Source organism: Kitasatospora sp. NPDC096128, assembly GCF_040303105.1.
Lineage (GTDB): Bacteria > Actinomycetota > Actinomycetes > Streptomycetales > Streptomycetaceae > Kitasatospora.
Genome location: NZ_JBEOSP010000007.1, coordinates 56,772 through 113,590 on the forward strand (window position 1 = coordinate 56,772; position 56,819 = coordinate 113,590).

51 protein-coding genes, 1 pseudogene and 2 riboswitches (2 of these 54 cut by a window edge) are annotated in these 56,819 nt (G+C 72.6%); of the genes and pseudogenes, 28 read left to right on the plus strand and 24 right to left on the minus strand.

Features of this window, described 5'->3' with window-relative positions:
- A protein-coding gene (locus ABTY61_RS10405; RefSeq protein WP_350504544.1) for a glycosyltransferase family 4 protein crosses the window boundary here: on the minus strand, positions 1–855 show its 5' portion. It extends 282 nt beyond the left edge of the window; the window shows 855 of its 1,137 coding nt (coding positions 1–855); it begins with the start codon at positions 853–855; the stop codon falls past the left edge of the window.
- A gap of 211 nt (positions 856–1,066) precedes the next feature.
- On the opposite strand from ABTY61_RS10405, the gene ABTY61_RS10410 reads away from it, so the two are divergent.
- Positions 1,067–2,422 carry a glycosyltransferase 87 family protein gene (locus ABTY61_RS10410; protein WP_350504545.1) on the plus strand — a complete coding sequence of 452 codons (1,356 nt, stop codon included), beginning with the start codon at positions 1,067–1,069 and terminating at the stop codon, positions 2,420–2,422.
- Here ABTY61_RS10410 and ABTY61_RS10415 read toward each other — a convergent pair.
- The 6 genes from ABTY61_RS10415 to ABTY61_RS10440 all read right to left on the minus strand — a co-directional run bounded on the left by ABTY61_RS10415 (position 2,419) and on the right by ABTY61_RS10440 (position 9,620).
- Complete coding sequence (locus tag ABTY61_RS10415) at positions 2,419–3,504, minus strand: hypothetical protein (RefSeq protein WP_350504546.1); 1,086 nt, start codon at positions 3,502–3,504, stop codon at positions 2,419–2,421. The genes ABTY61_RS10410 and ABTY61_RS10415 overlap by 4 nt on opposite strands.
- 134 nt (positions 3,505–3,638) lie before the next feature.
- Complete coding sequence (locus ABTY61_RS10420) at positions 3,639–4,685, minus strand: C40 family peptidase (RefSeq protein ID WP_350504547.1); 1,047 nt, start codon at positions 4,683–4,685, stop codon at positions 3,639–3,641.
- Between the two features lie 227 nt (positions 4,686–4,912).
- The gene (locus ABTY61_RS10425) at positions 4,913–6,025 is read right to left on the minus strand and encodes an NlpC/P60 family protein (RefSeq protein ID WP_350504548.1); all 1,113 of its coding nucleotides are present in this window, start codon (positions 6,023–6,025) and stop codon (positions 4,913–4,915) included.
- A gap of 10 nt (positions 6,026–6,035) precedes the next feature.
- Positions 6,036–6,190: riboswitch (cyclic di-AMP (ydaO/yuaA leader) on the minus strand.
- Positions 6,191–6,528: 338 nt separating this feature from the next.
- A complete protein-coding gene (locus ABTY61_RS10430) occupies positions 6,529–7,563 on the minus strand; it encodes a C40 family peptidase (RefSeq protein ID WP_350504549.1) in 1,035 nt (344 codons plus the stop codon).
- Between the two features lie 201 nt (positions 7,564–7,764).
- Complete coding sequence (locus ABTY61_RS10435) at positions 7,765–9,078, minus strand: NYN domain-containing protein (RefSeq protein WP_350504550.1); 1,314 nt, start codon at positions 9,076–9,078, stop codon at positions 7,765–7,767.
- A gap of 278 nt (positions 9,079–9,356) precedes the next feature.
- Entirely contained in the window at positions 9,357–9,620 is a 264-nt protein-coding gene (locus ABTY61_RS10440) for a hypothetical protein (protein ID WP_350504551.1), read from the minus strand.
- A gap of 227 nt (positions 9,621–9,847) precedes the next feature.
- Between ABTY61_RS10440 and ABTY61_RS10445 the strand changes: the two genes are divergently transcribed.
- Positions 9,848–10,630, plus strand: a complete 783-nt coding sequence (locus ABTY61_RS10445) for a rhomboid family intramembrane serine protease (protein ID WP_350504552.1) — start codon at positions 9,848–9,850, stop codon at positions 10,628–10,630.
- A 41-nt stretch (positions 10,631–10,671) separates the two neighbouring features.
- Positions 10,672–10,953 carry an Lrp/AsnC ligand binding domain-containing protein gene (locus ABTY61_RS10450; protein WP_030240061.1) on the plus strand — a complete coding sequence of 94 codons (282 nt, stop codon included), beginning with the start codon at positions 10,672–10,674 and terminating at the stop codon, positions 10,951–10,953.
- 3 nt (positions 10,954–10,956) lie between these two features.
- On the opposite strand, the gene ABTY61_RS10455 is transcribed toward ABTY61_RS10450, so the two are convergent.
- The 3 genes from ABTY61_RS10455 to ABTY61_RS10465 form a co-directional block, all read right to left on the minus strand.
- Positions 10,957–12,321 carry an aminotransferase class V-fold PLP-dependent enzyme gene (locus tag ABTY61_RS10455; RefSeq protein ID WP_350504553.1) on the minus strand — a complete coding sequence of 455 codons (1,365 nt, stop codon included), beginning with the start codon at positions 12,319–12,321 and terminating at the stop codon, positions 10,957–10,959.
- A 52-nt stretch (positions 12,322–12,373) separates the two neighbouring features.
- Positions 12,374–12,491, minus strand: a riboswitch (SAM riboswitch).
- 178 nt (positions 12,492–12,669) lie between these two features.
- Positions 12,670–13,746 carry an anthranilate phosphoribosyltransferase gene (trpD, locus tag ABTY61_RS10460; RefSeq protein ID WP_350504554.1) on the minus strand — a complete coding sequence of 359 codons (1,077 nt, stop codon included), beginning with the start codon at positions 13,744–13,746 and terminating at the stop codon, positions 12,670–12,672.
- 120 nt (positions 13,747–13,866) lie between these two features.
- On the minus strand, positions 13,867–14,292 hold the full coding sequence (locus tag ABTY61_RS10465; RefSeq protein WP_188303996.1) for a response regulator: 426 nt from the start codon (positions 14,290–14,292) through the stop codon (positions 13,867–13,869).
- A gap of 396 nt (positions 14,293–14,688) precedes the next feature.
- On the opposite strand from ABTY61_RS10465, the gene ctaE reads away from it, so the two are divergent.
- From ctaE to ABTY61_RS10490, 5 genes are all read left to right on the plus strand, one after another.
- Positions 14,689–15,309 carry an aa3-type cytochrome oxidase subunit III gene (gene ctaE / locus ABTY61_RS10470; RefSeq protein WP_350504555.1) on the plus strand — a complete coding sequence of 207 codons (621 nt, stop codon included), beginning with the start codon at positions 14,689–14,691 and terminating at the stop codon, positions 15,307–15,309.
- Positions 15,310–15,496: 187 nt separating this feature from the next.
- Positions 15,497–16,306, plus strand: a complete 810-nt coding sequence (qcrC, locus tag ABTY61_RS10475; RefSeq protein ID WP_350504556.1) for a cytochrome bc1 complex diheme cytochrome c subunit — start codon at positions 15,497–15,499, stop codon at positions 16,304–16,306.
- Positions 16,307–16,314: 8 nt separating this feature from the next.
- The gene (gene qcrA, locus ABTY61_RS10480; RefSeq protein ID WP_350504557.1) at positions 16,315–17,367 is read left to right on the plus strand and encodes a cytochrome bc1 complex Rieske iron-sulfur subunit; all 1,053 of its coding nucleotides are present in this window, start codon (positions 16,315–16,317) and stop codon (positions 17,365–17,367) included.
- Complete coding sequence (gene qcrB, locus ABTY61_RS10485) at positions 17,364–19,022, plus strand: cytochrome bc1 complex cytochrome b subunit (RefSeq protein WP_350504558.1); 1,659 nt, start codon at positions 17,364–17,366, stop codon at positions 19,020–19,022. Before qcrA ends, qcrB begins: the two co-directional genes overlap by 4 nt.
- Before the next feature lie 142 nt (positions 19,023–19,164).
- Entirely contained in the window at positions 19,165–19,536 is a 372-nt protein-coding gene (locus ABTY61_RS10490; RefSeq protein WP_350504559.1) for a GntR family transcriptional regulator, read from the plus strand.
- Here ABTY61_RS10490 and ABTY61_RS10495 read toward each other — a convergent pair.
- The 4 genes from ABTY61_RS10495 to ctaC all read right to left on the minus strand — a co-directional run bounded on the left by ABTY61_RS10495 (position 19,533) and on the right by ctaC (position 24,014).
- On the minus strand, positions 19,533–20,789 hold the full coding sequence (locus ABTY61_RS10495; protein WP_350504560.1) for a L,D-transpeptidase: 1,257 nt from the start codon (positions 20,787–20,789) through the stop codon (positions 19,533–19,535). The genes ABTY61_RS10490 and ABTY61_RS10495 overlap by 4 nt on opposite strands.
- Positions 20,790–20,965: 176 nt before the next feature.
- Entirely contained in the window at positions 20,966–21,388 is a 423-nt protein-coding gene (locus tag ABTY61_RS10500; RefSeq protein WP_350504561.1) for a cytochrome c oxidase subunit 4, read from the minus strand.
- On the minus strand, positions 21,388–23,163 hold the full coding sequence (ctaD, locus tag ABTY61_RS10505) for an aa3-type cytochrome oxidase subunit I (RefSeq protein WP_350504562.1): 1,776 nt from the start codon (positions 23,161–23,163) through the stop codon (positions 21,388–21,390). Before ctaD ends, ABTY61_RS10500 begins: the two co-directional genes overlap by 1 nt.
- Positions 23,160–24,014 (minus strand): aa3-type cytochrome oxidase subunit II, encoded by an 855-nt coding sequence (gene ctaC, locus ABTY61_RS10510; RefSeq protein ID WP_350504563.1) that lies wholly within the window; start codon positions 24,012–24,014, stop codon positions 23,160–23,162. Before ctaC ends, ctaD begins: the two co-directional genes overlap by 4 nt.
- 369 nt (positions 24,015–24,383) lie before the next feature.
- Here ctaC and ABTY61_RS10515 point away from each other — a divergent pair, with 369 nt between their 5' ends.
- Positions 24,384–25,775 carry a cysteine desulfurase/sulfurtransferase TusA family protein gene (locus tag ABTY61_RS10515; RefSeq protein WP_350504564.1) on the plus strand — a complete coding sequence of 464 codons (1,392 nt, stop codon included), beginning with the start codon at positions 24,384–24,386 and terminating at the stop codon, positions 25,773–25,775.
- Positions 25,776–25,784: 9 nt separating this feature from the next.
- Here ABTY61_RS10515 and ABTY61_RS10520 read toward each other — a convergent pair whose 3' ends face one another.
- A complete protein-coding gene (locus ABTY61_RS10520; protein WP_350504565.1) occupies positions 25,785–26,762 on the minus strand; it encodes a carbohydrate kinase family protein in 978 nt (325 codons plus the stop codon).
- 271 nt (positions 26,763–27,033) lie between these two features.
- Between ABTY61_RS10520 and ABTY61_RS10525 the strand changes: the two genes are divergently transcribed.
- Together ABTY61_RS10525 and ABTY61_RS10530 are read left to right on the plus strand one after the other, a co-directional pair.
- Positions 27,034–27,243, plus strand: a complete 210-nt coding sequence (locus ABTY61_RS10525) for a hypothetical protein (protein WP_350504566.1) — start codon at positions 27,034–27,036, stop codon at positions 27,241–27,243.
- A gap of 91 nt (positions 27,244–27,334) precedes the next feature.
- Complete coding sequence (locus ABTY61_RS10530) at positions 27,335–28,018, plus strand: hypothetical protein (RefSeq protein WP_350504567.1); 684 nt, start codon at positions 27,335–27,337, stop codon at positions 28,016–28,018.
- 113 nt (positions 28,019–28,131) lie between these two features.
- On the opposite strand, the gene erpA is transcribed toward ABTY61_RS10530, so the two are convergent.
- Positions 28,132–28,485, minus strand: coding sequence for an iron-sulfur cluster insertion protein ErpA (gene erpA / locus ABTY61_RS10535; RefSeq protein ID WP_049651846.1), 354 nt, complete (start codon positions 28,483–28,485; stop codon positions 28,132–28,134).
- A gap of 244 nt (positions 28,486–28,729) precedes the next feature.
- Between erpA and ABTY61_RS10540 the strand changes: the two genes are divergently transcribed.
- Complete coding sequence (locus ABTY61_RS10540; protein WP_350504568.1) at positions 28,730–29,593, plus strand: GNAT family N-acetyltransferase; 864 nt, start codon at positions 28,730–28,732, stop codon at positions 29,591–29,593.
- Positions 29,594–29,689: 96 nt separating this feature from the next.
- On the opposite strand, the gene ABTY61_RS10545 is transcribed toward ABTY61_RS10540, so the two are convergent.
- Both ABTY61_RS10545 and ABTY61_RS10550 read right to left on the minus strand, forming a co-directional pair.
- Complete coding sequence (locus tag ABTY61_RS10545) at positions 29,690–31,072, minus strand: pyridoxal phosphate-dependent decarboxylase family protein (RefSeq protein ID WP_350504569.1); 1,383 nt, start codon at positions 31,070–31,072, stop codon at positions 29,690–29,692.
- Positions 31,073–31,265: 193 nt separating this feature from the next.
- Positions 31,266–31,730 carry an Lrp/AsnC family transcriptional regulator gene (locus tag ABTY61_RS10550; protein WP_350504570.1) on the minus strand — a complete coding sequence of 155 codons (465 nt, stop codon included), beginning with the start codon at positions 31,728–31,730 and terminating at the stop codon, positions 31,266–31,268.
- A 377-nt stretch (positions 31,731–32,107) separates the two neighbouring features.
- Between ABTY61_RS10550 and nadA the strand changes: the two genes are divergently transcribed.
- Positions 32,108–33,292: a quinolinate synthase NadA gene (nadA, locus tag ABTY61_RS10555; protein WP_502895267.1), complete on the plus strand. Its 1,185-nt coding sequence runs from the start codon at positions 32,108–32,110 to the stop codon at positions 33,290–33,292.
- A gap of 83 nt (positions 33,293–33,375) precedes the next feature.
- Here nadA and pspAA read toward each other — a convergent pair whose 3' ends face one another.
- A complete protein-coding gene (pspAA, locus tag ABTY61_RS10560; protein WP_350504571.1) occupies positions 33,376–33,675 on the minus strand; it encodes a PspA-associated protein PspAA in 300 nt (99 codons plus the stop codon).
- Between the two features lie 32 nt (positions 33,676–33,707).
- Positions 33,708–34,514, minus strand: a complete 807-nt coding sequence (locus ABTY61_RS10565; protein WP_350504572.1) for a PspA/IM30 family protein — start codon at positions 34,512–34,514, stop codon at positions 33,708–33,710.
- A 301-nt stretch (positions 34,515–34,815) separates the two neighbouring features.
- Here ABTY61_RS10565 and ABTY61_RS10570 point away from each other — a divergent pair, with 301 nt between their 5' ends.
- Together ABTY61_RS10570 and ABTY61_RS10575 are read left to right on the plus strand one after the other, a co-directional pair.
- Positions 34,816–35,409 (plus strand): DUF3043 domain-containing protein, encoded by a 594-nt coding sequence (locus ABTY61_RS10570; RefSeq protein WP_350504573.1) that lies wholly within the window; start codon positions 34,816–34,818, stop codon positions 35,407–35,409.
- A gap of 179 nt (positions 35,410–35,588) precedes the next feature.
- Positions 35,589–36,329, plus strand: a complete 741-nt coding sequence (locus ABTY61_RS10575; protein WP_350504713.1) for a methyltransferase domain-containing protein — start codon at positions 35,589–35,591, stop codon at positions 36,327–36,329.
- A 47-nt stretch (positions 36,330–36,376) separates the two neighbouring features.
- Here ABTY61_RS10575 and ABTY61_RS10580 read toward each other — a convergent pair whose 3' ends face one another.
- On the minus strand, positions 36,377–36,577 hold the full coding sequence (locus ABTY61_RS10580) for a hypothetical protein (protein ID WP_350504574.1): 201 nt from the start codon (positions 36,575–36,577) through the stop codon (positions 36,377–36,379).
- 84 nt (positions 36,578–36,661) lie between these two features.
- Here ABTY61_RS10580 and cobU point away from each other — a divergent pair.
- The 7 genes and pseudogenes from cobU to ABTY61_RS10615 form a co-directional block, all read left to right on the plus strand.
- Positions 36,662–37,243: pseudogene (gene cobU / locus ABTY61_RS10585) on the plus strand (bifunctional adenosylcobinamide kinase/adenosylcobinamide-phosphate guanylyltransferase); the annotation flags it as partial.
- Positions 37,244–37,395: 152 nt separating this feature from the next.
- On the plus strand, positions 37,396–38,511 hold the full coding sequence (locus ABTY61_RS10590; RefSeq protein WP_350504575.1) for a nicotinate-nucleotide--dimethylbenzimidazole phosphoribosyltransferase: 1,116 nt from the start codon (positions 37,396–37,398) through the stop codon (positions 38,509–38,511).
- 105 nt (positions 38,512–38,616) lie between these two features.
- A complete protein-coding gene (locus tag ABTY61_RS10595; protein WP_350504576.1) occupies positions 38,617–39,408 on the plus strand; it encodes an adenosylcobinamide-GDP ribazoletransferase in 792 nt (263 codons plus the stop codon).
- 258 nt (positions 39,409–39,666) lie between these two features.
- Positions 39,667–41,172, plus strand: coding sequence for a leucyl aminopeptidase (locus ABTY61_RS10600; protein WP_350504577.1), 1,506 nt, complete (start codon positions 39,667–39,669; stop codon positions 41,170–41,172).
- A gap of 404 nt (positions 41,173–41,576) precedes the next feature.
- The gene (gene lpdA, locus ABTY61_RS10605; protein ID WP_350504578.1) at positions 41,577–42,965 is read left to right on the plus strand and encodes a dihydrolipoyl dehydrogenase; all 1,389 of its coding nucleotides are present in this window, start codon (positions 41,577–41,579) and stop codon (positions 42,963–42,965) included.
- Positions 42,966–43,040: 75 nt separating this feature from the next.
- Positions 43,041–44,837, plus strand: coding sequence for a 2-oxoglutarate dehydrogenase, E2 component, dihydrolipoamide succinyltransferase (gene sucB, locus ABTY61_RS10610; RefSeq protein WP_350504579.1), 1,797 nt, complete (start codon positions 43,041–43,043; stop codon positions 44,835–44,837).
- A gap of 138 nt (positions 44,838–44,975) precedes the next feature.
- Complete coding sequence (locus ABTY61_RS10615; RefSeq protein ID WP_350504714.1) at positions 44,976–45,491, plus strand: DUF4240 domain-containing protein; 516 nt, start codon at positions 44,976–44,978, stop codon at positions 45,489–45,491.
- Between the two features lie 6 nt (positions 45,492–45,497).
- Here ABTY61_RS10615 and ABTY61_RS10620 read toward each other — a convergent pair whose 3' ends face one another.
- Positions 45,498–46,640: a DUF2510 domain-containing protein gene (locus ABTY61_RS10620; protein ID WP_350504580.1), complete on the minus strand. Its 1,143-nt coding sequence runs from the start codon at positions 46,638–46,640 to the stop codon at positions 45,498–45,500.
- Between the two features lie 80 nt (positions 46,641–46,720).
- A complete protein-coding gene (locus ABTY61_RS10625; RefSeq protein WP_350504581.1) occupies positions 46,721–47,239 on the minus strand; it encodes a GNAT family N-acetyltransferase in 519 nt (172 codons plus the stop codon).
- A 65-nt stretch (positions 47,240–47,304) separates the two neighbouring features.
- On the opposite strand from ABTY61_RS10625, the gene ABTY61_RS10630 reads away from it, so the two are divergent.
- From ABTY61_RS10630 to ABTY61_RS10640, 3 genes are all read left to right on the plus strand, one after another.
- Entirely contained in the window at positions 47,305–48,210 is a 906-nt protein-coding gene (locus ABTY61_RS10630; protein WP_350504582.1) for a TIGR01777 family oxidoreductase, read from the plus strand.
- A 432-nt stretch (positions 48,211–48,642) separates the two neighbouring features.
- The gene (locus ABTY61_RS10635) at positions 48,643–49,974 is read left to right on the plus strand and encodes an NAD(P)/FAD-dependent oxidoreductase (RefSeq protein ID WP_350504583.1); all 1,332 of its coding nucleotides are present in this window, start codon (positions 48,643–48,645) and stop codon (positions 49,972–49,974) included.
- 132 nt (positions 49,975–50,106) lie between these two features.
- The gene (locus tag ABTY61_RS10640; protein ID WP_350504584.1) at positions 50,107–51,333 is read left to right on the plus strand and encodes a cation:proton antiporter; all 1,227 of its coding nucleotides are present in this window, start codon (positions 50,107–50,109) and stop codon (positions 51,331–51,333) included.
- Between the two features lie 28 nt (positions 51,334–51,361).
- Here the strand turns inward: ABTY61_RS10640 and ABTY61_RS10645 are convergent, their stop codons facing one another.
- Positions 51,362–53,248: an NsdA family TPR-like regulatory protein gene (locus ABTY61_RS10645; protein WP_350504585.1), complete on the minus strand. Its 1,887-nt coding sequence runs from the start codon at positions 53,246–53,248 to the stop codon at positions 51,362–51,364.
- Between the two features lie 310 nt (positions 53,249–53,558).
- Between ABTY61_RS10645 and ABTY61_RS10650 the strand changes: the two genes are divergently transcribed.
- The 3 genes from ABTY61_RS10650 to ABTY61_RS10660 form a co-directional block, all read left to right on the plus strand.
- A complete protein-coding gene (locus tag ABTY61_RS10650; RefSeq protein ID WP_350504586.1) occupies positions 53,559–54,320 on the plus strand; it encodes a 3-hydroxybutyrate dehydrogenase in 762 nt (253 codons plus the stop codon).
- 178 nt (positions 54,321–54,498) lie between these two features.
- A complete protein-coding gene (locus tag ABTY61_RS10655; RefSeq protein ID WP_350504587.1) occupies positions 54,499–55,869 on the plus strand; it encodes an MFS transporter in 1,371 nt (456 codons plus the stop codon).
- 81 nt (positions 55,870–55,950) lie between these two features.
- Positions 55,951–56,819: the start of a helix-turn-helix domain-containing protein gene (locus tag ABTY61_RS10660; RefSeq protein WP_350504588.1), read on the plus strand. It continues 1,084 nt past the right edge of the window; 869 of the gene's 1,953 nt are visible here — the first part of the coding sequence; the start codon lies at positions 55,951–55,953; the stop codon falls past the right edge of the window.

The following is a 56,819-nucleotide window of genomic DNA, read 5'->3' on the forward strand; positions in this document are numbered from 1 at the left end:
CCCCCCGCGCCGGGTCCGGCAGGGCATCGCGAAGACGTCCCCGGCCCCGTAGTGGGCGGGCAGCTCCGCCCAGGGCACCGAGCCGGTGAACCGCACCGAGTCCCGGACGCCCCGGGCGTCCGCCAGCTTCTCCAGGTCCGCCCGGTAGGGCCCGCCGCCGACGATCAGCAGCACCGCGTCCGGTACGTCGCGGAGGATCTGCGGCATCGCCTCGATCAGGGTGTCCTGGCCCTTGCGCGGCACCAGCCGGGAGACGCAGACCACCACCGGCCGGTCCGCCAGCCCCAGCCGGCGGCGCACCTCGGCGCCCCCGGAGCCGGGGTGGAAGGTCGTCTCGTCCACGCCCGGCGGCAGCTGCACCATCCGGCCCGCGGCCCGCGGCCCGACCGCGGCGGCGATCCGGGAGCGGGTGTACTCCCCCAGGTAGGTCAGCACGTCGGTGCCCTCGCCGATCCGGCGCAGCAGTTGCCGGGAGCCCGGCAGCTGGGCCCAGGCGGCCTCGTGGCCGTGGGTCATGCCGAGCAGCCGCCCGGCCCCGGCCCGGCGCAGCGCGGGCGCCATCAGGCCCAGCGGCGCGGCCGCGCCGAACCAGACCGAGTCGCACCGCTCGGCGCGCAGGATCTCGGCGGCCCGCCGGGTGACCCGGGGTGTGGGAACCATCACCTTCGTCCGGTCCCGGATCACCGGGAACGGCTGCTCGGCGTCGAAGCGGCGCACCTCGGTGCCGTCCCGCCAGGTCGAGGCGTACACCACGATGCTCCCGGCGGGCTGACGGACAGCCATGTTGTGCACGAAGGCCTGGATTCCTCCCGGGCGCGGCGGGAAGTCATTGGTGACGATCAAGGTTCTGTGCATCAGGCCACGGCTCGCTCGGTCGGGGGGTGCTCGGTGTACCGCTGGGTGATCCGTACGATAGGTCAACACCACGACCCGCCGGGAACGGAACCGCGCACGGCAACCGTTTGACCCCCGGGTCAGTCCTAGTACCTAGGCCGCGATGCGGCGGCCCGGGCGTCCGTCCGTACGACGCCTCCGGTGAGGACGTCGAGACGAACGAGGGAGCGCAGTGGAGTTGGCCCCGGCCACCGAGTCCGGTTCTTCACGCGGCCGCCTCGGCCGCCCGCTCGGGGCGCTCGCCGCCCTCGGGGCGACCTGGGTGGCCACCCGCACCGTGCTGGTGCTGCTGATGACCGGCGTCCTGAAGTCGCCCGGCGGCGACGTCACCGCCGACGTCTGGATGATCTACCACGCCTGGTACGGCGTGCTGCAGACCGGCACCTTCCCGTTCGACGACGTCACCTGGCAGTACCCGCCGGGCGCCGCCCTGGTGATCCTGCTGCCGGGCCTGCTGCCCTGGTCGTACCTCACCTCGTTCTGGGTGATCTGCGGGATCGCCGACGCCGCCGCGGCCGCGCTGCTGATCCGCACCGGGCTGCGCCGGGGCCGGGCGCTGACCGGCGCCTGGCTGTGGGTGGTCGCGGTGCCGCTGCTCGGCCCGATGATCTACAACCGCTTCGACCTCCTGGTCACCGCGCTGGCCCTGGCCGGCCTGCTCGCGCTGATCCGCCGCCCGGCGATCGGCGGGCTGCTGCTGGGCCTGGGCGGCATCGTCAAGGTCTGGCCGCTGCTCGGCCTGATCGGCACCCCGTCCGGCCGCCGCACCCGCCGCTCCTGGACGCTGGCGGCCGCCACCGCCGTGTCGGTGGGCTTCCTGCTCGCGGCCGGGATGAACGGCGCCTTCGGCTTCCTGGCCTTCCAGGGGGCCCGCGGCATCGAGGTCGAGTCGGTCGGCGCGCTGCCGCTGCACATCGCCCGGCTGGCCGGGGGCTGGAACGGCAGGGTCACCATGAACTACGGCTCCCCCGAGATGCTCGGGCCGTGGGTCGGCGTGATCAGCAAGGTGATGATGGCCGGCACCGTGCTGGGCTTCCTCTGGCTGCTGCTGTGGCGCTTCACGGCCCGCCGCCGCAACGCCGCCACCATGTACGACGCGGCGCTGTGCGCGCTGCTGGTCTTCGTGGTGACCAGCCGGGTGATCAGCCCGCAGTACCTGGTCTGGCTGATCGGCGTCGCGGCGGTCTGCCTGACCGTGCGCGGCACCAGCCAGCGGCCGGTGGCCCTGCTGATCCTGCTCGCCTGCCCGCTGACCCTGCTCGAGTTCCCGACGATGTTCACCCAGGTCCTCAACAGCGAACCGCTCGCGGTCACCGTGCTGGGCCTGCGCAACCTGCTGCTGCTGACCGCCGCCCTGCTCTCCTGCATCCGGCTCTGGCGCTCCACCCGCGCCACGACGGCCCTGCCGCCCACCGTGGTGCTGGCCGAGCCCCCGGCGCTGCCGCCCGCCTCCGCCTACCCGGTCCGCCCGGGCATCGCGTACGAGCAGGACCTGCTGGACGGCATCGACCACCCGGCCAAGCGCTAGGAGCTGTCCGGCGGCCGGCCCTTCAACGCCGCCACCTCGGCCAGCCACAGCCCGGTGAACTCGGCCAGTCCGACGCCCAGTTCGGCGCGCAGCAGCCGGTCCGTCCGGCGGTCCCGCTCCTCGCCCTGTCCGTCGGCCGCGCCGACCGCCCGGTAGAAGGCGACCAGCCGCTCGGTGCCGTACCGGCGGGCGATCAGCGCGCAGGCGAGCCAGGACTGCTCGTAGGCCTGGGCGATGCCGGTGGCGCCGGCGGCGAAGTCCGCGTCGGCGGGCAGCGCGGCGGGCAGCTTCCCGGCGGCGACGTCCCGGGCCAGTTCGGGGGCGATCTGCTGCGGGCGGCGGCCGGAGTCCCGGTAGGCGGTCCAGTCGGCGACGCCCTCGGAGAGCCAGAGCGGGGTCCAGGCGCGGGTGTCGGCCCGGGTCGCGACGTGGGTGGTCTCGTGGGTGACGACCACCTGGCGGCCGAAGTCGCTGAGCCGCGCGAAGGCCTCGGGGTTGATCACCACCCGGTCCGCCGGGGTGTGCCAGGGGGCGCCGGGGGCGGCCACGGTGACCGCCGCCATGCCCGTCCAGCCCGCCGGGTCGGCCTCCAGCAGCCGGGCGAACTGCACCTCGGTGGCGGGCAGTTCGAGCAGCAGCCGGCCGGGCCAGGCACTGCCCCAGACCGCGCTGACGGCCGGCACCGCCGTGTCCCCCACCGGGACCAGGCCGGCCGGGTCGGGCCCGCCGGCCAGGCCGAGCACCAGGCAGTGGGCGCCGGCTGCGGTCCGGGCGGGGCCGAGGTCCCAGAGCGCCGGGGGCCCGCCGGTGCCCTCCTCGTGCTCCACCCGCCAGCCGCCGGAATCCCGGACCAGCTCGATCCGGCGCGGGTACACCACGGGGTATTCGTCGTACCCGGCGATCCGCAGCGTCAGTTCGGCGGACGCGCCCTGCCGGTCCGGCCCGGCGGGCGGGGAGAGCACCAGGTTGCGGTAGGCCGCCTCGGCCCCGGTGAGCCCCGACCAGGCGGGCAGCGAGCGCGCCCGCGCCGCCAGCAGCCCGGCGACCTCGGCCTGCCGGTCGGCGGCCCGCCCGGCCGGCACCGCCGCGGGGGCCGCCGGGGGCAGCGAGAGCTGGGCCAGCCCGCCCGCCGCCAGCAGCAGCGCACCGCGCCGGGACAGCGCGCAGCGGGCCGGGTCTATCGGGTGGGGGCCGTCGGACCCGGGGGGCGTGGCGCTCAGAGCCGGACCACCCCGGAGACCGGCATCGCGTTGACGCTCTCGTACCGGACCTTGGCGCCGGGGTACGGGGCGTGCACCATCACGCCGCCGCCAGCGTACATCCCGACGTGGTGCATGTCCCGGTAGAAGATCACCAGGTCTCCCGGCCGTGCTTCGGAGAGGCTGATCCGCTGCCCGGCGTACGCCTGGGCCTGCGAGGTCCGCGGCAGGGTCACTCCGGCCTGCCGCCAGCTGTAGTACATCAGACCGGAGCAGTCGAAGGCACGGGGTCCGGTGGATCCGTAGACGTAGGGCGAGCCGACCATCCGCACGGCGGCGGCCAGCGCGGCCGCCCCGCGCTCGGAGGCGGCCGGGGCGTTGCCGAGGTCCAGCCGGTCGGTGCCGCGGGTGGCCCGCTGCTCGGCCTCCCGGGCGTCCTGGGCGACCATCCTGTTCCGCTCGGCGGCGCCCAGGCTGTTGAGCAGCTTCTGCGCCGTGGCGAGGCGCTGCTGGATCTGCTGCTTGTTCTCGGCGAGCGAGCGGCGGGCCTCGTCCAGTTCGGCGAGCTTGGCGGCGGTCTCGGTGCGGCGCTGGTCGAGCCGGCGCTGACGGGTGACCAGCTCGTGCAGGGTCTCCTGCTGGCGTTCGGCGGCCTGGCCCAGGGTCCGGGCGCGGTTGAGGTAGGCCTCGGGGTCGGTGGAGAGCATCAGCTGGGCGGTCTGGGCCATCCCGCCGCCCCGGTACTCGGCCCCGGCCACCGTGGCGAGGTCGGCGCGCAGCTGGTTGAGCTGGTCCTGGGCGGCGGCGACCTCGCCCTGGAGGGCGGTGGTCTCGCCGAGCAGCCGCTTCTGTGCCTCCTGCGCGGCGTTGTACTTCTCCGAGGCCTGCTCGGCCTCGTCGTACAGCTGCTCGACCTGGGCCTTGACGTCCTTGCGGTCGGGCGTGTCGGGAGCCCCGGGGGCGGCCTGGGCGCTGCCGGCGGTCGCCACGCCCAGGGCCGTGGTGGCGGCCGCGGTCAGTACCAGCGCACGGGCGAGCAGTTGGGAACGACGGTGCACGGGCATGGCGGCAGCGGCTCCAGTCCTGCGGCGCGGCCCCGCGGCCGCGCCCCGGTGGGCGGCCGTCGAGCGGGAGTCCGGTGGCAGACGTTAGCGAGTCCGGGCAAGCGAGTCCAAACCCCTACCGACCCGAATATTTGACCTCTATTCGGACATTCGGTCGATCAGCCGGAAAAGCCGCAGGCCCGGCCCTCCGTGACGGAGGACCGGGCCAGTGAACACCTGGGCGGGGATCAGACCCGCACGATGGAGGACAGCGGCATGTTGGAGACGGCCTCGTAGCGCACCGACGCACCCGGCTTGGGAGCGTGCAGCACCTGGCCGTTGCCCGCGTAGATGCCGACGTGGTGGGCGTCGCCGTAGAAGATCAGCATGTCGCCGGGCTGGGCCTGGGAGATGTCCGAGCCGATCCGGGTGCCGGCGCCGGCCTGCTCCTGCGAGGTGCGCGGCAGCGACACACCCGCCTGGTTGAACGCCCAGACCATCAGGCCGGAGCAGTCGAAGGAGCCGGGGCCGGTGGCGCCCCAGACGTACGGGCTGCCGATCTTGGTGGCGGCGGCGGCCAGTGCGGCGGCGCCGTGCGAGCTGCCCGGGGCGATCTTGACCGGTGCGGCGGTGGAGCCCGAGCCGAGGTCGCTGCGGCTGCTGTCGCGGGAGGCGCGGTCCGGGGTGGCGGGCTTGGCGGCGGCGGCCTTCGCGGCGGCGTCGGCGGCGGCCTTGTCCTCGGCGGCCTTGATGGCCTGGCGCTCCTGCTCGGTCAGCGTGTTGAGCAGGTCCTGGGCGGCCTTCAGCTTGTTCTGGACCTCGTCCTTGGAGGCCTTCAGCTGCTGGGTCGTGGACTCCAGCTCGGCGAGCTTGCCCTGGGCCTCGGTACGGTCCTGGTCCAGCTTGCGCTGCTGCTCCTGGAGCTGCTTCAGCTGGTTCTTCTGGGTGCTGCCGGCCTGGTTCAGCGCACCGGCCTGGTTCAGGAAGTTGTCCGGCGTGGAGGAGAACATCAGCTGGACGGTCGGGGATATGCCCCCGTTGCGGTACTGCTCGCCCGCGATCTCGGCGAGGCCGCCCTGCAGGTCGGTCACCTGCGCCTGCTGCCGGGCCACCTGGTCCTGCATGCCGGAGACCTGCTTCTCCAGCTCCTGCTGCTTCTCCTGAGCGGCGTTGTACTTCTCGGTCGCCTGCTCGGCCTGCTCGTTGAGCTGGTCGACCTGCTCCTTGACCTGGTCCTTGGTCGGCTGCGGGTCGGCGTGCGCGCCGGACTGCGCGGACAGGGCGACGGCCGCGGCGGCGAAGCCGGTCATGATCGAGACGCGGGCACGGCTGGCGGGCTTGGGACGACGATGGGACGCCACGAAGGCGGACTCCTTCTTCCTACGGCCGCCTACCGGGTGAGCTGACGGGTTCGGGCCGGAAGCATGCCCTACGACGCCTCACCGGCCTCACCTACGGCCGACCTGGCGCCGATTCACCCCGGAGGAACGTGGTTCCCCGGCTCCGCTCCGCAGCACCCCCGACTACTGGGCTCCCCTGTCGGGCAGTCGCTTCGACCTGCCCCGCTGTTTCGCGAACTCGACGGTAACCACCGCCGCCACCCAGGCTGGGTGATCGACAGTGCGGTGGTTCGGAGCACGACCCTAGTAACTGAACCGTGATCCGTTCAAATCCTTGTCAGAAAAAAGACGGAAGATTACCCATGTTCTTTTGTGAAAATGACTGATGGTGATCGCCGCCGCACGCAAAGCTGATCGACTCTCACCGTCCGGCCGCGAAAGAGGCGAACCCGAAGCGCCACCCCCGACCGGAGGTGGCGCGGATCACAGGGCCGGAACCGGCCCCTCGGGGAGGTGCCGGACCGTCAGATCCGGCGGATCGTGTTGATCGGCATCGCGTCGGCCTTCATCACCTTCACCACGTCACCGGTGTGCGGCGCGTGGACCACCATGCCGTTGCCGATGTACATCGCGACGTGGTGCATGTCGTTGCCGTAGACCACCAGGTCGCCCGGCTGGGCGGTGGAGAGCGTCACGGCGGTCCCGATGTGGCCCTGCTCCTGCGAGGTGCGCGGCAGCGAGACGCCGGCCTGGCCGTACGCCCAGACCATCAGGCCCGAGCAGTCGAAGGTGCTGGACCCGGTGGCGCCCCACACGTACGGCGAGCCCTGCTTGCTCATCGCCTTGGCCACGGCCACGGCCGCGTAGCCGCTGGCCGGCGGCAGATTGCCGAGGTCGACCCGGTCGGCGCCGCGCGAGGCGCGGTCGTCCTGCTGCTGCTGGGCCCGCAGGGCCGCCCGGTCGGCGGCGCTGAGCGAGTTCAGCAGGTCCTGGGCGGCCTTCAGCTTGGTGTTGACGTCCGTCTTGGCCTGGTTCAGGTCCTTGGTGGTGGAGTCCAGCGAGGCCAGCACGGCGGCCGCCTCGGCCTTCTCCTGGTCCAGCCGGCGCTGCTGGTCGAGCAGGCCCTTGAGCGCCTCGGTCTGGGTGGTGCTGGCCTGCTGGACGCTCGACGCCTTGTCCAGGTAGCCGGACGGGTCGGAGGAGAGCATCAGCTGGACGGACGGGTCGATGCCGCCGGTGCGGTACTGCTCGCCCGCGACCTGGGCCAGGCCCACCTGCAGCTGGCTCATCTGGTCCTGGCTGCGGGCCACCTGGTCCTGCAGCTGGTCGGCCTGCTTGCGGAGCTGGTCGGCCCGCTCCTTGGCGCCGTTGTACTTCTCGGCCGCCTGCTCCTGTTCCTGCTGGAGCTGGTCGATCTGCGCCTTGACGTCGCTCTTGTTCGGCTGCGGGGCAGCGTGCGCGGCGACCTGGGCGGAGAGGGCGACCGCGGTCGCAGCAGCCGCGGTGAGCACGGAGACCCGCGCGCGGCTCGGCTGCTTGGGACGGCGGTGGGAGGCCAAGGGACCGGCTCCTTCTTCCAACGGACTCACCCGATCAGGTGAGATTCCGGAAAATAGGTTTGACGCCAGACCCTAGTGAAGATCTATCCGTTTTGCCACTCCCCCGAAGGCGTGAACTCCGGGTTCTCCCACTGACTTCACCGGATCCGCACACCCGCGCCGGAGCCGCATTGACCTGCCGTCACGCCGTTCGCCCCCGGTTCAGGGCCTGGCCAGCCGGTTCAGCAGCAGCACCGAGGCCACGGGGCGCGCACCCGCCTTCCGCACGCCCTCCGCGACCTCCCGGTCGGTGGAGACCACCACCACCGGACGGCCCTGCGGCTCGGCCCGGACCAGACGGCGGATCAACTCGTCCGCGGTCTCGCCGGTCCGACTGAACCGTACCCGCACCCCGCGCGGCGGCGCCATGATGACCGGGACGTCCAGGTCCTGCCCGTCGAACACACAGGTGACCTCCGCCTGGGTGCGCTGGGCCAGCATCGCCAGCCCGCCCAGCAGCCGGATCCGCTGCTGCTCCAGCGGCAGCGCCGGGTAGCCGGTCTTGGTCACGTTGTAGCCGTCCACCACCAGGTGCACCTGCGGGATCGCCAGCAGCTGGTCCAGCAGCGCCGGATCGTCCTCGGCCAGACCGCGCCGGGCCACGTCGTGCGGCGAGGCCGACCCCGGCACCACCGCCTCCACCAGGTCCGCCGGGCGGATCTGGGAGACCGGCAGCGCCAGCTCGCGCTGCAGGCCCTGGGCCGACTGCAACACGGTGTCCAGCAGTAGCCGCAGCCGCATGTCCTCGACGCTGCGCCCCTCCCGCGCCGAGCGGCGGCCCTGCTCGACCGCGGTCTCCAGCTCGGACACCCGGTGCCGCAGCCGCCGCGCCTCGGACTCGGCCGCACTGCGCTCACCCGTGGCCTGCGCCTTCGCCGCCTCCAGCTCCCCGGTCACCCGCCGGGTCTCGGCCTGCGCCCGCCGGGTGTCGCTCTCCAGCGACCGGACCTTCTTGCGCAGCGACTCGGCCTCCCGCCGGACGCCCTCGAACTCCGCCCGCTGGCGGTCCAGGTCCGCCCGCGCCGCGGCCCGCACCTCGGCCAGCTCGGCCTGCAGCTTCTCCACCAGCCGGGTGGCCTCCGCCGCCGCGTCCTCGGCGCCGGCCCGCTCGGCCTCCTCACCGGCCTCGGCGACCAGCCGGCTCCAGCCGGCCGAGCGCACCAGGTAGGCAGCGGCCGCGACGTCCATCGGATCGGCGGCGCCGGGGACGGTGCCCGACTCCAGCGCCTTCACCAGGTCCGGCTGGCCCAACCGCAGCCGCTCCGCTATCCGCACCCGGAAGGCCGGTTCGGACTCCAGCGCCGCCGCCAGCGCGGTGGCCGCGTACTTGGCCCGCCGCGCGGGGGTGAACTTGACGTACTGCCGCAGGCTCTGCGGCAGCTCACCGGGCGGCAGCCCGCCGAGCGCGTCCGAGGCCAGCCCGACCACCCGTCGGCGCACCCCTTCGGGCAGCGGCCGGTCCAGCTTCTCGGTCACCCGCTCCGCGCCGGCACCGGCCGGGGCCGCGCCGGGGTCCCCCGGGAGGGCGGTCTCGGACGGGACCGGCTCGGCGGCCGGCTCCGGTGCCGGCGCAGCGGGCTGAAGCCCCTGCGCTTCGCCGGGCTCCCTCGCTGCGTCCACCACGTCCTCGGCTCCGATCCTGGTCCAGCGGGTACGGCCGCGGCCGCCCCTGTCGTCACGCTCCGTGCGTCTTGTCTGTATTGTCCCGTGCGGTGGGCGGACGCGTCGCGCACCGCCCACCCGCACCGGAGGGGTCAGCCCTGCGCGGCGGGGGCCTCCGCGCCCTCGGCGCCCGGACGGGCCACCAGCTCGACCTGGTCCACCGCGTTGCACCAGCGGCAGCGCACCGACTCGACGGTCTCGCTGTGCACCTCGGTCTCCTCGACCTTGGATTCGCCGGCCAGGTCGAAGTGCAGGAACTCGGTCACCCGTGCGGTACGGGTGACGTCGAAGCGGGTGAGGTTGCCGCACAGCGTGCAGCGCCAGCGCGTCTCGGCGGTCAGTGCGGGGACGGTCATCGGGGGGTCCTCTCGGCTGGTCCCTTGGCGGGCTAGGCGCTCCCCCGGAGCCCCGGCGTCGGCGGCGGGAGGCGGGATTGCCCGGCCCAAGCCTATTGCCTGGGGCAACCGCCAGGACCACCGGTCAGCTGAGATGACCGGAGCCCGTCCCGACCGCCGGAGGGCCAGTAGTCCACCTGCCGTAAACCGCCGTGTCACCTGCCGCGCCCGGAGGGATGCTTGGCCGCATGGCGCTCGCGGCCCCCGACCACACCGACGCCCGGGGCGGCCGCCCGGCGCTGCCGGCCCCGGCGGTCACCTACGCCCTGATCGCGGTCAACACGCTGGTCTTCCTGCTCGGCCCGGCGGCCGGCCTCAACCCCCTGTACGGCACCGGCCAGGCCCGGATCTGCGCCGAACAGCGGTACGAGCAGCGCTGGGGCGCCGTCCCCGCCGAGCTGCTGACCGGCCGCCCGCTGACCGCCGACCAGCTGGCCGAGGCCCCCGACCCGGTCCCCGGCTGCCCCGCCGCCCCCACCCCGGGCAAGCACCCGGCCGTCTCCGCCCTCTCCGGCCTCTTCCTGCACGCCGGCTGGCTGCACCTGCTGGGCAACCTGCTCTTCCTGCACGTCTTCGGCCCCACCGTCGAACGCCGGGTCGGCCGGGCCAGGTACCTCCTCTTCTACCTGGCCGCCGGCAGCCTCGCCTCGTACGGCTTCGCGCTCGCCGAGGCGCACTCGCCCGACTCCACCCGGGTCCTGATCGGCGCCTCGGGCGCGATCTCCGCCGTGCTCGGCGCCTACCTGCGCTTCCACCCGCGGGCCCGGGTGACCACCCTCGTGCCGCTGCTCCTCTTCCTCCCGCTGCGCTTCCCGGCCTGGCTGGTGCTCGGCCTCTGGTTCACGCTGCAGTGGTGGTCGGTGCACTCGGCCGGGCCGGGGGTGGCCTACCTGGTGCACGTGATCGGCTTCTCGGCCGGCTTCCTGTACGCCTGCACCGTGGTCGGCCATCCCCCGAGACGGCCCGGCTGAGGCCCGATACGCTGGCCGCACCCCAAGAAGGAGCCCGAACTGTGATCACCGCCATCGTCCTGATCAAGACCAGCGTCGACCGCATCCCGGAGATCGCCGAGGCCATCGCCGCGATCGAGGGGGTCAGCGAGGTGTACTCGGTGACGGGCGGCTACGACCTGGTCGCGATGGTCCGGGTGCGCCGCCACGACGACCTGGCCGAGGTCATCCCGGGCCGGCTCAACAAGGTCCCGGGGGTGGCCCACACCGAGACCCAGATCGCCTTCCGCACCTACTCCCAGCACGACCTGGAAGCCGCCTTCGCCCTCGGCCTGGACGAATAGGTCTCAGCCCTCGCGGCGCGTGTCGGCGACGCAACGGCCGCCCTCGTTGCGGTAGTTCCACGCCGCGCCGTCCGAGACCAGCTCGCGGACCGCGGCCAGGAAGCGCTCGACGTGCTCGTCCGGGGTGCCGGCCCCGAAGCTCACCCGGATCGCGTTCAGGCTGCGCTCGCCCGGCAGCGAGGGCTCGGGCGCCCCGCACTCCGACGGCGCCACGTCCTCGTCCCCGAGCAGGGTGCGCACCAGCGGGTGGGCGCAGAACAGCCCGTCGCGCACGCCGATGCCGTACTCGGCGGACAGCGCGGCCGAGAAGTGCGAGCTGTTCCAGCCGCGGACGACGAAGGACAGCACGCCCACCCGGGCCGAGCCGGTGCCGAACAGGTTCAGCACCCGGACCTCCGGGATCTCCGCCAGGCCCTCCGTCAGCCGGTCGACCAGCTGCCGCTCCCGGGCCTCCAGCGCGTCGAAGCCGGCCTCGGTGAGCGCCCGACAGGCCGAGGCGATCGCGTAGGCGCCGATGACGTTCGGCGAACCGGCCTCGTGCCGGGCCGGACCGGTGTGCCACTGCACCGCCACCGAGCCGTCCAGCTCCCGGGCCACCGTGCGGGTCGCGCCGCCGCCGGCCAGGTACGGCTCCGCCGCGTCCAGCCAGTCCGACCGACCGGCCAGCACCCCGGCGCCGAACGGCGCGTACAGCTTGTGGCCGGAGAAGGCGATCCAGTCGACGTCCAGCCCGCGCACCGACACCCGGTGGTGCGGGGCCAGCTGGGCGGCGTCCAGCACCACCCGGGCGCCGTACCGGTGCGCCGTCCCGGTCAGCTCGGCGACCGGCCACAGCTCGCCGGTCACGTTGGAGGCGCCGGTGACGCACAGCAGCTTCGGGCCCTCCGGCGCCGCGGCCAGCGCGGCCTCCAGCGCGGCCACCGCCTCGGCCCGCGAACGCGGCGCGCGCAGGTAGTCGACCTCCAGCCCGGCGTGCGCCCAGGGCAGCAGCGAGGCGTGGTGCTCGGTCTCGAAGGCGAACACCCGGGTGCCGGCCGGGACGGCGGAGGCCAGCAGGTTGAGCGAGTCGGTGGTGGCGCGGGTGAAGACCACCTGGTCGCCCTCACGCAGGTCGAGGAACTCGGCGACGGTCCGGCGGCTCTGCTCGAACAGGTCGGTGGACAGCTGCGAGAGGTACCCGGCGCCGCGGTGCACGCTGCCGTAGTACGGGGCGTAGGCGGCGACGTCGTCCCACACCCGCTGGAGCGCCGGCGCGCTGGCCGCGTAGTCGAGCGCCGCGTAACCGACCTTGTCGCCGCTGGCGAGCGGCACCTGGACGTCGTGGCCGAGGACGGCGAGCGGGGCGGTGGTGCCGAGGGAAAGGGACATGGGGATGCACTCCTTCACGGGGTAAGGGACCCCGGGAGTGCTGATCGTCCGGTGTCCGCGCTTGTCGCGCGGACGAATTGCCCGGCGACCCGGTCCTCACCCAGGGCACCCCGCCACGGACGGAGGGTTGCCGGACAGCCAGCTGGGGCTTGGCGCTGTCACTCATGACCTGGCGAAGACTCTAGGTCGGGTACGTCAGACGGTCAAACAGGCATCCACCATCCGGACAGCACTGTCAACCGCTCGCCTCCGGGGTACTCCGACCCGGCACCGGCGCGCCCCTTCGGCTCGGGGCGGGCAGCCGAGTGGCCCGCACCGGCGAACCGGCACGGGCCCTCAACTACCGCCTCAGCTCCGGCTGGTGGCCTCCGACCAGCGCCGCAGCAGGTCCTGCGCCCGGCCCGAGTCGATCGCCTCGGCCGCCCGCGCCATGCCCGCCGCGAGCTGCTCCGCCAGCGGGGCGTCGCCCAGGTCGAGCGCGACCAGCGCCGCCGCCGTGTTCAGCAGGACGGCGTCCCGCACCGGCCCGCGCTCCCCGGCCAGCAGTCGGCGGGCGACCTCCGCGTTGTACGCGGCGTCGGCCCCGCGCAGCGCCTCGATGCCGACCAGCTCGATGCCGACGTCCCGCGGGTCGAAGGAGGTCTCGGTGACCACGCCGTCGCGCACGACCCAGACCCGCGAGGTGGTGGTGATGGTCAGTTCGTCCAGCCCGTCGTCACCGCGGAACACCAGGGCCGTCGCCCCGCGCCGGGCGAGCACCCCGGCGATCAGCCCGGCGAGCCGGGTGTCGAAGCAGCCGATCGCGTGCGAGGTGACCTTCGCCGGATTGGTCAGCGGGCCGAGGATGTTGAAGGCGGTGGGCACCCCGAGGTCGCGCCGCGCGGTGGCGGCGTGCCGCATGGAGGGGTGGAACTTCGCCGCGAAGCAGAAGGTGAGCCCGACCTCCTCGGCCACCTGGGCCACCCGCCGGGAGGACAGGTCCAGCGCCACCCCGAGCTTCTCCAGCACGTCCGAGGACCCGCTCGACGAGGAGGCCGCCCGGTTGCCGTGCTTGACCACCTTGGCCCCGGCCGCCGCGGCGACGATCGCCGACATGGTCGAGATGTTGACGGTCTTCGCCCGGTCGCCGCCGGTGCCGACGATGTCGACCGCCGGGCCGGGGATGTCCAGCGGCTCGGCGTGCTCGTACATCGCGTCCACCAGGCCGGCGATCTCGTCCACCGTCTCGCCCTTGGCCCGCAGCGCCACCATGAACCCGGCCACCTGGACGGGGGACGCCTCGCCGCTCATGATCCGGTCCATCGCCCACGCGGTGGACGAGCGGTCGAGGTCCTCCCCCTTCAACAGAGCCGCCAGGAGGTCCGGCCAGGTGCGGACCACCTGCGCGGGGTCGGTACCACCGTTCGCAGGGTTCACGTTCACCATGGCTGACTCCAGCTGTTGTCGGTTCCCCCGCACCGGGGGGACGTCCGTACGGATGGAGCCAGCCTATCGAGCGGCGGGGTGCCTACGGCGCTGTCTTCTCTACTACTGAGACGGCACCGCTCAACGCGTGGCCGGGGCCCGCTTGGCCAGCCGGGCCCGCAGCAGGGTGGCGACCGCCTCGGCCAGCGCCACCGGGTCCACCGGGCGGGAGATCGCGGCATCGGCCCGGCTCCAGGCGGCGAGCCAGGAGTCCTGCGGCCGCCCGATCAGCACCAGCACCGGCGGGCACCCGTAGATCTCGTCCTTGAGCTGGCGCCCGAGGCCGAGGCCGCCGGCCGGCACCGCCTCGCCGTCCAGCACGCAGAGGTCGACGCCGCCTTTCTCCAACGCCTTGAGCACCGCGGGGGTGGTCGCGCATTCGAGGTACGACAGCTCCGGAAGATCCTCGGCGGGGCGACGGCCGAGCGCCGTCAGCACCTGCTCGCGGGTGTTGCGGTCGTCGCTGTAGACGAGGACGGTGAGCGTCTCGTCGGTCGTGTACGCCATGGGCCCTGCTCCCTCAAGTGTGATCCGGACCACGTTCACCTGGTCCGGATGCTACTCCCGTTTCCCCCGTCGCCGGTCCCCCTCGCGCACGTTGCCGCTCAAGCCGCCGCGCCAGTGGCTCACCCGCTCGGAGGACGGCCCGTCACCCAAGCTCCCCCGGTCCACCCGGACGGCCCATGCGGCGTCCCGTCCCCTACTCCACGGCACTGGGCCGACCGTGCAACGACGCGCCGGGCAACGGGCTGGCGGGCCCCGCCGAGGAACCGTCAGAAAAGGGACACGCCGCTGCTCAGCCCTCGTTCGGACACCCCGTCGCCCCTCAGGGGGGCATACCGCACGCACCGGACACTCCGAGGGACACCCCCCGACGTGAAGACGGAATAAGGGACCGACATAATGTCCGTCGTGGCGACAGCAACAGCAACAGAAACCGGGCACGCGCACGGATCGGTCAATCGACCGAACATGGTCAGCGTCGGAACGATCGTCTGGCTCAGTTCCGAGCTGATGTTCTTCGCGGCCCTCTTCGCGATGTACTTCACGCTCCGCTCCGTCAAGGGAGCCGAGTTCTGGGCCGAGAAGGCGCACGCCCTCAACGTGACGTTCTCCTCGATCAACACGACCATCCTGGTGCTCTCCTCGCTCACCTGCCAGCTCGGCGTGTTCGCCGCCGAGCGCGGTGACGTGAAGAAGCTCCGCGGGTGGTTCAGCCTCACGTTCTTCATGGGCGCGATCTTCATCGGCGGGCAGGTCTACGAGTACACCGAGCTGGTCAAGAACGACGGCCTCTCGCTGTCCTCGGACCCGTACGGCACGGTGTTCTACCTGACCACCGGCTTCCACGGTCTGCACGTGACGGGCGGTCTGATCGCCTTCCTGCTGGTCCTGGGACGGACGTACGCAGCCAAGCGCTTCACGCACGAGCAGGCCACCGCCGCGATCGTCGTGTCCTACTACTGGCACTTCGTCGACGTCGTGTGGATCGGCCTGTTCGCGACCATCTACCTGATCAAGTAACCAGCTGATCAGGTCGCTGGCCACCGGCAGCGGCCCCCGCCCTCACCGGCGACGGGCCGCTTCTGCCGGTGCCGACGCTCCCACCGACCGACCGCGCGCGCAGCCTTGGACAGGCAGCCTCGTGCCGGCCAGACCGGCCGCCGGGTGCACCCACCAGTCGACCAGATCCTGACACCGGGGTTATTCCGTGAAAAAGCTCTCCGCACGACGGCGCCACCCATTGGCGGCGCTGGTCGTCCTACTTCTCGCCCTGGCGGCAACCGGGGGGCTGTACGCCGCGTTCGCGCCCGCCGACAAGGCGCAGGCCGACGTCGCCGCGCAGTCGCTCGCGATCGATGAGGGCAAGAAGCTCTTCGCCGTGGGCTGCTCCTCCTGCCACGGCCTGAACGGCCAGGGCAGCAGCGACGGTCCGAGCCTGGTCGGCGTGGGCTCCGCGGCCGTCGACTTCCAGGTCGGCACCGGTCGCATGCCGGCCCAGCAGCCCGGCGCCCAGGTGCCGCGCAAGAAGGCCATCTACACCCAGGGCGAGATCGACCAGCTCGCCGCGTTCGTCCAGTCGCTCGGACCCGGCCCGATCACGCCGGACGCGAAGCAGTACACCTCGACCAACCCGGACGACATCTCCAAGGGTGGCGAGCTGTTCCGCACCAACTGCGCCCAGTGCCACAACTTCGCCGGCCAGGGCGGTGCCCTGACCAAGGGCAAGTACGCCCCGTCGCTGGAGGGCGTGGACGCCAAGCACATCTACGAGGCCATGCAGACCGGCCCGCAGAACATGCCGTCGTTCCCGGACAGCACCATGCCCGAGGAGCAGAAGAAGCAGATCGTGGCCTTCGTCCGCCACACCACCAACGATGAGCCCAACCCCGGCGGTCTCACCCTGGGCAGCCTCGGTCCGGTGACCGAGGGTCTGTTCGGCTGGATCTTCGGCCTCGGCACGCTCATCGCGGTCGCGATCTGGGTCGCCGCCCACACCACCAAGGCCAAGAAGTCATGAGCCACGACATGTCAGAAGAGAAGCTCCCGGAGCCGCACGGCTCCGCCGGCGAGGTGGCCGACCACGGCAACCCGTTCGCCGACCCGGGCCTGCCGGCCCACGAGCCCCGGCGCACCGACATCGACGAGCGGGCCGCCAAGCGCGCCGAGCGCCAGGTCTCGCTGATGTTCGTGGTCTCGATGCTCGCGACGATCGGCTTCATCGCCTCGTACGTGGCGATCGACCCGGACAAGATCGTCTACATCTTCCCGCTGGGTCACGTCAGCGCGCTGAACTTCGCGCTCGGCCTGACCCTGGGCGTCGCGCTGTTCATGATCGGCGCGGGCGCGGTCCACTGGGCCCGCACCCTGATGTCGGACGTCGAACTGCCGGCCGAGCGTCACCCGATCGAGGCCTCCGACGAGGTCCGCAACGACGTCATCGACCAGTTCAAGACCGGTGCCGCCGAGTCCGGCTTCGGTCGGCGCAAGATGATCCGCAACACCCTCATCGGGTCGATGGCGCTGGTCCCGCTCTCCGGCGTGGTCCTGCTCCGCGACCTGGGCCCGCTGCCGGAGAAGAAGCTGAAGGAGACGGGCTGGAGGGAGGCCACCCCGGCCAAGCCGCTGCAGCTCGTCAACATGAGCACCATGCAGCCGATGAAGCCCGAGGACCTCGTCATCGGCTCGCTGACCTTCGCGATGCCGGAGGGTCTCACCACCCACGACGAGGACTTCCAGCAGCGCATCGCCAAGGACGCCCTGATGCTGGTGCGCATCGCGCCGGAGGACATCAAGGACGACAAGTCCAAGGAGCTGGGCTTCGAGGGCATCCTCGCCTACTCCAAGATCTGCACCCACGTCGGCTGCCCGATCAGCCTGTACGAGCAGCAGACCCACCACGCGCTCTGCCCCTGCCACCAGTCGACCTTCGACCTGGCCGACGGCGCGCGCGTCATCTTCGGCCCGGCCGGCCACCCGCTGCCGCAGCTGAAGATCACCACTGACGACAAGGGCAACCTGGTCGCCACCGGCGACTTCGAGAAGCCCGTCGGCCCGAGCTACTGGGAGCGTGCTCGATGAGTAGCGCGAGCAGCACCAAGACCGGTGCCGCCAAGCCCTCCAGCACGCGAGCAAACCCCGCCAACAAGTGGGAGTCCGCGGCTGACTGGACGGACGGCCGGCTGGGGATCTACTCCCTCGCCAAGGCCAACCTGCGCAAGATCTTCCCGGACCACTGGTCCTTCATGCTGGGCGAGATCTGCCTCTACACCTTCGTCATCATCATCCTGACCGGTGTCTACCTGACGCTGTTCTTCAAGCCGTCGATGGCCGAGGTCGTCTACAACGGCTCGTACGTGCCGCTCAAGGGCATCGGGATGTCCGAGGCGTACGCCTCGACGGTGGACATCAGCTTCGAGATCCGCGGCGGTCTGCTGATCCGCCAGATCCACCACTGGGCCGCCCTGGTCTTCGTGGCCGCGATGCTCGTGCACATGATGCGCGTGTTCTTCACGGGCGCGTTCCGCAAGCCGCGCGAGATCAACTGGGTCTTCGGCTTCCTGCTGCTGGTCCTCGGCATGTTCGACGGCTTCTTCGGCTACTCGCTGCCGGACGACCTGCTGTCGGGCACCGGTATCCGCTTCATGGAAGGCGCGATCCTCGCGGTCCCGCTGGTCGGCACCTACGTCCAGATGTTCCTGTTCGGGGGCGAGTTCCCCGGCCACGACATCGTGCCGCGCTTCTTCACCATCCACGTCCTGCTGATCCCGGGCATCATGCTCGGTCTGCTGGTCGCGCACCTGATCCTGGTCTTCTACCACAAGCACACCCAGTGGGCGGGTCCGGGCAAGACCGAGAAGAACGTCGTCGGCATGCCGCTGATGCCGGTCTACATGGCCAAGGCCGGTGGCTTCTTCTTCCTGGTCTTCGGCATCATCGCCGCCATCTCCGCGATCGCCACGATCAACCCGATCTGGGCCTACGGCCCGTACCGTCCGGACCAGGTGTCGACCGACGCCCAGCCCGACTGGTACATGGGCTTCTCCGAGGGCCTGATCCGCGTCATGCCGGGCTGGGAGATCAGCCTGTGGGGCCACACCCTGAACCTGGGTGTCTTCGTCCCGCTGATGATCTTCCCGCTGGTCCTGGTCGCGATCGCGGTCTACCCGTTCATCGAGGGCTGGATCACCGGCGACAAGCGCGAGCACCACATCCTGGACCGCCCGCGCAACGCCCCGGTCCGCACCGCCCTGGGTGCCGCCTGGATCAGCCTGTACCTGGTGCTGCTGGTCGGTGGTGGCAACGACCTGTTCGCCACCCACCTGCACCTGTCGATCAACTCGATCACCTACTTCGTGCGCGCCGGCTTCTTCGTGGTGCCGGTCATCACCTTCATCGTCACCAAGCGCTGGTGCCTCGGCCTCCAGCGCCGCGACAAGGAGAAGGTGCTGCACGGCCGCGAGACCGGTGTCATCAAGCGCCTGCCGCACGGTGAGTTCATCGAGGTGCACGCCCAGCTGCCGGCGAAGGACCTGCACACGCTCACGGCGCACGAGCAGAACCAGCCGGTCGAGCTGCCGGCCCAGACGGACGAGAACGGCGTGGCCCGCAAGGCCGGCGCCCTCACCCGCACCCGGGCCAAGCTCTCCCGCGGCTTCTACGGCGAGGGCAGCCAGATCCCCAAGCCCACCGCCGAGGAGCACCACGAGATCACCAGCGGCCACGGCCACCACTGATCCCGTAGGCACCCCGCGTCACCCCGAGGGCCGCTGACCAGAGTTCATCTGGTCAGCGGCCCTCGGCCTTTGCCCGTCCGCCAGTGCCCATCTGCCAGTGCCCATCCGCCAGCCCCGCACCCGCCGCCTCCAGGAGCCACCCGTGCAGCTGTCCGTCGACCCCGCCGCCGCCACTCCCCCGTACGAGCAGATCCGCGCCCAGATCGCCGAGGGGGCCCGCTCCGGCGAGCTGCCGACCGGGCTGCGGCTGCCCACCGTCCGGGCCCTCGCCGAGGAGCTGGGGCTGGCCGCCGGGACGGTCGCCCGGGCCTACAAGGAGTTGGAGGCGGACGGCGTGGTGGAGACCCACGGCCGCCGCGGCACCCTGATCGCCGCCGCCGGGGACACCGCCCACCGGCTGGCCGCCGAGGCCGCCGCCGAGTACGCCGAGCGGGCGAGCCGCCTGGGCCTGTCCCACCCGGACGCCCTGGCCGCCGTGGTCACCGCCCTGGGCCTGGCCTACCCGGGGGCCTAGACCTCCGGCCGCATCATCCCGGCGGCAGGGGCCTGGCCGGCCGGGACGGTGGTGCTGAGGGGCTGTCCGAGGGCGCTGTGCTTGACCCAGTCCGTCCAGGAGACGTTCCAGTCCCCGAAGCCGTTGCCGAAGGGCTCCATGGTGGCGCCGCGGCTGTTCACCACCGTCACCAGGTCCCCCACCCGGGTGTTGTCGTAGAACCACTTCGCGTTGTCGGTGCTCATCCCGGTGCAGCCGTGGCTGACGTTCTCGTAGCCCTGCGAGCCGACCGACCAGGGCGCCGCGTGGACGTACTCGCCGCTCCAGGTCACCCGGGTGGCCCACTGCACGTCGAGGTCGTACGACTCGGAACTGCCGGCCGATATGCCGATGGTCTCGCCGTTCATCCGGACCGACCGCTCCTGGCCGAGCACCACCTTGATGCCGTTGCGGGTGTCGAAGCCGGGCTTGCCGGTGGTGACCGGGATGCTCCGGACCACCTCGCCGTCACGCTTGAGGGTGAGCTCGTGGGCGCCCGCGTCGATCACCGACTCGACCCGGGCGCCGATCCGCAGCTTCAGCGCGCTGCGGTCGCCGCCGTAGAGGCCGTCCGAGATCCGGCTGCCGGTGCCGTCGAAGGCCAGCGCGACCGTCGTACCGGTCGGCCAGTAGTCCTCCGGGCGGAAGTGCAGGTTCTTGTCGTCCACCCAGTACCAGGAGCCGGTGACGGCGGGCTGGGAGGTCACCGTCAGCACGCGCTCGACCTCCTGGCGGGCCTGGGGGTCCTTCACCGCCTCGGAGAGCTGCACGGTGAGCGGCTGGCCCACCCCGTAGACGCCGCTGCCGGAGGAGTCCGGGCCGAGCTTGGCGGTGAGCAGGCGCTGGGCGGCCAGGGTGCTGAAGTTCTGGGTGGTGTCACCGCGCCCGTTGCGGCCGTCGTCGGCGGAGATCCGGACGGCGTACGCGGTGTTCGCCTTGAGCCGGCCGGTGGTCTGCCAGCTGTGCTGGTCGTCGGCGAGCCGGCCGGCCACCACCCGGCCGTCCGGGTCGACCACCGTGACGTCGGTGAGCCGGCTGCCCGCCACCGCGGTGACGGTGACCGGCTTGGAGGGGTCGACCTTCCCCTCGGCCGAGAGGTGGACCAACGGGCCCGCGTCGATCCGGTGCGGGCCGGCGGACTCGTCGTCGCCGGACGAGCAGGCGGCCAGCGGGGCCAGTACTGCCAGCGCCAGCGTGATGCTGCCGATGCCTGCGATTCCGCGCCTGTCGGCCATGACCGCCTCCGAGGGGTTCGCACAATTCGCACGATTGATCAGATCGTAGGAACGGCCTGGATCGAGCGACATTCGAGCGAGCCTCCGTTGACCCGGGTGGGTGAGGCGGTCACCCGGGACGCAGCAGGGCCGGCCCTCCCTTGCGGGAGGACCGGCCCTGTCGCCGGAGGCGGAACCTACTGGTTCTGGTTCTCGCCCCGGTAGAACTCGAAGACCCATCCGAAGATGCCGATCAGGATGATCGGGGCGGCCCAGAACATCAGCCACCAGCCGAAGATCACGCCCAGGAAGGCGAGCGCGCCACCGAGCGCCAGCGAGAGCGGCTGCCAGCTGTGCGGGGCGAAGAAGCCCAGCTCGCCGGCGTCGTCCGCGACCTCGGCCTCGGGGTTGTCACCCGCGCCGCTGTCCACCCGGCGGGCGGTGAAGGCGAGGTAGTACCCGATGAAGGCGCAGAGGCCGAAGGCCAGGAACAGCGCGGTGGTACCGGCGGCCTCCAGGCCCGGGCCGTTGCTCGCGTGGCTGGTCCACAGGCCGTACGTGATGGCCATCGCCAGCACGAAGACCGACAGGCCAAGGAAGATCTTTCCCTGTTCCTTCATCAGGCGTCACCCTCCTGCTTGCCCTTGCCCAGCTTCGGAGCGTCGTACTTCGCCGGGGTCACACCGGCGAGGTGCTTGGCCGGCTCGCCGTGGTTCTCCAGGTAGTCCAGCGCGGCGATCTCCGGGTGGTGGAGGTCGAACGCCGGGGATTCGGAGCGGATCCGGGGCAGGGTGAGGAAGTTGTGCCGCGGCGGCGGGCAGGAGGTCGCCCACTCCAGGGAGCGGCCGAAGCCCCACGGGTCGTCCGCGGTGACCTTCTCACCGTACTTGGCGGTCTTCCAGACGTTGTAGAGGAACGGCAGGATCGACAGGCCGAGCACGAAGGAGCCGATGGTCGAGACGGTGTTCAGGGTGGTGAAGCCGTCCGAGGCCAGGTAGTCGGCGTAGCGGCGGGGCATGCCCTCCGCGCCGAGCCAGTGCTGCACCAGGAAGGTGGTGTGGAAGCCGAAGAACAGCGTCCAGAAGGTGATCTTGCCGAGGCGCTCGTCCAGCATCTTGCCGGTCATCTTCGGCCACCAGAAGTGGAAGCCGGCGAACATCGCGAAGACGACGGTGCCGAAGACCACGTAGTGGAAGTGGGCGACGACGAAGTACGAGTCCGAGACGTGGAAGTCGATCGGCGGCGAGGCCAGCAGGACACCGGTCAGACCACCGAAGAGGAAGGTGACCAGGAAGCCCACCGTCCAGAGCATCGGCGTCTCGAAGCTCAGCGAGCCCTTCCACATGGTGCCGACCCAGTTGAAGAACTTCACACCGGTCGGGACCGCGATCAGGAAGGTCATGAAGGAGAAGAACGGCAGCAGTACCTGTCCGGTGACGTACATGTGGTGCGCCCACACCGTCACGGACAGACCGGCGATCGCGATGGTGGCCGCGATCAGGCCGGAGTAGCCGAACATCGGCTTGCGGCTGAAGACCGGGATGATCTCCGACACGATGCCGAAGAACGGCAGCGCGATGATGTACACCTCGGGGTGGCCGAAGAACCAGAACAGGTGCTGCCACAGCATCGCCCCGCCGTTGGCGGGATCGAACACGTGGGCCCCGAACTTGCGGTCCGCCTCCAGGGCGAACAGCGCGGCGGCCAGCACCGGGAAGGCCAGCAGGACCAGCACCGAGGTCAGCAGGACGTTCCAGACGAAGATCGACATCCGGAACATCGTCATGCCCGGAGCGCGCATGCAGATGATCGTGGTGATGAAGTTGACCGCGCCGAGGATCGTGCCGAAGCCGGAGAAGGCCAGACCCATGATCCACATGTCGCCGCCGACGCCGGGCGAGTGCACCGCGTCCGACAGCGGGGAGTAGGCGAACCAGCCGAAGTCGGCGGCGCCGTTCGGGGTCAGGAAGCCGCAGACCGCGATCGACGAGCCGAAGAGGTACAGCCAGTACGCGAACATGTTCAGACGCGGGAAGGCCACGTCCGGGGCGCCGATCTGGAGCGGCATGATCCAGTTCGCGAAGCCCGCGAACAGCGGCGTCGCGAACATCAGCAGCATGATCGTGCCGTGCATCGTGAACGCCTGGTTGAACTGCTCGTTCGACAGGATCTGGGTCCCGGGACGAGCCAGCTCGGCGCGCATGACCAGGGCGAGGATGCCGCCGATCAGGAAGAAGGCGAACGACGTGCCCAGGTACAGGGTGCCGATCGTCTTGTGGTCCGTGGTGGTCAGCCACTTGATGATGGTCGAACCCGGCTTGCGGGTCCGCTGCGCCCCGACCGTGACGGCCTCGGCGCCCCCGCCGGCCGCGGCGGGCTCGTTGAGGATGGTCACTTCTCTTCACTTCCCATGCTGATGAGGCCGGAAGGCACCGCACCGTTCTGGCCCTTGGCGCGGAGCTCGGCCAAGTGCTTGTCGTAGTCGGCGCGGTCGACGACCTTGACGTTGAACAGCATGCGCGAGTGGTCGACGCCGCAGAGCTCGGCGCACTTGCCCATGTAGTCACCCTTGACGGTCGGGGTGACCTCGAACTTGTTCACCACGCCCGGGACGACGTCCATCTTCATCATGAAGTTGACGGGCCAGAAGTCGTGGATGACGTCACGAGAGGTGAGCCGGAACTGCACCGTCTCGTTGACCGGCAGCCAGAGCGTCGGAGCGTCCTTGGGCGTACCGACTTCGTACGCGGCGTCCTTGTTGGCCGGGTCGGGGGTCTCGGTGTTCTCGTAGTTGAACGCCCAGCTCCACTGGAAACCGACCACGTTGACGTAGTGCTGCGGCTTCGCGGAGACGGAGGTCAGCTTCGACTCGTCGCGGGCGACGAAGTAGAAGAGGACCGAGACGATGATGATGGGGACCGCGGTGTAGAGCGCCTCGATGGGCACGTTGTACCGGGTCTGCGGGGGGATCTCCACGCCGGTGCGCTTGCGCCGGTGGAAGATCACGCTCCAGATGATCAGACCCCACATCAGTACGCCGACCACCAGCGCCGCGATCCAGGAGCCCTGCCACATCTGGAGGACCATGGGTCCTTCCTTCGTGACCGGACTCGGGAGGCCAAGCCTGGGGAGGTCGTTGGCCGAGCAGCCGGTGGCGGTCGCGATGACGAGGCCCAGTGCCAGCGCCTGAGGCAGCTTCCGCCGCATCGTGCGCCGCGGCGAGCGGTCGGAGCCGTTGGGACTCACGTAGCGCCTTCCCGAAGTCTCGCCCGCCTTCGCGTCGCACCGGGAGGGGAGTGTGAGCCCCTCCGGCGACCCGTCCACGGGCACGGTTTGAATGCTTATGCGGGCCAAACCCTACTCCAGCCTTATGCGCTCCTGACGGGCAGCCCCCGGTAACGCGCCGCCCGGTCGCCCGATCAGGCCCGGCAGGCGCTGCGCCGCAGGTCATCCTAGGCATTCGAGGTCCTTACGCCCGATCGGGGGATGACCTCGAACAACGCGGGTGACGGCCCGTCGGTACCGGACGAAGCGGACATTCGGGGTGATCGACTGACGGCCGGTGAGCTGTTCGGACCGCGTCGCCCGGCGCCGGGTGTGTCGTTAAATGTGACCGTGTACTTCGACGTGGCCTCGACGGCCCCTCTGCACCCCGTCGCACGGCAGGCCCTGACCGCCGCCCTGGACGAGGGCTGGGCCGACCCGGCCCGGCTGTACCGCTCCGGCCGGCAGGCCCGGATGCTGCTGGACGCCGCCCGCGAGACGGTCGCCGCCGTCCTGGGCGCGCGGCCCGACGAGATCTCCTTCACCGCGAGCGGGACGCAGGCCGTCCAACTCGGCCTGCTGGGCGCCCTGGCCGGGAACCGGCGGCGCGGCGGGCACCTGGTGCACTCCGCGGTGGAGCACTCCAGCGTGCTGCACGTCGCCGAGCGCCGGGAAGCCGAGGGCGGCGAGGTCTCGGTCGCCCCGGTGGACCGCACCGGACGGGTGGACCCGCAGGCCTTCGGCGCCCTGCTCCGGACCGACACCGCGCTGGCCGCGCTGCAGAGCGCCAACCACGAGGTGGGCACCGTCCAGCCGGTCGCCGAGGTCGCCGGGCTGTGCGCCGAGGCCGGGGTGCCGCTGCTGGTCGACGCCGCGCAGAGCGTCGGACGGGTGGACGTCCCGGCGGGCTGGTCGCTGCTGACCGCGAGCGCCCACAAGTGGGGCGGGCCGCCCGGGGTCGGGATCCTCGCCGTGCGCAAGGGCGTCCGGTACGCCTCCCCGCTGCCGGCCGACGAGCGCGAGGGCGGCCGGGTGCCCGGCTACGTCAACGTCCCGGCGATCGTGGCCGCGGCCGCGTCGCTGCGCGCCGTACGGGCCGAGGCCGAGCGGGAGAACGCCCGGCTGCACGCGCTGGTGGAGCGGATCCGCAGCCGGGTCCCGCAGGCGGTGCCCGAGGTCGAGGTGGTCGGCGACCCGGTACGGCGGCTGCCGCACCTCGTCACCTTCTCCTGCCTGTACGTGGACGGCGAGGTGCTGCTCACCGAGCTGGACCGGGCCGGCTTCGCGGTCTCCTCCGGTTCCTCCTGCACCTCCTCCACCCTGACGCCGAGCCACGTGCTGGCCGCGATGGGGGTGCTCACCGAGGGCAACGTCCGGGTCTCGCTGCCGTACGGGACGGCCGAGGCCGACGTGGAGCGCTTCCTCACCGTGCTGCCGGACGTGGTCGCCGGGGTCCGGGCGCCGCTCGGCTTGGACCTGCCCGCGCCGGTGAGCGCCCCGGAGTCGCTGCTGGTCATCGATGCCCTGGGCAAGCGGTGCCCGCTGCCGGTCATCGAGCTGGCGAAGCGGATCGGCGAGGTGCCGGTGGGCGGCACCGTCGCGGTGCTGGCGGACGACGAGGCGGCCCGGCTGGACATCCCGGCCTGGTGCGGGATGCGCGGTCAGGAGTACGCGGGCGAGGCCCCGGCCGCCGACTACGGCGGCGACCGGGGCGCGGCCTACCTGGTGCTGCGCCGCTCCTGACCGGGCGGACTACTTGACCAGGTGCGCGCGGATCTCCGCGGCCGCCTCGGCTCCGTAGGCGCCCTCGAAGCGCTTCAGGAAGGCGGCCGGGCGCAGCTCGTACTCCTGGGTGCCGACGGTCTCGATCACCAGGGTGGCGAGCATGCAGCCGAGCTGGGCGGCGCGCTCCAGGTCGAGGCCCCAGGACAGGCCGGACAGGAAGCCGGCCCGGAAGGCGTCGCCGACCCCGGTCGGGTCGACCTTGGCCTCCTCGGCCGGGCAGCCGACCACGATCGCGGCCTCGCCCTTGCGCTCGATCCGGACGCCCTTGCTGCCCAGGGTGGTGACCCGGGTGCCGACGCGGGTGAGCAGCTCCTCGGCGTCCCAGCCGGTCTTGGTCTCGATCAGCGCGGCCTCGTACTCGTTGGTGAAGAGGTACGAGGCGCCGTCCACCAGCTCGCGGATGTCCTCGCCGTCCAGGCGGGCCAGCTGCTGGGAGGGGTCGGCGGCGAAGGCGTAACCGCGGGTGCGGCACTCCTGGGTGTGGCGGACCATGCCCTGCGGGTCGTCGGCGCCGACCAGGACGAGGTCGAGCCCGCCGACGCGGTCGGCGATCGGCTTGAGCTCGATGTTGCGGGCCTCGGCCATGGCGCCGGTGTAGAACGAGGCGATCTGGTTGTGGTCCTCGTCCGTGGTGCACATGAAACGGGCGGTGTGCCGGGTCTCGGAGATGTGGACGGAGTTGCAGTCCACGTTGTTGCGCTCCAGCCAGCTGCGGTACTCGGCGAAGTCCGCGCCGGCGGCACCGACCAGGATCGGCCGGAGCCCGAGCACGCCCATGCCGAACGCGATGTTCGGCGCGACGCCGCCACGACGGATGTCCAGGGCGTCGACCAGGAACGACAGCGACACGGTGTGCAGCTGCTCGGCGACGAGCTGGTCGGCGAACCGACCGGGGAACGTCATCAGGTGGTCGGTGGCGATCGAGCCGGCGACGGCGATACGCACGGGGTCTCCTCAGGATGGCAACAGGGCCAGCGGGGTCGGATGAACCCACCCACGGTACCGGGCCGGGACGGCGCGCCAGCAAGAGTCCCGCAAGCTGTCCCTCCCGGCCATGGTGGCACCCCGCACCCTCGAACGTGTACTACCTCCGGGTAGCACTGGTGGGCCCGCCGGGCCGGGCCTAGGGTCGGCCCTACCGAGCCCTGCCGGACCGGGCGGGGCCCGTCGTCGACCGTGGCAGTGCGGCCACGGCCCTTGATCGGAGCGATGCCCGATGATGCCCGACCACACCCCGCTGACCGCCCTCCGGGCCGACACGGACGGCGAGACCCTCGACGCGCTGGTCCGCTCCTCCCGGCAGCTGCGCCGGTTCTGGCCCCTGGTGACCGCCGGTCCGGAGCCGGCCGCCCCCGCCTCCGTCGGCGTCCTGGTCCCGTCCGGGGCGCAGCGCCTGGTCGCCGGGATGGCCGAGTACGGCATGTGAGGACCGGGGAACCGGATCCGACCGGGGCACGTCACATCCGCGCGGAGCGGCCGAGGAGGCGGCGCCGCTGAGCCCTCGGGAGGATGCGCAGATGGATCTGGAGACGATGCCCCGCCGCGGTCGGCGGACGGTGGCCCTGGCGGTGGCCGCGCTGGCGGCGGTGGTGACCCTGGCCGGCTGCAACGGCGACGGCAAGGGCTCCGCGGACTCGGCGGCGAGCACCGCGAAGGCCTCCGCGGGCACCTCGGCCCCGCCGAGCGGCTCCGCGACGGCCTCCGGCTCGCCGTCCGCGGGGGCCGCCACGGCGAGCCCGTCGGCCCCGCCGAGCGGCTGGGCCCCGACCCCGGCCGAGCCCGCGCCCGGGCAGCCCTCGGGAGCGGCCACTCCCCCGAGCAACGGGATCGCGCCCGGTGAGCCCAACCCGGCCGGCACCGGAGCGGCCAACTCCAATGTGCGGCCGCCGACCGGCTACCGCCTGGACGGCAGCAACAAGCTGACCGTCTACTTCTTCGGCGGGGTCTGCACCACGTACGCGGTGAAGGCGGACGAGTCACAGGCGGGTCAGGTGGGCGTGGTGATCGTGCCCGGTCCGCCGACCGTCCAGCCGGGGCACGTCTGCACCGCGATGGCCAAGCGGCAGGCCGTCTCCGTCGACCTGCGCTCGCCGTTGGCCGGGCGGACCGTCGTGGACCGGACGAGCGGCCAGGAGGTGCCGCTGGAGGGCGACGCCCACGCGGGCCCGGACCCGGTGACCCCGGACGGCGCCGCGCGCTGACGCTTGACGTTCCAGTGGCGGGGCCCGGCACGGCACGGCACCAGCGGGAACGCGAAAGGCGGCCCCGGGGAACTCCCCGGGGCCGCCTCGGCGTTCGAGACCCGCCGTCAGGCTTAGCTGAACGAGTCGCCGCAGGCGCAGGAGCCGGTGGCGTTCGGGTTGTCGATCGTGAAGCCCTGCTTCTCGATGGTGTCGACGAAGTCGACGGTGGCGCCACCCAGGTACGGGGCGCTCATGCGGTCGGTGACGACCTTGACGCCGTCGAAGTCCTTGATCACGTCGCCGTCGAGCGAGCGCTCGTCGAAGAACAGCTGGTAACGCAGGCCGGAGCAGCCACCGGGCTGGACGGCGACGCGCAGCGCGAGGTCCTCGCGGCCTTCCTGCTCCAGCAGGGCCTTGACCTTGGCCGCGGCGGCATCGGTGAGGAGGATGCCACTCTCGACGGTGGTCTCGTCCTGGACGGTCATCTGCTTTCTCCCGGTCTTGACGACGGTCTGCCGCCAGTGCCAACCACCGACCGCCCGGATTCATTTCCCGGACGGCAGGGGATTTTGCGGCCTGTTCGACGGCTCGTTCTCCGTGGGCCGGGCGCGTCACCCTGGCCTCTACGCTCCCCATGCTCGCACAACCGGGGCGGAGCGGGCACCGCCCGCCTCACGGATCCGGGTGAACGGACCCCACGGCCGCCCCTCGGACGCCAGGATGGGCGGCATGATCCTTCGCCAGGTCAGGGACACCGCAGCGGACGCGGAGGTCGTCCGGGAACTGTCCCTCACCGCGTTCGCCGGACCGTCCGACGACCCCGCGCGAGCGCCGGGACCGACGCCCTTGCAGCTGGCCAGGACCAGACACCTGGCGCGCACCGATCCCGGCGGCTGCTGGCTGGCGGAGAGCGGCGGGCAGGCGGTCGGGGTGGTGCTGTCGATGCGCCGCGAGGGCCTGTGGATGCCCTCGCTGTTCGCCGTCCGGCCGTCCGCCCGGAACCAGGGGGTGGGGCGGCTGCTGTTCGAACGGGCCCTGGCGCACGCCCGGGGCTGCCTGCGCGGGATGGTCTGCGCCTCCGGCTCCCCCGCGGCGGCCCGCCGCTACCGGCTGGCCGGGTTCACCCTGCACCCGGCGATGCGGCTGACCGGGCGGGTGGACCGGGAGGGCCTGATCGACCCGGGCGACATCCCGGTGCACCGCGGCAACGCCACCCACCTGCACCTGCTGGACTCGGTGGACCGCCGGCTGCGCGGGTCCGCGCACGGCCCGGACCACGAGCTGATGCTCGGGCACTTCGAGGAGCTGCTGGTGGCCGACGCGCTGGCCGGCAGCGGGTACTGCTACCGGGACGGCGGCACGGTGCGGCTGCTGGCGGCCACCAGCAAGCGGATCGCGGCCCGGCTGCTGCGCGAGGCGCTGGCCCGGGTGCCGGACGGGGTCGAGGCCCGGGTGGAGTACCTGACCGCCGAGCAGGAGTGGGCGCTGGACGTCGGGCTGGAGGTCGGACTGACGCCGGAGACCGCCGGGCTGGTCGGGGTGCGCGGGATGCGGCCGCCGACGCCGTACCTGCCGAGCGGGGCCTTCCTGTAGCCGGGCGGGGCCCGCGGGCGGGCGGGAACGCGGACCGGTGGAAACCCGTACGGCCCCACCGGGCCGGTGGGGCCGTACGGACGGACGAGGGCCCGATCAGGCCATGGTGTCCAGGATCTCCCGGACCATCTCCATGGTGGTGCCCGGGTGCAGGAAGGCGAAGCGGGCGACCGTCTCGCCGTCCCAGCCGGTCGGGGTCACGAAGCCGATCTGGTCCGCGAGCAGCTGCTGCGACCAGCGGTAGTAGTCGTCGTTGGTCCAGCCCGTGCGCTTGAAGCAGACCGCCGAGAGCTGCGGGTCGAACAGCAGCTCCAGGTGCTCGGTGTCCCGGATCAGCTGCGCGGTGTCCCGGGCCAGCTGGAGGCCGGCCTCGATGGCGTCGGTGTACGCCTGGACGCCGTGGACGGCCAGCGAGAACCAGAGCGGCAGGCCGCGGGCCCGGCGGGTCAGGTGGTAGGCGTAGTCGGTGGGGTTCCACTCGTCGCCCTCGGTGTGCAGGACGTCCAGGTAGGAGGCGTCCTGGGTGTGCACGGCGCGGGCGAGCTGCGGGTTGCGGTAGATCAGCGCGGCGCAGTCGAAGGGGGCGAACAGCCACTTGTGGGGGTCGACCACGAAGGAGTCGGCGTGCTCGATGCCGTTGTAGCGCTCGCGCACCGACGGGGCGAACAGGCCCGCGCCGCCGTAGGCGCCGTCCACGTGGAACCACAGGTCGCGCTCGCGGGCGACCTCGGCCAGGCCGGCCAGGTCGTCGACGATGCCCTCGTTGGTGGTGCCGCCGGTGCCGACGACGGCGATCACCGGTGAGCCGGCAGGATCGGTTGCCGTGGGGTCGGCGGCCAGGGCGGCGCGCAGCGCCTCGCCGGTGAAGCGCCGGTCCACGGTCGGGACCTTGAAGGCCTCGACGCCGATGATGTTGAAGGTGTTCTTGACCGAGGAGTGCACCTGGTCGGCGACGGCTATCCGCAGCCGGGCCTCCGGACGGACGCCGAGCTTGCGACGGGCGGTGTCGCGGGCGACCACCAGGGCGGAGAGGTTGCCCGCCGAGCCGCCGGAGACGAAGCAGCCGCCGGCCGAGGCGGGCAGTCCGGCGCGGTCGGCGATCAGGCGCAGCACCTGGTTCTCGGCGGCGATGGCCCCGGCCGCCTCCAGCCAGGAGATGCCCTGCAGCGAGGCGCAGGAGACGACCATGTCGAACAGCAGCGCGGCCTTGGTCGGGGCGCACGGGATGAAGGACAGGTAGCGGGGGCTGTCGGCGGAGATGACCGCGCGGGACAGCTCGTGGTCGTACAGCTTGAGCACGTCGGCCGGGTTGTTGCCGTCCTGGTTGAGCAGGCCGGCCAGCTGGGTGCGCAGGTGCTCGCCGTCACCGGGGTGGTCGAGCGGGACGGGGTCGTACTGCAGCCGCTCCCGCATGTAGTCGAAAACCAGGTCGACCAGTTCGTTGTCGGGCCGGTGCATGCGGTCGGGTGCTGCGGACACGGCTGTCCCTCTCGGCTGTGGGGGTCGGGGGGATCCGGTCGGCGGGACGCCTCACCGCGCTGACCGGACGTGATCAGCGTAGGCAGCGGAGGTGCTTCGCCGCGCGTCGGAACGCGGCTGGTCAGGCAGGTTTCGAGCGTCTTCGGACCGGTCCGCGCAGATTTCCTGCGCACCCCGCCGGCGGGCCCGTCGATCAGCCGATCAGCTGGGAGAGGACCACCGAGGAGCGGCTGCGCTGCACACCGGGCTCGCGCCGGATGCGCTCGATGACGGCCTCCAGATGGCGCATGTCGGCGGCCCTCAGGTGCACCAGGGCGTCCGGGTCGCCGGTGACCGTCCAGGCGGCGACCACCTCGGGGAACTGGCGCAGGCTGGCGAGGATCTCCTCCGGGGCGGTCCGCTCGCGGCAGTAGACCTCGACGAAGGCCTCGGTCTGCCAGCCGAGCACGGCCGGGTCGAGCACCACGGTGAAGCCCCGCACCACGCCGCGCGCCCGGAGCCGGTCGATCCGGCGGCGCACGGCGGTGGCGGAGAGGTTCACCTGGAGACCGATCTCGGCGTAGGAGGCGCGACCGTCTCTGCCGAGGCGGGCGAGGAGCTGCCGGTCGGTCTCGTCCAGGTCCGCCCCGATCACCTCGTGCGCTCGGCTGCTGGTCATCGGTGCGGGGCTCCACGGGTCGTGCGGTGGGGGTGGGGGCGTCCCGGACGGTGCTGTCACTGCCGCTGCCGAAACGGTTCGCCACCCATTCTGGCCGATGACCTGAACGAGTTCATCGCTACGGGATGACGGACGGGCGGCCATCAGTCCACCGGGGGCGGGTTTCCCCGGGGCGGCTTCATGTTCATGGCCGAGCCGCACCCAGGGCTTCGAAGTATCGATTCGGCCACGGCAGGAAGCATCCGATTCGACAAGCGGTTCTCGTCACATCGACAGGATGGCCATCGTCACTCTGACGCTAACCGGTTAGAATAGATAGCGTCAGATAGACGAAAAGGCCCCACCGCTCGTTCGGCCGCACAGAAGGGCACCCGCCCGTGACCACCGTCATCACCGAGACCCACGGCGTCGACCCCACTCCGACGCCGCTCGCTCTGCTGCTGCTCGGCCGCGAGGCCGACCCGAACAGCGAGCGCGGCGTCGAGTGCCCCGGAGACCTCCCCCCGGCCTCGGACCCGAACCTCGTCGAACGCGCCCGAGCGGCCAAGGCCGCGCTCGGCGACCGCGTCTTCATCCTCGGCCACCACTACCAGCGCGACGAGGTCATCGAGTTCGCCGACGTCACCGGCGACTCCTTCAAGCTCGCCCGCGACGCGGCCGCCCGCCCCGAAGCCGAGTACATCGTCTTCTGCGGCGTGCACTTCATGGCCGAGTCCGCCGACATCCTCACCGGCGACCGGCAGCAGGTCGTGCTGCCGGACCTCGCGGCCGGCTGTTCGATGGCCGACATGGCCACCGCCGAGCAGGTCGCCGAGTGCTGGGACGTGCTCACCGACGCCGGCATAGCCGACGTGACCGTCCCGGTCTCGTACATGAACTCCTCCGCCGACATCAAGGCCTTCACCGGCAAGCACGGCGGCACCATCTGCACCTCCTCCAACGCCCAGCGGGCGCTGGAGTGGGCCTTCGAGCAGGGCCAGAAGGTGCTCTTCCTGCCCGACCAGCACCTCGGCCGCAACACCGCGGTGCGCGACATGGGCTTCTCCCTGGACGACTGCGTCCTGTACAACCCGCACAAGCCCAACGGCGGCCTCACCGCCGAGCAGCTGCGGGACGCCAAGATGATCCTCTGGCGCGGCCACTGCTCGGTGCACGGCCGGTTCAGCGTCGACTCGGTGAACGACGTCCGCGAGCGGATCCCCGGCGTGACCGTCCTGGTGCACCCCGAGTGCAAGCACGAGGTGGTCAGCGCCGCCGACATGGTGGGCTCGACCGAGTACATCATCAAGGCCCTGGACGCGGCCGAGCCCGGCTCCAAGTGGGCCATCGGCACCGAGCTGAACCTGGTCCGCCGCCTGGCCAAGGCGCACCCGGACAAGGAGATCGTCTTCCTGGACCGCACGGTCTGCTTCTGCTCGACCATGAACCGGATCGACCTGCCGCACCTGGTCTGGGCGCTGGAGTCGCTGGTCGAGGGCCGGGTGCCGAACGTGATCACCGTGGACCCGGAGACCGAGAAGTACGCCAAGGCCGCGCTGGACCGGATGCTGGCCCTGCCGTAGAAGGCCGTCGGTCGTCACGGCGAAGGGCGGGTCCCCTCCGATTCGGAGGGGACCCGCCCTTTCGTCTGGCAGCGGCCGCGCGGCTATTCGTACTCGGGGAAACCCGGGATGACGCCCTCGCCCTCGGACAGCAGCAGGGACCGGACCTCGTCGAGGGTCGCCTCGGCACTCGGCAGGATCAGCTCGGACGGCTCCAGCGAGTCGTCCGGGAGCCGGGTGCCGTACTGCTTCACGGCGTCCAGCAGCTTGCCGTAGGCCTGGCGGAAGGTGTCCTCGTCGCCCGACTCCACCGCGGTGAGCAACTCGTCGTCGAGCTGGTTGAGCAGGTTCAGGTGGTCCTCTCCCACCTCGAACTGCCCCTCACCCATGACCCTCATGATCATGCTGCGCTTCTCCTGGTTCGTGGGTGGTCAGCTCACTTGTTGTAGTTGATGCGCGGGGTGTCCTGCGGGTGCGCGTCCTGCGGCTGGGCGGGCTTGCCCTGCTCGATCGCGGCCGGACCGGTGGCGGGGCCACCGGACAGCTCGGCCTTCATGCGGGCGAGCTCCAGCTCGACGTCGGAACCGCCGGCGACACGCTCCAGCTCGGCTTCGATGTCGTCCTTGCGGCCGAGACCACTGGCGTCGTCGAGCGCGCCGGAGGCCAGCAGCTCGTCGATCGCGCCGGCGCGGGCCTGCATCTGCGCCGTCTTGTCCTCGGCGCGCTGGATCGCCAGGCCGACGTCGCCCATCTCCTCCGAGATGCCGGAGAAGGACTCGGCGATGCGGGTCTGCGCCTGCGCCGCGGTGTAGGTGGCCTTGATGGTCTCCTTCTTGGTGCGGAAGGCGTCCACCTTGGCCTGGAGGCGCTGGGAGGCGAGCGTGAGCTTCTCCTCCTCGGCCTGCAGAGCCTGGTACTGCGTCTCCAGGTCGTTGATCTGGGACTGCATGTTGGCCTTGCGGGTCAGCGCCTCGCGCGCGAGGTCCTCGCGGCCGAGGGACAGCGCCTTGCGGCCCTGGTCCTCGTACTTCGCGGACTGCTGCTGGAGCTGGGTCAGCTGGAGTTCCAGGCGCTTGCGCGAGGTCGCGACGTCCGCGACGCCACGCCGTACCTTCTGCAGCAGTTCGAGCTGCTTCTGGTAGGAGTAGTCGAGCGTCTCACGGGGATCCTCCGCCCGGTCCAAGGCCTTGTTCGCCTTGGAGCGGAAGATCAGCCCCATACGCTTCATGATTCCGTCGCTCATGGGCCTCGGGTGCCCCCTTCTCCGGCCTGCGGTTTCAAATCTCGTTACCAGACACGACGAGTGTATGTGCAGCGAGCCCTTCGCCGCAGTGCACCTGCCTGCAACAAGACTGCTACAGCGACCAGCGGCAGATCCTCATCCCCCGGGTGGATCCGCCTCTCATCCTCCCCATACTCCATCGGATTGATCCCCTACGGGAAGGGCCCGGGCACCCCGGGTCTGATCGGGGTCGGACGGATCGATACGCGTTTGGGTCCGAGGGGACCCGTGGTCGCGGCTCCGCACCCCGTACGCTGGGGGTGTGTTCCGACGCCGTTCAGATGATGCCGCCGCCTCCGCCACCGTGCTGGAGGACGAGACGCCCCAGGCCCGCCACCCGCAGGCCAAGAAGGGCCGCCCCACCCCCAAGCGCAACGAGGCCGAGGCCAACCGGCGCACCCGGGTCGTGGTGCCCAAGGACCGCAAGGAGGCCTCCCGCCAGGCGCGCGACCGGATGCGCGTCGAGCGCGAGAAGCAGCGCCAGGCGCTGATCGACGGCGACGAGCGCCACCTGCCGGCCCGTGACAAGGGCCCGGTGCGCAAGTTCGCCCGCGACTACGTGGACTCCCGCTGGTCGCTCGCCGAGTTCTTCCTGCCGGCCGCCGTGGTCATCCTGGTGCTGAGCATCGTCAAGGTGCCCGCCCTGCAGCTGTTGTCCACACTGCTGTTCCTGCTGTTCTTCGTGCTCGTCATCCTGGACTTCGTCCGCCTCGGCCTCGGCCTGCGCAAGCAGCTGGCCGAGCGCTTCGCCGGGCAGAACACCCGAGGCACCGTCGCCTACGGCATCATGCGCACCCTGCAGATGCGCCGGCTGCGCCTGCCCAAGCCGCAGGTGCGGCGCGGGGAGAAGCCCTGACCGCCGAACCGGTGGACTCCGGCTGGGCCCTCCCTTCCTGGGAGGGACCCGGCCTCTACGCACTTCCCGGGCAGGGCGGCGCGCTGCCCGGACAGGGCGACGGCGGACACGACCGGCTCGGCCAGGAGCGCCGGCTGCCCTCCCGCAGCGGCTCCTTCGCCGGCGGCACCGCGGCCTGGCTGGACCGGCTCGGCGGACTGCGCAACTTCGTCCGGCAGGAGCTCGTCTCCCGACAGCTCGCCGAGCAGCTGACCGGCCGCACCGCGCAGCGGGTCCTCGACATCGGCTGCGGGCAGGGCACCCAGGCCCTGCGGCTGGCCCGGGCGGGCCACTACGTCACCGGGATCGACTCCGACCCGGTCGCGCTCGGCGTCGCCCAGGGGGCGCTCTCCGAGGAGCCGGCCGAGGTGCGCGGCCGGATGCAGCTGCTCAGCGGCGACGGCCACCAGTGCGGGCGCTGGTTCGGCCCGCGCAGCTTCGACGTGGTGCTCTGCCACGGCGTGCTGATGTACCTGCCCGACCCGGATCCGATGATCGCCTCGCTGGCCCGGCTGCTGGCACCGGGCGGACTGCTCTCGCTGCTGGTCCGCAACCGCGACGCGCTCGCGCTGCGGCCCGCCGCCGCCGGGGACTGGCGGGCCGCCCTGCACGCCTTCGAGAGCGACCGGTACTACAACCGGCTCGGGCTGGCCGCCCGGGCCGACCGGCTCGCCGACCTGACCGTCACCCTCTCCGAGGTGTCGGTGCCGGTGCGGCACTGGTACGGCGTCCGGGTGTTCACCGACAACGCGCCCGACAACGCCGCGCCACCGGTGGACGGGCGGCAGCTGGCCCAGCTGCTGGAGGCCGAGGACCGGGCCGGCCGCACCGACCCGTACCGGCAGGTCGCGGCGCTGCTGCACGTCATCGGGGCGAAGTAGCCGCTGTTCGCCCGCTCACCTCCAGGGCAAGGGTTCCGCCCCCGGGCTCAGTCCTCGTGCAGGCTCATCGAGTAGATCACCCGGTCGTCGTCCAGCAGGACGGCGTTGTCGACGCCCTCCTCCGCGAGCTGCTTCCAGCTCTCCCCGATCCAGGTCTCGGCGTCGCCCTGGCCGGCGAACTCCTCCTCACCGAGGCCCGACGTCACCGCGCTGCCGTCCGCCTTCTCGTACCGCCACGTCCAGACCATGCCCGGCTCCTCCCACTGACGCTGCCTTGTGTGCTGCGCAGGTTAGCCTGCCCGGCCCGATCTTCCGTATGCCTGTCGGGCAGGATGGGCGGCATGGCGACCCACCCCCCGCTCCCCCGCACGCTGCTGCTCGGCGGCGCGCGCTCCGGCAAGTCCACCCGTGCCGAGCAGCTGCTCGCCGACCGTCCGGACGTCCTGTACGTGGCCACCGGCGGCACCCGGGACGGCGACGCCGAGTGGGCCCAGCGGGTCGCCCTGCACCGGGACCGCCGGCCGGCGAGCTGGCGGACCGCCGAGACCTGCGACCTGGAGGCCGTGCTCGCCGACGTCGGGGACCCGGCGCCCGTGCTGATCGACTGCCTGGCGCTGTGGCTGACCGCCGTGATGGACGAGTGCGACGCCTGGTCGGATGCGACCTGGGCGGACGGCGGCGAGGCCGCGGTGCAGCGCCGCTGCGAGGCCTTGGCCGCGGCCTGGGCCGCCACCCCCCGGACCGTCGTCGCGGTGAGCAACGAGGTCGGCATGGGCGTCGTCCCGGCGACCGCCGCCGGACGGCGCTTCCGGGACACCCTGGGCCGGCTCAACATGGCCGTGGCGGACGCTGCGGACCGGGTACTACTGGTCGTGGCCGGACAAGTCCTGACCATCAAATCCGTTGGCGTGTAGCCTTCCGGACGGTGACTCCTCCGCCTCAGCGCATGAGGCGGCTCCTCACTCGACCGCTTGCGCAGTCTCCTGACGGCCAAGCCCTGACCGCTGCCTGAGGCAGACCTCGAATGTGCTGCGCAGATCCCGCGCAGTGTGCGAGAAACGGACAAATGGACACGACCGTGGATCTCGACTCGTTCTCCTCTCTCGTCGAGCGCCCCGACGACAGCGCCCGGCGGGCCGCCGAGGAACGCTGGCAGGAGGCCGGGCGGCCGCGCGGCGGCCTGGGCAAGTTGGAGGAGCTGGGCAGCTGGCTGTCGTCCGTACAGGGGCGTTCCCCGGTGCGGCCGGTCTCGGCGCCCAAGGTGCTGCTGTTCGCCGCCGACCACGGCGTGGCCGCGCTCGGCGTCTCCCGGCTGCCCGCCGACGGCGGCACCGCGGCCCGGGTGCGGGCGGTGCTCGACGGCAGCGCCCCGGTGGCCCGGCTGGCCGCGCGCTACGGCGCCGAACTGCGGGTCGTCGACGTCGCGGTGGACACCGACCCCGCGGACTTCCCGGACGAGGTGGTCGCCCACCGGATCCGGCGCGGCTCCGGCCGGATCGACGTCGAGGACGCGCTCACCCCGGAGGAGACCGTCCGGGCCTTCCGGGCCGGCATGGCCGTGGCCGACGAGGAGGCCGACTCCGGCACCGACCTGGTGCTGCTCGGCGACCTCGGGGTCGGCTCCACCACGGTGGCCGCCGTCCTGGTCGGCGCGCTGTGCGGGACGGACGCGGCCGCGGTCTGCGGGCGCGGCTCGGGTATCGACGACCGGGTGTGGATGGTCAAGTGCGCCACCATCCGGGACTCGCTGCGACGGGCCCGCCCGGTGCTCGGCGACCAGCTGGCGCTGCTCGGCGCCACCGGTGGCGCCGACTTCGCCGCGATCACCGGCTTCCTGCTGCAGGCCGCCGTCCGCCGACTGCCGGTGGTGCTGGACGGCGTGGTCTCCTCGGCCTGCGCGCTGGTCGCGCAGCGGATCGCCTTCCGGTCGCCGGAGTGGTGGCGGGCCGGACAGTCCAGCGGCGAGCCCGCCCAGGCGAAGGCTTACGACCGGCTGACCCTGACGCCGTTGCAGGACCAGGGGATCACCGTGGGCGAGGGCGTCGGCGCGGTGCTCGCGCTGCCGCTGCTCCAGGCGGCGGGCGACGCGCTCGCGGACGAGGCGCCGCGGCCGTTCGTGCCGTCGGCGCCGAAGGAGCAGCCGAAGCTGCCGTCGGCGGCCGACCTGCTGCGCAGGCTGTAGCACCCGGCCTGCCCCATGTTGTGCAGTGCCCCGCTCCCCTTCGGGGGCGCGGGGATTTCTGTTTGTCCGGGCCGGGTGGCTCCGGGGAGAGAAGGAGCGGGAGCGATGGCCGACGGCGGTGAGCGGGCGACGTGGGGCGAGGGGCTGCGGTTCGCGTTCGGGACGCTGTCGGTGCTGCGGGTGCGGGTGGAGCGCTGGGACCGGGCGGCGGCGGCCCGGGCGATGGCGGCAGCCCCGGTGGTCGGGGTGGTGCTGGGCGCCGTCGCGGCCGGGGCGGGCGCGCTGGTCGCCTGGCGGGCCGGCGGGCTGCTCGCCGCGGTGGCGGCGGTGGGGGTGCTCGCCGCACTGACCAGGGGGCTGCACCTGGACGGCCTGGCGGACGTCGCCGACGGGCTGGGCAGCGGCAAGCCGGCCGAGGACGCGCTGCGGATCATGAAGCAGTCCGACATCGGCCCGTTCGGCGTACTGACCCTGGTGCTGGTGCTGCTGGCGCAGATCGCCGCACTGGCCGGACAATTCGGGCATTCGGTGCTGCGCGGCACCCTCGCGGTGCTCGCCTCGGCGGTGGCCGCGCGGTGCGCGCTGGCCTGGGGCTGCCTGCGGTCGGTGCCCGCCGCCCGCCCGGGCGGCCTGGGGGCGATGGTGGCGAGCACCGTCGCGCCCGCCGCGGCCGTCACCGGAACGCTGGCCGCCGCGTTCGCCGTGGCCCTGCCCGGACAGTTCGACGGATGGTCAGCCCTGCGTCTCCCGCTGGCCGTTGCGCTCGGCGCCGGTTCGGCCCGGCTCCTGCTCGCGCGGTGCGTCCGCCGGTTCGGCGGAATCACCGGCGACGTGCTCGGCGCGATGGCCGAGACCGCCGCGACCGGAACCCTGTTCGCCCTGGCGTTGCTCAGCTGACACCGGGCGGCGCGTGGTCCCACCATGCGGACTACCATGCGTGGAGCACCGCAGCCCTGCACCGTGGCAGGTCCTGCCCGCCCGGCGCGCACCGAGGAGCCGGGGCCTCTGGTGCGCGCGGCCGCTCCGGTGGCCGCGCGCACCAGGGGGCCCGGAACCGCAGGGGCCGCCGGCGGACGGCCGGCGACGGCGGGCTGCGCCGGTGCGGCAGTCACGCCGCGACCGGCCGTGGACCGCGAAAGAACAGGACGCATTTACGTGACTGCATTGTCTGTGAGCACCTCCTCCGCCGCCTCGCTGCGCGCGGATGCCCTGGTGGTCGGTGTCGCGAAGGGCCCCAAGGGCGTTGTGCTGGCCCCCGGCGCCGAGGCCGTGAACGAGGCGTTCGAGGGCAAGCTGGCCGAGATCCTCGGCACCCTGGGCGCGACCGGCTCTGAGGGCGAGAGCGTCAAGGTCGCCTCCCCGGCCGGCCTGAAGGCCGCGTTCGTGCTCGCGGTCGGCCTCGGCGAGGCGGCCGAGGCCGGCTACGACCTGGAGGCGCTGCGCCGCGCCGGCGGTGTCGCCGCCCGCACCCTGGCCGGTGTCAAGAAGGTCGCGCTGGCCCTGCCGGCCGAGTCCGCGGCGGAGGTCGAGGCGGTCGCGCTCGGCGGCCTGCTCGGCTCGTACGCCTTCGGCACCTACAAGGCCGACGGCAACGGCAAGGAGCCGGTCGGCGAGCTGGTCCTGCTGGCCGCCCGCAAGGGCAGCAAGGACGCCAAGGCCGCCGTGGAGCGGGCCGCCGCGATCGGCGAGGAGATGAACCGCGCCCGCGACCTGGTCAACACCGCGCCGAACGACCTGACCCCGAAGAGCTTCGCCGCGATCGCCCAGGCGGCCGGCAAGGAGCACGGCCTCAAGGTCGAGGTGCTGGACGAGAAGGCGCTGACCAAGGGCGGCTTCGGGGGCCTGCTGGGCGTCGGCAACGGCTCGACCAACCCGCCGCGGCTGGTGAAGCTCGCCTACACCCACCCGAAGGCGAAGGCGACCCTGGCCTTCATCGGCAAGGGCATCACCTACGACTCGGGCGGCATCTCGCTGAAGCCGGCCGGCCACAACGAGACCATGAAGTGCGACATGGCCGGCGCCGCCGCCGTGTTCGCCGCCGTGGTGGCCGCCAAGCGCCTGGGCCTGGCCGTCAACATCACCGGCTGGCTCGCGCTGGCCGAGAACATGCCGTCCGGCTCCGCCACCCGCCCGGGCGACGTGCTGCGCATGTACGGCGGCAAGACCGTCGAGGTGCTGAACACCGACGCCGAGGGCCGCCTGGTGCTGGCCGACGCGATCGTCAAGGCCGGCGAGGAGAACCCGGACGTCATCGTCGACGTGGCGACCCTGACCGGCGCCATGGTGCTGGCCCTGGGCACCCGCATGTTCGGTGTGATGGCCAACAACGACGAGCTGCGCGACAACCTGCACGCCATCGCGGGCGAGGTCGGCGAGCAGTCGTGGCCGATGCCGCTGCCGGCCGACCTGAAGAAGGGCATGACCGACTCGACCATCGCCGACCTGGCCAACATGGGCGAGCGGATGGGCGGCGGCCTGGTGGCCGGCCTGTTCCTGCAGGAGTTCGTGGCCGAGGGCATCGACTGGGCGCACCTGGACATCGCCGGCCCGGCGTACCACGAGAGCGCTCCGTTCGGTTACACCCCGAAGGGCGGCACCGCGAGCGCGGTGCGCACCCTGGTCCGCTTCGCGGAGCAGACCGCGGCCAACGGCAAGGCCTGATCCGAACGGATCCGAACCCGACGGGGGCCCGGCGCACTCGCGCCGGGCCCCCGTCGGCGTTCCCGCGCGGTTACCTGCGAGTAGGCCGCGGCGCCCCACCGCACCTATGTTCGCCACGGGCGAAACTTTGTTCCGCACTGCGGAAGAGGCGGCGCCGAAGCGGGCGGAAGGCGCCCGTCCGGCGGCTGCCAACAAGGCTTTGAGCTGCGATGATGCCCTTCCGTCGAGGGTGTTCCCGCCCCGGTGACCACTCCGTGGGACACCCCTGGGGTGGACCCGGACATCAGCCACCGCGAACAAGTGCGAAGATGTATTTCCGGCACGACTGGGCGCCCCACAAAGGCTTCCGACCCACCGGACCGCGACCGGCCCGGCGACCCACCCCATTGCATGGAGGACGTGACGTGGCGAACGACGCCAGCACCGTTTTCGACGTAGTCATTCTCGGAGGCGGAAGCGGCGGTTACGCCGCGGCGCTCCGCGCCGCTCAGCTGGGTCTGAGCGTCGCCCTGGTCGAGAAGGGCGAGCTGGGCGGCACCTGCCTGCACCGCGGCTGCATCCCGACCAAGGCACTGCTGCACGCCGCCGAGATCGCGGACGAGACGAAGGAGGCCGCCGAGTTCGGCGTTCTGGCCACCTTCCAGGGCATCGACATCAACGGCGTCCACAAGTACAAGGACGACGTCATCGCCGGCCTGTACAAGGGCCTCCAGGGCCTGGTCGCCTCGCGCAAGGTGACCTTCATCCAGGGCGCGGGCAAGCTCTCCTCGCAGACCTCGGTCGACGTGAACGGCCAGCGCATCGAAGGCCGCCACATTGTTCTCGCCACCGGTTCGGTGCCGCGCTCGATCCCGGGCCTGGAGATCGACGGCAACCGTGTGATCTCCTCGGACCACGCCCTCAAGCTCGACCGGATCCCGAAGTCGGCCGTCATCCTCGGCGGCGGCGTCATCGGCGTCGAGTTCGCCTCGGTCTGGAAGTCCTTCGGCGTCGAGGTCACCATCGTCGAGGCGCTGCCGCACCTCGTCCCGCTGGAGGACGAGAACTCCTCCAAGCTGCTGGAGCGCGCCTTCCGCAAGCGCGGCATCAAGTTCGAGCTGAAGGCCCGCTTCTCGGGCGTCGAGTACACCGAGTCCGGTGTCCGCGTCTCCACCGAGAACGGCAAGCAGATCGACGCCGACCTGCTGCTCGTCGCCATCGGCCGCGGCCCGGTCTCGGCCGGCCTCGGCTACGAGGAGAACGGCGTCGCGATGGACCGCGGCTACGTCCTGGTCGACGAGTACATGCGCACCAACGTGCCCACCATCTCGGCCGTCGGCGACCTCGCCCCGACCCTGCAGCTCGCCCACGTCGGCTTCGCCGAGGGCATCCTGGTCGCCGAGCGCCTGGCCGGCCTCAAGCCGGTGCCGATCGACTACGACGGCGTCCCGCGCGTGACCTACTCCAACCCGGAGGTCGCCTCCGTCGGCATCTCCGAGGCCAAGGCCGTCGAGCTGTACGGCAAGGAGAAGGTCGTCACCCTGAAGTACAACCTGGCCGGCAACGGCAAGAGCAAGATCCTGAAGACCGCCGGCGAGATCAAGCTCGTCCAGGTCAAGGACGGCGCCGTGGTCGGCGTCCACATGGTCGGCGCCCGCATGGGCGAGCAGGTCGGCGAAGCCCAGCTGATCTACAACTGGGAGGCCCTGCCGGCCGAGGTCGCGCAGCTCATCCACGCGCACCCGACCCAGTCCGAGGCCCTGGGCGAGGCGCACCTGGCGCTGGCCGGCAAGCCGCTGCACGCGCACGACTGATCGCGCCCACCACCCCCCGTTTCCGGTACTTCCCGTACTTCCCGTACGCAAGACTTGATAGGAGTCGCTGAAACCATGGCGGTCTCAGTAACACTGCCCGCGCTGGGCGAGAGCGTTTCCGAGGGCACCGTCACCCGTTGGCTGAAGGCCGAGGGTGAGCGTGTCGAGGTCGACGAGCCGCTGCTCGAGGTGTCGACCGACAAGGTCGACACCGAGATCCCGGCCCCGGCTTCCGGCATCCTCTCCTCGATCAAGGTCGGCGAGGACGAGACCGTCGAGGTCGGCGCCGAGCTGGCGATCATCGACGACGGCACCGGCGCCCCGGTCGCCGCCCCGGCCCCCGTGGTCGAGGCCGCGCCCGTCGCCGCTCCGGCTCCGGTCGCCGCCCCGGCCCCGGTCGCCACTCCCGCTCCGGTTGCCGCCCCGGCCCCGGCTGCCGCTCCGGCCGCCCCGGCCGGCGACGCCACCCCGGTGCTGCTGCCCGCCCTGGGCGAGTCGGTCACCGAGGGCACCGTCACCCGCTGGCTGAAGGCCGAGGGTGAGACGGTCGAGATCGACGAGCCGCTGCTCGAGGTCTCCACCGACAAGGTCGACACCGAGATCCCGTCGCCGGTCGCCGGCGTCGTCGTCAAGATCCTGGTCGGCGAGGACGAGACCGCCGAGGTCGGCGCCCAGCTCGCGCTGATCGGTGCCCCGGGTGCCGCCGCTGCCGCTCCGGCTCCGGTCGCCGCCCCGGCCCCGGTTGCCGCCCCGGCCCCGGCTCCGGTTGCCGCTGCTCCGGCTCCGGTCGCTGCTCCGGCTCCGGCCCCGGTTGCCGCTGCTCCGGCTCCGGTCGCTGCTCCCGCTCCGGTTGCCGCCCCGGCTCCGGCCCCGGTTGCCGCCCCGGCTCCGGTTGCCGCTCCGGCTCCCGTCGCCGCCCCGGCCGCCCCGGTGGCCGACGCCGGTGACGCCTACGTCACCCCGCTGGTGCGCAAGCTCGCCGCCGAGCACGGCGTGGCGCTGTCCTCCGTCGCCGGCACCGGCGTCGGCGGCCGCATCCGCAAGCAGGACGTCATCGCCGCCGCGGAGGCCGCCAAGGCCGCCCCGGCCCCGGTCGCCGCTGCCGCCGCCCCGGCCGCCGCTGCGCCGAAGGCCGCCGCCGCGCCGTCCGCCCTGCGCGGCCAGACGGTCAAGATGACCCGCATGCGCAAGGTCATCGGCGACAACATGATGAAGGCCCTGCACGAGCAGGCCCAGCTGACCAGCGTGGTCGAGGTGGACGTCACCAAGATCATGTCGCTGCGCGCCAAGGCCAAGGAGGGCTTCCTGGCCCGCGAGGGCGTCAAGCTCTCCCCGATGCCGTTCTTCGTGAAGGCCGCCGCCCAGGCGCTGAAGGTCCACGCGGTCGTCAACGCGCGGATCAACGACGCCGAGGGCACCATCACCTACTTCGACACCGAGAACATCGGTATCGCGGTGGACTCCGAGAAGGGTCTGATGACCCCGGTCATCAAGGGTGCGGGCGACCTCAACATCGCCGGCATCTCGAAGAAGACCGCCGAGCTGGCCGCCAAGGTCCGCGACAGCAAGATCACCCCGGACGAGCTGTCCGGCGCCACCTTCACGATCAGCAACACCGGCTCGCGCGGTGCGCTGTTCGACACCGTGATCGTGCCGCCGAACCAGGCCGCCATCCTGGGCATCGGCGCCACCGTCAAGCGCCCGGTGGTCATCGAGGCCGACGGCGGCACCGCCATCGGCATCCGTGACATGACCTACCTGTCGCTCTCCTACGACCACCGCCTGGTGGACGGCGCCGACGCCGCCCGCTACCTGGTCGCGGTCAAGGAGATCCTCGAGGCCGGCGAGTTCGAGGTCGAGCTCGGCCTGTAGGACAGCGCGGCCGCAGCACGGTCGTACGGAGCCCCGTGTCGTCCCCGGACGGCGCGGGGCTCCGGCCGCTTCCGGGATGCGGTTCGCGCCGGGTCATGGCATGCGTGGAGACGACTGAACAGGGATGCTTGAGCGGTGATGGACGAGACGGACTTCTGGCAGATCATCGACGACACCTGGGAGGCCGCCGACGGCGATCCCGATGAACAGGCCGAGCGGCTGGTGGAGCGCCTCGTCCAGCTGACCCCCGACGACGTGATCGACTTCGGCCGGCTGTTCGAGGCCCGGTTCCAGCGCGCCTACCGCTACGACCTGTGGGGTGCGGCCCACCTGCTGCTGGACGGCGCCTCCGAGGACACCTTCGACTACTTCCGCTGCTGGCTGATCGGCCAGGGCCGGGAGGTCTTCGAGGGCGGGCTGGCCGAACCGGACGACCTGGCGGACCTGCTGCCCGAGTTCGACGAGGAGGAGGACGGCGAGGCCGAGGACCTCGGCTTCGCCGCCGACGAGGCGTACGAGCAGCTGACCGGCCTGCCGCTGCCCGACGTGGGCGGGCGGCAGGCGGGGCGGCCGTCCGGGGCGTTCCTGGACTTCGACGACCCGGACGTGATGGCGAAGCGCTTCCCCAAGCTCTGGGAGCGGTACGGGGACTGAAGGGCCTCAGGTGCTGCTGCCGGAGGAGCCGTCCTGCTTGATGCCCCTGAGGATCTGGTCCAGCATCGAGGCGTCCGGCGCGGCCGGGTCGTCGTCCACGCCGCCCTCGAAGACCACGTAGCCGCCGCCCTTGGCCGGGACGGCGGCCAGCAGCACGTAGCCCTGGGTGCCGTCCGAGGTGCGGACGTGCCAGCGGGTGGCGTAGCCGAGCACACCGGCGACGGAGACGTAGCCGGAGCCGGAGTCGGTGTGCGAGGTGATCCCGGTGAAGATCGTCCCGGCGTAGGCCGGCATCGCCGCGTCGGCGGCCGCCTTGGGGGTGTCTCCCTGGACGGTGTCCTTCTCGATCGAGAACTGGCCGCGGATGCAGGAGTTGCCGTCGGCGCAGGTGTAGCGGCCGCTGCCGAGGTAGACGGTGGAGTGCGCGGAGTTGGAGGCCGCGTCCCAGCCGTCGAAGACCGGAACGGTGATCGCGTGCTGCGGGTCCGGGACGGTGGTCTTGATGGACGGGACCGGCCTGGGGGCCGGGACGGTCGGCGTGGTCCGGGTCGGGGTGGGGCTCGGCGTGGGGCTGTCGCTCTGGGTGACGGTGACCGTGGGATTCGGGGTCGGGTCCGCCTTGGTGTCCCCGCCGCTGCTGAGCACGAGCCCGGCGATGATCCCGCCGACGGCCAGCACCGCGACCGAGATGCCGACGATCACGCCGGTGCTGTTCTTCCCACCGGTGGGCGGCGGGTAGCCGTAGGCCGCGCCCGGGTAGGCCTCCTGGCCGGGGTAGGGCGGCTGGCCCGGGTACTGCTGTTGGCCGCCGTACGGGGCCTGGCCGGGGTAGCCGTAGCCGGGCGCCTGCGCCGCGTCCTGGACCGGGTAGCCGTAGCCGGCGGCGGGCGGGCCGCCCTGCGCCGGGTAGCCGTAGCCGGGCTGCGGCGACTGGGCGGCAGGGGGCTGCCCTGCGGGAGGCTGCCCTGCGGGGGGCTGTGCTGCGGGGGGCTGCCAGACCTGGGTCGGGGCGTCGGCGAGCTGTCCGGCGGCGCCCTGGAGCGGGCGGACCTCGGCCGTCCAGGCGTTGCCGTCCCACCAGCGCTCGTGACCGGGGGTGCCGTCCGCACCGGCGACCGGGTACCACCCGGGAGGCGTCGAGTTGCTCACGGGCGTACGGTACCCGGCGCGGCGCTGCTCCAGACAGGCCACGTACGTCACGACTCTGCAGCACCGGTCCTGACGGACCGTCAGCCGCTCGGGCGGGTTCGGTCGACCAGCCGGCGGGCCATCCACACGTCGTCCACGTAGCACCCGTCGATCAGGAACTCCTCGGCCAGGGTGCCCTCGACCGTGAAGCCGCAGCTCTCGTACAGCCGACGGGCCGGGGCGTTCCAGCCGAGCACCCGAAGGGTCAGCTTGCGGGCGCCCGCGGCCCGGGCCTGCTCACAGGCCGCCTCGACCAGCCGGCGGCCGATGCCCCGACCGCGCACCGTACCGTCGACGGCCAGGCCCTGGATCTGCCGGACGTGCCGGTTGACCGCCAGCCTGGTCGCCGGGATCTGGCGGACGTAGCCGACGATCCGGCCGTCCAGGACGGCCAGCAGGAACTGGTCGGGGGTGCGGCCCTCGTCGAAGGCCCGCTTCCCGGCGGGCGGCTCCGGGGCGACATCCGAGAGGGTGGACCAGGCGGCACGGTCGAGCTCGGCGAGCCCGCGCTCGTCCTCGGGGCGGGCCGGGCGGATGATCAGGTCCTCTTCACGGGTCATGGCGCGTGATGCTACTGGGGCGCGTGCGAAAGGTGACAGGCCATAAGGACTGAGAGGATGGGCCCATGCGCATCGCTGTCACGGGCTCCACGGGATTGATCGGTTCGGCACTCGTCCGCTCCCTGCTGGCGGACGGCCATCAGGTGGTCCGGCTGGTCCGGCACCGCTCCAGGACGGGACCGCAGGCGGACGGCAGCACGGCGATCGGCTGGAACCCGCTGCTCGGCGAGGTCGACCGGGACGGGCTCGCCGGGGTCGACGCGGTGGCACACCTGGCCGGCGCCGGGGTCGGCGACCGCCGGTGGACGGACTCCTACAAGCGCGAGATCCGGGAGAGCCGGGTGTACGGCACCGAGACGCTGGCGGTGGCGCTGGCAGAGCTCCAGGAGCCGCCGCGGGTCCTGGTCAGCGCCTCTGCGGTCGGCTGGTACGGGCAGACCGGGGACCAGGTGATCGACGAGGACTCCCCCGCCGGGGACGACTTCCTGGCCGAGGTCTGCCTGGAGTGGGAGGCAGCCGCGCGGCCCGCCGAGCGGGCCGGGATCCGGGTCGTCCACCCGCGCACCGGGATGGTGCTGTCCGCCGCCGGCGGCGCGGGCGGGCGGCTGTTCCCGCTGTTCAAGCTGGGCCTGGGCGGACGGCTCGGCAGCGGCAGGCAGTACTGGAGCTACATCTCGCTGGCCGACGAGGTGGCCGCGCTGCGGTTCCTGATCGACCGGGAGGACCTCTCCGGCGCGTTCAACCTCACCGCGCCGGAGCCCGCCACCAACGCGGAGCTGACCGCGGCGCTCGGGCGGGCGATGGGACGGCCGACGCCGTTCCCGGTGCCGGAGGCGGTGCTCAAGGCCGTGCTCGGGGAGCTGGCGGTCGAGGTGGTCGGGAGCCACCGGGTGGTGCCGCGGCGGCTGCTGGACGCGGGCTTCCGGTTCGCGCACCCGGACCTGGACTCGGCGGTGCGGGCGGCGCTGTGACGGCGGCGCTGTGACGGCGGCGCGGGGCTCGGGCGCTGTGACGGCGGCGCGGGGGCTCGCCGGAGTCGGGTGGGCGGCACGGTGACCCCTCGTTCTGCGTAGACCCGCTACGGCATTCGCCCTGGCCAGGGGCATATGCCGGGCGGGGTCGGACGGGGCTCCGAGAGGGGGCGCACGGGAGCACACGGCGGGCGCGTCGCACGCCCCCGGTGACCGTGCGCGCCCGTCGACCCGGCAACCCGGCCGCCACGGCGCACTGTCCGTGACCGCGCCCCCGCCCGGCGCCGCACGACCCCGCCCGAGCCCGGCATCGAGCCCACTCCGCCTGTCTGATGCTCACACTGACGGGGCATCACCTTCCTCGGACCGTGCCCGGCACCCCGCTGCCTGCGTCGGCCGGAGCCCCGGGAACCCCAGGGAGGGAGCACGCCAGTGCCCACGTACGACTTCACCCGCCGCGCCCGTCGCCCGTCCGACCCGGACGTCGTCGTGGTCGGCGCCGGACTCGCGGGCCTGGCCGCCGCCCGCGCACTCACCGGCCGCGGCCTCACCGTCCAGGTCCTGGAGGCCGCCGACCGGATCGGCGGCCGGATGGCCACCCGCGAGCTGGACGGCTTCCGCCTCGACGACGGCAGCCACCTGCTCAACACCGCCTACCCCGAACTGCGCCGGGCGCTCGACCTCGACCGCCTGGACCTGCGCCCGCTCGCGCCCGGCGTACTCGTGCACAGCGCCGGCCGCCGCTACCGCGCCGGGGACCCGCAGCTCACCGCCGCCCGGCAGGCCGCCCTCCGGGCCCCGCTCGGCAGCCCGCTGGACAAGGCCCGCCTCGGCAGCTGGCTCGGCCGGATCGCCACCACCCCGGCCGCCCGGCTGCAGGCCCGCCCGGAGACCACCGCCGCCCGCGCGCTGACCGGCCACGGCCTCGCCCCGCGCACCGTCGACGGCTTCCTGCGCCCGCTGCTCAGCGCCCTGCTCGGCGACCCGGCCCTCGGCACCAGCAGCCGGATCGCCGACCTGGTGCTCCGCTCGTACGCCCGCGGCCGACTCTGTCTGCCCGCCGACGGGATCGCGGCCGTGCCGGCCCAGCTGGCCGCCGCACTGCCCGCCGGCACCGTGCGGACCGGGGTGCAGGTCACCTCGATCGGCGCCGACGGCGTGGAGACCCTCGCCCACGGGCGGATCGGCGCCCAGGCCGTGGTGGTCGCCACCGACGCCCGCTCCGCCGCCGAGCTGCTGCCCGGGCTGCGGCTGCCGGACTTCCACCCCGTCACCACCTTCTTCCACGCCGCCGACCGCGCCCCGCTCGCCGAGGCCGTGCTGCTGCTCGACGCCGACCGGCCGAACGGGCACCCACCGCTGGTCTCGCACTCGCTGGTGCTCAGCGAACTCCACCCGTCCTACGCCCCGGCCGGCCAGGCGCTGATCGCCAGCACCGTGCTCGGACGGCGCTCCTTCGACGCGGGCGGCCCGGCCGGCGTGGAACCGGCCGTCCGGGCCCGGCTCGCCGAGCTGTACGGCAGCTCGACGGCGGACTGGCAGTTCCTCAGCGTGCGGCACGTCCCGGACGCGCTGCCCGCGATGCCGCCACCGCACAACCTCCGCCGCCCGGTTCGGCTGCTGGCCGGGCTGTACGTCGCAGGGGACCACCGGGACACCAGCACCGTCCAGGGCGCGCTGGTCTCCGGGCGGCGGGCGGCGCGGGCGGTGCTGGGCGACCTCGGGCTGCCGGCCGGTGCGCGGGAGGCCGAGGCGGCGGCCTGACGGTCCCACCGGGGGGACACACCAGCGGTCTGCCGGGGTGACGGACCGACGGCGTGCCAGGATGCCTCGCATGACCGTTCCGACCGCTCATCGGATGATTCCCATGGGTTCGGCCACTCGGCCGGACGCCCGGTGAGCGCCTCCGCCCAGCCGGTGGCGCTGATCCTGATCCCCGCCGCGGCCGTCGCCGCACCGCTGCTCGCCGACCGGCTGCTGCGGTGGATCGCCGTACCGACCGTGGTGTTCGAGATCGTGCTCGGCGTGCTGATCGGCCCGGACGTCCTGGACTGGGCGCACGTCGACGACCGGGTGAACGCGCTCTCCCAATTCGGCCTGGCCATACTGATGTTCCTCGCCGGGTACGAGATCGACTTCGCCAAGCTGCGCGGTGGCCCACTGAAACGGGCGGGCACCGCGTGGCTGGTCTCGCTCGTACTGGCCCTCGGCATCGGCGCCCTGGTCAACCGGGACCCGTGGGACGGCGCCTTCGCCGGGCTGGTGCTCACCACCACCGCGCTCGGCACGATCCTGCCGATCCTCCGCGACTCCGGCGAACTGCCCACCCCCTTCGGCTCGTTGGTGATGGCCACCGGCGCGGTCGGGGAGTTCGGGCCGATCATCGCGATCGCCGTGCTGCTCAGCGGCAACTCCCCCGCCCGGACCGCGGTCATCCTCGGCGCCTTCGCGGTGATCACCGCCGTCGCCGTCCTCGGCGCCCGCCGGCCACGGCCGGCCTGGGCCACCCGGCTGATCGAGCGCACCCTGCGCACCTCCGGGCAGTTCGCGATCCGGACGGTGATCCTGGTGCTGGCCGTCATGGTCGCGGCCGCGCTCTGGCTCGACCTGGACATGCTGCTCGGCGCCTTCACCGCCGGGATCGTCTCCCGACTGCTGCTCTCCGACATCCGGCGGGCCGAGGAGGAGGTGATCGAGGCCAAGCTGGAGAGCATCGGCTTCGGCTTCCTGGTGCCGATCTTCTTCGTGGTCAGCGGGATGAACTTCGACCTGAACGCGCTGCTGGACGACCCGGGCACACTGCTGCTCGTCCCGGTGTTCCTGCTGCTGTTCCTCGCCGTGCGCGGCGGGCCGGCCGGACTGCTCGCGCCGGCCGGGCTCGGCAGGCGGGACCGTGCGGCGCTCGGGCTGTACGCGTCGACGGCGCTGCCGCTGGTCGTGGTGATCACCACGATCGAGGTGCAGGCCGGGCACCTGCCCTCCTCGACGGCGGCCGCGCTGGTCGGTGCCGGGATGCTGTCGGTGCTGGTGTTCCCGCTGGTGGCACAGCGGGTGCGGGGCGGGGTGCGGCCTTCGGCGGCCGCCGAAGGCGAGCGGCCGAGGGTCCGGGCCGAGAGCTGGTGAGCTCCCGGCCCTCGCACGGCCGGTTCCGTCAGATCACGCCCGCCTGGCGGGCCGTCTCCTCGAAGGCGCGGGCCACCTGGCTGCCCCGGTAGGGGGTGAGGCGGCGGTGGAAGTCCCGGACGTACTCCAGCGAGCGGGCCGAGCGCATCTCCCCCGCCGCCCGCAGCGCGTCGGTGGCCATGGTGCAGGCCTCGTCGAGGTCCCCCATGCCGAGCCGGGCGGTGGCCAGCACCAGCCGGCAGAAGATCCGGCTGCGCGCGTAGGCGGGCGAGCGCAGCCGCAGCGACTTCTCGGCGTGCTGCGCGGAGGTGCGCCACTGCTGGAGGTCGCGGTAGCAGTGGGCGAACTCGTCGGAGAGCTGAGCCTCGTCGAAGTACCGTGCCCAGGAAGGCAGTTCGTCGCCCGTCCGGGAGGCAGCGAGCGAGCGCTCGGCCCGTACCAGCGCCGTGGTGCAGGAGCGGACGTCGCCCAGCAGGCCGTGTCCGCGCGCCTCGGCGGCGTGCATCAGCGACTGGACCACCGGCGGGACGGCGGTGCCGACGCCCTGCTGGGCGACCCGGGCGAGCTGGACGGCCTCCCGGCCGTGGCCCAGGTGGACGGCCTGCTGGCTCATCGTCACCAGCACGTAGCCGCCCAGCGCGCGGTCCCCGGCGGCCTGGGAGAGGCGCAGCGCCTGGACGAAGTAGCGCTGGGCGAGGCCGTGCGCGGCGATGTCGAAGGACGTCCAGCCGGCCAGCCTGGTGAGGTCGGCGACGGCGCCGAACAGGGCGCGGCCAATCTGCTCGCCGTAGCGGCCGCGCAGCATCGGCTCGGCCTCGCTCTCCAGGTAGCGGACCAGTGCCTGGCGGGCGTGGCCGCCGCCGTAGGCGTGGTCGAGCGCGCGGAAGAGGTCGCCGACCGCGCGGATGGCGGCGATGTCGCCGCGACCGACCCGCAGGGCGGGGCGGGCCTCCCGGGTCGGGTCGGCGTACGGCGGTTCGACGGCCGCGGGCGGGCGGCGGCTCTGGGTGGGCACCCGGCCGATGGTGGCGGCGGTGCCGGTGGTGCCGGCCGTGCTGCGCACCCCCGGGGCGCCCGGGGCGCCGATCGGCTGGGTGCGCGCCGGGCCCGCGGCGGGTGCGCCGGGTGCGCTCTGCGCCGGTGCGGCGGGGGCGGTGTCGGGTGGGCCGGTGGCGGTGTCCGGGCGGATCAGCGTGGAGCCGTCCCGGGCGACCCGCTCGTCGGTGCGGCCGATCAGCCAGTCCCGGCTGGGGACGACCAGGCCCGCCGGGGTGAAGGCGATCCGGCGCAGTTCGGACTGCGGGCCGTTGTCCTTGCGCCACATGCTCGCCACGATGTCCACCGCCTCCTGCGGGGTCTCGGCGAACTCCAGGCCCGCGTAGACCGGGGCGCAGGCGTCCAGGCCGAGGTCCTGGGCGGTGAGGCGGCGGCCGAGGCGGCGGGTGAAGACCTCGGCGATCAGCGCCGGGGTAGCGCCGCGGGGCTGCTGGCCGCGCAGCCAGCGGGTGACCGAGGTCTTGTCGTAGCGCAGGTCGAGGCCGTGCTCCAGGCCGAGCTGGTCGACCCGGCGGGCCAGGCCGGCGTGCGAGAAGCCGGCCTCCTCGATCAGGGCGGCGAGTTGGCCGTTCTGCGGCGTCGGGCCGGAGTGGCCGGTGTGGCTGCCGTGGCCGCTGGTGGTCGCGGGCGCGGCGGTGGCCTCGTGCCGGGCGGGTGTGGCCTGCACGGGCAGTCGCAGTTCCTCGGCGGTCGGGGCGTCGGCGGTCAGCGGGTCAGCGGTCAGCGTATCGGTGGTCAGCGCGTCGGCGGTCAGGGCGTCGGGGGCGTCCGGAAGGGCCCGGCCGACCGGGCCTCGGCGCTGGCCGAGCGGGTCGAGCGGTCCGTACGCCGGGCTGTCGGTTGCAGGCCGTTGGGGCATGTCAGTCAACACCTCTCGGACGTCGCACCGGGCGCCACCAGCAGTTCGGCTCGCCCGGGGCGGCGCCCCCTGTCGGGAATCGGCGTGAATGTAGCGAGCATTCGGGCGCTATGGGTGGATCTGACCGAGCAATCCTCCGAACGGGTGAAGCAAGCGCGCCCATTGTGGGGAAGCGAGGTCAGGATGGGTTTGGCTGTCCGGGGTCGAACGGTCGACCGGAGCCCGTAGCGGTTGCCGACACAGTCCACCGGGGTGCTGTGTCGGTCCACCACATGGGAGCCGCGCCGTCGGATTCCTACCGTTCTCGGCCATGGACACCTCTACTGCCCGCCCGCTCGACGGCCGCACGGCCCTGGTCACCGGGGCCGCCTCGGGCATCGGCCGGGCCTGCGCCGAAGCCCTCGCCGAGGCCGGCGCCCGGGTCTACGTCGTCGACCTCGCGGCCGGCCCGGCCCGGGAGCTCGCGGACCGGATCGGCGGGCGCGCGGTCGTCGCCGACCTCGCCGATCCGGAGGCCGTGGACGCCCTGCCGGCCGACGCCGACATCGTGGTCAACAACGCCGGCCTCCAACACCTCGCGCCCGTCCACGAGTTCCCGGTCGAGCGCTTCACCCTCATGCAACGCGTCATGGTCGAGGCCCCGTTCCGGATCCTGCGCCGCACCCTCCCGCACATGTACGAGCGGGGGTGGGGCCGGGTCGTCAACGTCTCCTCCGTCCACGGCCTGCGCGCCAGCGCCTTCAAGTCCGCGTACGTCACCGCCAAGCACGCCCTGGAAGGCCTCAGCAAGACCGTCGCCCTGGAGGGCGCCCCGCACGGGGTCACCAGCAACTGCATCAACCCCGGGTACGTCCGAACTCCCCTGGTGGAGCAGCAGATCGCCGCCCAGGCCCTGGCCCACGGCATCCCCGAGGACGAGGTCGTCGAACGGATCATGCTCGACCGCACCGCCGTCAAGCGCCTCATCGAACCGACCGAGGTCGCCCGACTGGCCCTCTGGCTCTGCTCCCCCGCCGCCTCCTACATCACCGGCGCCAGCCTCCCCATCGACGGCGGCTGGACGGCGCACTGAGCGCCTCCCCCCTGCTCCGTTGGGGGGTCGGCAACGGCGAGGAGGTGACGTCGTCATGGGATGGGTGGCCACAGGAGGGCGATGGGATGTGTGGGTTGGGCACATAGGCCGGGGGACCTGGGGTTCCTACCTTGTGGCGACACCGTCCCCCGTTCCCCTGGACCTGGAAGTGGTGACCATGAACGCCCCTGCACGTGGTTCGGCGGCGCCCAGTTCACTCCCCCGAGTGGTGGCCGCGAGTCTGATCGGCACGACGATCGAGTGGTACGACTACTTCTTGTACGGAACGGCGGCGGCGCTGGTGTTCGGGAAGCTGTTCTTCCCGCACAGCGATCCGCTGACCGGGACACTGCTGTCGTTCCTGACCTACGCGATCGGGTTCGCGGCGCGGCCGGTCGGGGCCCTGGTGTTCGGGCACTTCGGGGACCGGGTGGGGCGGAAGAAGCTGCTGGTGGTGAGCCTGCTGCTGATGGGCGGCTCGACCACGGCGATCGGGTTGCTGCCGACGTACGACTCGGTCGGGGTGGCGGCGCCGGTGCTGCTGACGGCGCTTCGGCTGGTGCAGGGGTTCGCGCTCGGCGGGGAGTGGGGCGGGGCGGTGCTGCTGGTGTCGGAGCACGGCGACCAGCGGCGGCGGGGGTTCTGGGCGTCCTGGCCGCAGGGCGGGGCGCCGGCCGGGAACCTGCTGGCGGCGGGGGTGCTGTCGCTGATGACGGCGGTGCAGTCGGAGAGCGCGTTCCTGGCCTGGGGCTGGCGGGTGCCGTTCCTGCTGTCGGCGGTGCTGGTCGGGGTCGGGATGTGGATCCGGCTGGCGGTGGAGGAGTCGCCGCTGTTCCAGCAGGCGGTGGCGAACCGGGCGGGCCGACCGGAGGCCGAAGCCGAACCGGCACCGCTGGTCGGGGTGTTGAGGCACCACTGGCGGGAGGTGCTGGTGGCGATGGGGGCCCGGATGGCGGAGAACATCTCGTACTACGTCATGACCACCTTCGTGCTGACCTACGCCGTCACCCACGCCCACTTCGACAAGCAGAGCGCGCTGAACGCCGTACTGATCGCCAGCGCCGTGCAGTTCGCGCTGATCCCGCTGTTCGGGGCACTGTCGGACCGGGTCGGGCGCAAGCCGGTGTACCTGGTGGGCGCGGCCGGGGTCGGGGTCTGGGCGTTCGTGTTCTTCGGGATGGTGGACACCCACTCGTTCGGGCAGTTGGTCGTCGCGGTGACGGTCGGCCTGGTGTTCCACAGCGCGATGTACGCGCCCCAGGCGGCCTTCTTCTCCGAGCTGTTCGCGACCCGGCTTCGCTACTCGGGGGCCTCGATCGGCGCCCAGTTCGCCTCGGTGGCGGCCGGCGCGCCCGCACCGCTGATCGCCACCGCGCTGCTCAAGGACTACGGCAGCGCCACGCCGATCTCGGTGTACGTGGCGGTCGCGGCGGCGATCACCGTACTTGCGGTGCTGTGCGGGCGGGAGACCAGGGGGCAGGACCTGGCGGCGGTCGAGGAGGACGCGTCGGAGGACGGCGCGGCGGTCGGAAAGCCTGCCGTGGCCTGAGGGTTGAGCCGATAGCATCGCGAGTTCTCGGCACCGACGGATCCGACGCCGATTGGCGGCCCGCACCATGAACCACCCCGGATGAACCACCCCGACGAGAGCGCCGCGCCCGCTCTGCGGCAGTTGCTCGACCTGCTCGCCTCCGGCGCCGCCACCGAGGACTTCGCCGAGGTGCTGGCCGACGCCCGCCGCCGCGGCGCGTCGGCCGGCGTCCTCGCCGAGATCGACGACGCCACCTGGCAGGCCCTGCGGGTGCACCGAACGCTGCGTCAACACCGGCGCCGCGAGGCCGAGTTGACGGCCCTGTTCGACACCGCCGGGGACCTCGCCGCCTCCCGGGACCTGGACGCCGTGCTGCAGGCGATCGTCCGCCGGGCCCGGCTGCTGCTCGGCACCGACACCGCGTACCTGACCCTGCCGGACGAGGCCGCCGGCGACACCTACATGCGGGTCACCGACGGCTCGGTCTCCGTCCTGTTCCAGACCCTGCGGCTCAGCCTCGGCGACGGCCTGGGCGGGCTGGTCGCGCAGACCGCCCGCCCGTACGCCACCCCCGACTACCGCACCGACGAACGCTTCCACCACACCGGCACGATCGACGCGGGCGTGCTGGACGAGGGCCTGGTGGCGATCATCGGCGTGCCGCTGCTGCTCGGCGGGGAGGTCATCGGCGTCCTGTTCGCCGCCGACCGCTCACCGCGCGCCTTCTCCCCCGACGAGGTCGCGCTGCTCTGCACCCTGGCCGCGCACGCCGCGATCGCCCTGGACACCGCCAAGGCCCTGGCCGACACCCGGGCCGCGCTGGCCGAGCTGAACGCCGCCAACGAACTGGTCCGGGCCCACTCCGCCGCCGTCCAGCGCGCCGAGCAGGCGCACGACCGGCTCACCGACCTGGTGCTCCGCGGCGCCGAGGTGCCGGACGTGGCCGCCGCCGTCGCCCACCTGCTGGA

Bases quoted from the DNA above. Each gene is read 5' to 3' on its own strand.
- ABTY61_RS10420 (WP_350504547.1), bottom strand. From the start codon at position 4,685: ATGCCCGTGCACCGTCGTTCCCAACTGCTCGCCCGTGCGCTGGTACTG.
- ABTY61_RS10440 (WP_350504551.1), bottom strand. From the start codon at position 9,620: ATGACCGTCCCCGCACTGACCGCCGAGACGCGCTGGCGCTGCACGCTG.
- ABTY61_RS10445 (WP_350504552.1), top strand. From the start codon at position 9,848: ATGGCGCTCGCGGCCCCCGACCACACCGACGCCCGGGGCGGCCGCCCG.
- ABTY61_RS10455 (WP_350504553.1), bottom strand. From the start codon at position 12,321: ATGTCCCTTTCCCTCGGCACCACCGCCCCGCTCGCCGTCCTCGGCCAC.
- trpD (WP_350504554.1), bottom strand. From the start codon at position 13,746: ATGGTGAACGTGAACCCTGCGAACGGTGGTACCGACCCCGCGCAGGTG.
- ABTY61_RS10465 (WP_188303996.1), bottom strand. From the start codon at position 14,292: ATGGCGTACACGACCGACGAGACGCTCACCGTCCTCGTCTACAGCGAC.
- ctaE (WP_350504555.1), top strand. From the start codon at position 14,689: ATGTCCGTCGTGGCGACAGCAACAGCAACAGAAACCGGGCACGCGCAC.
- qcrA (WP_350504557.1), top strand. From the start codon at position 16,315: ATGTCAGAAGAGAAGCTCCCGGAGCCGCACGGCTCCGCCGGCGAGGTG.
- qcrB (WP_350504558.1), top strand. From the start codon at position 17,364: ATGAGTAGCGCGAGCAGCACCAAGACCGGTGCCGCCAAGCCCTCCAGC.
- ABTY61_RS10495 (WP_350504560.1), bottom strand. From the start codon at position 20,789: ATGGCCGACAGGCGCGGAATCGCAGGCATCGGCAGCATCACGCTGGCG.
- ABTY61_RS10500 (WP_350504561.1), bottom strand. From the start codon at position 21,388: ATGAAGGAACAGGGAAAGATCTTCCTTGGCCTGTCGGTCTTCGTGCTG.
- ABTY61_RS10525 (WP_350504566.1), top strand. From the start codon at position 27,034: ATGATGCCCGACCACACCCCGCTGACCGCCCTCCGGGCCGACACGGAC.
- ABTY61_RS10530 (WP_350504567.1), top strand. From the start codon at position 27,335: ATGGATCTGGAGACGATGCCCCGCCGCGGTCGGCGGACGGTGGCCCTG.
- erpA (WP_049651846.1), bottom strand. From the start codon at position 28,485: ATGACCGTCCAGGACGAGACCACCGTCGAGAGTGGCATCCTCCTCACC.
- ABTY61_RS10540 (WP_350504568.1), top strand. From the start codon at position 28,730: ATGATCCTTCGCCAGGTCAGGGACACCGCAGCGGACGCGGAGGTCGTC.
- ABTY61_RS10550 (WP_350504570.1), bottom strand. From the start codon at position 31,730: ATGACCAGCAGCCGAGCGCACGAGGTGATCGGGGCGGACCTGGACGAG.
- pspAA (WP_350504571.1), bottom strand. From the start codon at position 33,675: ATGATCATGAGGGTCATGGGTGAGGGGCAGTTCGAGGTGGGAGAGGAC.
- ABTY61_RS10565 (WP_350504572.1), bottom strand. From the start codon at position 34,514: ATGAGCGACGGAATCATGAAGCGTATGGGGCTGATCTTCCGCTCCAAG.
- ABTY61_RS10580 (WP_350504574.1), bottom strand. From the start codon at position 36,577: ATGGTCTGGACGTGGCGGTACGAGAAGGCGGACGGCAGCGCGGTGACG.
- ABTY61_RS10590 (WP_350504575.1), top strand. From the start codon at position 37,396: ATGGACACGACCGTGGATCTCGACTCGTTCTCCTCTCTCGTCGAGCGC.
- ABTY61_RS10595 (WP_350504576.1), top strand. From the start codon at position 38,617: ATGGCCGACGGCGGTGAGCGGGCGACGTGGGGCGAGGGGCTGCGGTTC.
- sucB (WP_350504579.1), top strand. From the start codon at position 43,041: ATGGCGGTCTCAGTAACACTGCCCGCGCTGGGCGAGAGCGTTTCCGAG.
- ABTY61_RS10615 (WP_350504714.1), top strand. From the start codon at position 44,976: ATGGACGAGACGGACTTCTGGCAGATCATCGACGACACCTGGGAGGCC.
- ABTY61_RS10625 (WP_350504581.1), bottom strand. From the start codon at position 47,239: ATGACCCGTGAAGAGGACCTGATCATCCGCCCGGCCCGCCCCGAGGAC.
- ABTY61_RS10630 (WP_350504582.1), top strand. From the start codon at position 47,305: ATGCGCATCGCTGTCACGGGCTCCACGGGATTGATCGGTTCGGCACTC.
- ABTY61_RS10645 (WP_350504585.1), bottom strand. From the start codon at position 53,248: ATGCCCCAACGGCCTGCAACCGACAGCCCGGCGTACGGACCGCTCGAC.
- ABTY61_RS10650 (WP_350504586.1), top strand. From the start codon at position 53,559: ATGGACACCTCTACTGCCCGCCCGCTCGACGGCCGCACGGCCCTGGTC.
- ABTY61_RS10655 (WP_350504587.1), top strand. From the start codon at position 54,499: ATGAACGCCCCTGCACGTGGTTCGGCGGCGCCCAGTTCACTCCCCCGA.